The organism is Streptomyces sp. ADI95-17 (genome assembly GCF_003846175.1).
Taxonomy (GTDB): Bacteria; Actinomycetota; Actinomycetes; order Streptomycetales; family Streptomycetaceae; genus Streptomyces; species Streptomyces sanglieri.
On record NZ_ML123052.1, the window covers coordinates 36,501 to 91,898 of the forward strand.

General features: G+C 71.0%; 57 protein-coding genes (1 of these 57 cut by a window edge). 34 read left to right on the plus strand and 23 right to left on the minus strand.

Annotated features, from left to right (window positions below; translation table 11 throughout):
* Positions 1-198: 198 nt before the first annotated feature.
* Complete coding sequence (locus tag EES42_RS37400) at positions 199-1,086, minus strand: DUF3558 family protein (protein ID WP_124722669.1); 888 nt, start codon at positions 1,084-1,086, stop codon at positions 199-201.
* Between the two features lie 199 nt (positions 1,087-1,285).
* Positions 1,286-2,200, minus strand: a complete 915-nt coding sequence (locus EES42_RS37405; RefSeq protein WP_124722670.1) for a DUF3558 domain-containing protein — start codon at positions 2,198-2,200, stop codon at positions 1,286-1,288.
* A gap of 170 nt (positions 2,201-2,370) precedes the next feature.
* Between EES42_RS37405 and EES42_RS37410 the strand changes: the two genes are divergently transcribed.
* The gene (locus tag EES42_RS37410) at positions 2,371-3,564 is read left to right on the plus strand and encodes an RtcB family protein (RefSeq protein ID WP_124722671.1); all 1,194 of its coding nucleotides are present in this window, start codon (positions 2,371-2,373) and stop codon (positions 3,562-3,564) included.
* 176 nt (positions 3,565-3,740) lie between these two features.
* Here the strand turns inward: EES42_RS37410 and EES42_RS37415 are convergent, their stop codons facing one another.
* Together EES42_RS37415 and EES42_RS37420 are read right to left on the minus strand one after the other, a co-directional pair.
* Entirely contained in the window at positions 3,741-4,499 is a 759-nt protein-coding gene (locus tag EES42_RS37415) for an SDR family NAD(P)-dependent oxidoreductase (protein WP_124722672.1), read from the minus strand.
* A 56-nt stretch (positions 4,500-4,555) separates the two neighbouring features.
* A complete protein-coding gene (locus EES42_RS37420; protein WP_124722673.1) occupies positions 4,556-4,891 on the minus strand; it encodes a YnfA family protein in 336 nt (111 codons plus the stop codon).
* An 85-nt stretch (positions 4,892-4,976) separates the two neighbouring features.
* Between EES42_RS37420 and EES42_RS37425 the strand changes: the two genes are divergently transcribed.
* Entirely contained in the window at positions 4,977-5,600 is a 624-nt protein-coding gene (locus EES42_RS37425; protein ID WP_124722674.1) for a hypothetical protein, read from the plus strand.
* A 52-nt stretch (positions 5,601-5,652) separates the two neighbouring features.
* On the opposite strand, the gene EES42_RS37430 is transcribed toward EES42_RS37425, so the two are convergent.
* On the minus strand, positions 5,653-7,128 hold the full coding sequence (locus EES42_RS37430) for an FAD-dependent monooxygenase (protein ID WP_124722675.1): 1,476 nt from the start codon (positions 7,126-7,128) through the stop codon (positions 5,653-5,655).
* 125 nt (positions 7,129-7,253) lie between these two features.
* On the opposite strand from EES42_RS37430, the gene EES42_RS37435 reads away from it, so the two are divergent.
* Both EES42_RS37435 and EES42_RS37440 read left to right on the plus strand, forming a co-directional pair.
* A complete protein-coding gene (locus tag EES42_RS37435) occupies positions 7,254-7,826 on the plus strand; it encodes a TetR/AcrR family transcriptional regulator (protein WP_124722676.1) in 573 nt (190 codons plus the stop codon).
* Positions 7,827-7,966: 140 nt separating this feature from the next.
* The gene (locus EES42_RS37440; RefSeq protein WP_124722677.1) at positions 7,967-8,455 is read left to right on the plus strand and encodes a MarR family winged helix-turn-helix transcriptional regulator; all 489 of its coding nucleotides are present in this window, start codon (positions 7,967-7,969) and stop codon (positions 8,453-8,455) included.
* A gap of 27 nt (positions 8,456-8,482) precedes the next feature.
* Here EES42_RS37440 and EES42_RS37445 read toward each other — a convergent pair whose 3' ends face one another.
* The 4 genes from EES42_RS37445 to EES42_RS37460 form a co-directional block, all read right to left on the minus strand.
* Positions 8,483-9,226 (minus strand): Mut7-C RNAse domain-containing protein, encoded by a 744-nt coding sequence (locus tag EES42_RS37445; protein WP_124722678.1) that lies wholly within the window; start codon positions 9,224-9,226, stop codon positions 8,483-8,485.
* A gap of 84 nt (positions 9,227-9,310) precedes the next feature.
* Complete coding sequence (locus EES42_RS37450) at positions 9,311-10,165, minus strand: NAD(P)H-binding protein (RefSeq protein ID WP_124722679.1); 855 nt, start codon at positions 10,163-10,165, stop codon at positions 9,311-9,313.
* Between the two features lie 147 nt (positions 10,166-10,312).
* On the minus strand, positions 10,313-10,846 hold the full coding sequence (locus EES42_RS37455) for a GNAT family N-acetyltransferase (protein ID WP_124722680.1): 534 nt from the start codon (positions 10,844-10,846) through the stop codon (positions 10,313-10,315).
* Positions 10,847-10,897: 51 nt separating this feature from the next.
* Complete coding sequence (locus EES42_RS37460) at positions 10,898-11,698, minus strand: helix-turn-helix domain-containing protein (RefSeq protein WP_206433790.1); 801 nt, start codon at positions 11,696-11,698, stop codon at positions 10,898-10,900.
* Between the two features lie 90 nt (positions 11,699-11,788).
* Between EES42_RS37460 and EES42_RS37465 the strand changes: the two genes are divergently transcribed.
* Positions 11,789-12,361 (plus strand): TIGR03086 family metal-binding protein, encoded by a 573-nt coding sequence (locus EES42_RS37465; RefSeq protein ID WP_124722681.1) that lies wholly within the window; start codon positions 11,789-11,791, stop codon positions 12,359-12,361.
* Here EES42_RS37465 and EES42_RS37470 read toward each other — a convergent pair.
* The 4 genes from EES42_RS37470 to EES42_RS37485 all read right to left on the minus strand — a co-directional run bounded on the left by EES42_RS37470 (position 12,294) and on the right by EES42_RS37485 (position 16,013).
* A complete protein-coding gene (locus EES42_RS37470; protein ID WP_124722682.1) occupies positions 12,294-12,632 on the minus strand; it encodes a hypothetical protein in 339 nt (112 codons plus the stop codon). The genes EES42_RS37465 and EES42_RS37470 overlap by 68 nt on opposite strands.
* 153 nt (positions 12,633-12,785) lie before the next feature.
* Positions 12,786-13,934 carry a hypothetical protein gene (locus tag EES42_RS37475; protein WP_124722683.1) on the minus strand — a complete coding sequence of 383 codons (1,149 nt, stop codon included), beginning with the start codon at positions 13,932-13,934 and terminating at the stop codon, positions 12,786-12,788.
* A 90-nt stretch (positions 13,935-14,024) separates the two neighbouring features.
* Positions 14,025-14,993, minus strand: a complete 969-nt coding sequence (locus EES42_RS37480) for a universal stress protein (RefSeq protein ID WP_124722684.1) — start codon at positions 14,991-14,993, stop codon at positions 14,025-14,027.
* Between the two features lie 18 nt (positions 14,994-15,011).
* The gene (locus tag EES42_RS37485) at positions 15,012-16,013 is read right to left on the minus strand and encodes an Acg family FMN-binding oxidoreductase (RefSeq protein ID WP_124722685.1); all 1,002 of its coding nucleotides are present in this window, start codon (positions 16,011-16,013) and stop codon (positions 15,012-15,014) included.
* 165 nt (positions 16,014-16,178) lie between these two features.
* On the opposite strand from EES42_RS37485, the gene EES42_RS37490 reads away from it, so the two are divergent.
* Positions 16,179-17,105: a universal stress protein gene (locus EES42_RS37490; RefSeq protein ID WP_206433791.1), complete on the plus strand. Its 927-nt coding sequence runs from the start codon at positions 16,179-16,181 to the stop codon at positions 17,103-17,105.
* Between the two features lie 61 nt (positions 17,106-17,166).
* Here EES42_RS37490 and EES42_RS37495 read toward each other — a convergent pair whose 3' ends face one another.
* A complete protein-coding gene (locus tag EES42_RS37495; RefSeq protein ID WP_124722686.1) occupies positions 17,167-17,835 on the minus strand; it encodes a TetR/AcrR family transcriptional regulator in 669 nt (222 codons plus the stop codon).
* Positions 17,836-17,998: 163 nt separating this feature from the next.
* Between EES42_RS37495 and EES42_RS37500 the strand changes: the two genes are divergently transcribed.
* Positions 17,999-18,556 (plus strand): NAD(P)H-dependent oxidoreductase, encoded by a 558-nt coding sequence (locus tag EES42_RS37500; protein WP_124722687.1) that lies wholly within the window; start codon positions 17,999-18,001, stop codon positions 18,554-18,556.
* Between the two features lie 136 nt (positions 18,557-18,692).
* Positions 18,693-19,556 (plus strand): helix-turn-helix transcriptional regulator, encoded by an 864-nt coding sequence (locus EES42_RS37505; protein WP_124722688.1) that lies wholly within the window; start codon positions 18,693-18,695, stop codon positions 19,554-19,556.
* 55 nt (positions 19,557-19,611) lie between these two features.
* Here the strand turns inward: EES42_RS37505 and EES42_RS37510 are convergent, their stop codons facing one another.
* Entirely contained in the window at positions 19,612-20,202 is a 591-nt protein-coding gene (locus tag EES42_RS37510) for a hypothetical protein (RefSeq protein ID WP_124722689.1), read from the minus strand.
* Between the two features lie 138 nt (positions 20,203-20,340).
* Between EES42_RS37510 and hemL the strand changes: the two genes are divergently transcribed.
* The 8 genes from hemL (at position 20,341) to EES42_RS37555 (ending at position 28,806) form a co-directional block, all read left to right on the plus strand.
* Complete coding sequence (gene hemL, locus EES42_RS37520; RefSeq protein WP_124722690.1) at positions 20,341-21,648, plus strand: glutamate-1-semialdehyde 2,1-aminomutase; 1,308 nt, start codon at positions 20,341-20,343, stop codon at positions 21,646-21,648.
* The gene (locus EES42_RS37525) at positions 21,645-22,355 is read left to right on the plus strand and encodes a histidine phosphatase family protein (RefSeq protein WP_124722691.1); all 711 of its coding nucleotides are present in this window, start codon (positions 21,645-21,647) and stop codon (positions 22,353-22,355) included. Before hemL ends, EES42_RS37525 begins: the two co-directional genes overlap by 4 nt.
* 308 nt (positions 22,356-22,663) lie before the next feature.
* The gene (locus EES42_RS37530; RefSeq protein WP_124722692.1) at positions 22,664-23,914 is read left to right on the plus strand and encodes a polysaccharide deacetylase family protein; all 1,251 of its coding nucleotides are present in this window, start codon (positions 22,664-22,666) and stop codon (positions 23,912-23,914) included.
* Positions 23,915-23,981: 67 nt separating this feature from the next.
* On the plus strand, positions 23,982-24,593 hold the full coding sequence (locus EES42_RS37535; RefSeq protein WP_124722693.1) for a TlpA family protein disulfide reductase: 612 nt from the start codon (positions 23,982-23,984) through the stop codon (positions 24,591-24,593).
* 43 nt (positions 24,594-24,636) lie between these two features.
* Positions 24,637-25,359 carry a cytochrome c biogenesis CcdA family protein gene (locus EES42_RS37540; RefSeq protein ID WP_124723002.1) on the plus strand — a complete coding sequence of 241 codons (723 nt, stop codon included), beginning with the start codon at positions 24,637-24,639 and terminating at the stop codon, positions 25,357-25,359.
* Positions 25,360-25,364: 5 nt separating this feature from the next.
* On the plus strand, positions 25,365-27,143 hold the full coding sequence (locus tag EES42_RS37545) for a cytochrome c biogenesis protein ResB (protein WP_124722694.1): 1,779 nt from the start codon (positions 25,365-25,367) through the stop codon (positions 27,141-27,143).
* Entirely contained in the window at positions 27,140-28,228 is a 1,089-nt protein-coding gene (gene ccsB / locus EES42_RS37550; RefSeq protein ID WP_124722695.1) for a c-type cytochrome biogenesis protein CcsB, read from the plus strand. Before EES42_RS37545 ends, ccsB begins: the two co-directional genes overlap by 4 nt.
* A gap of 50 nt (positions 28,229-28,278) precedes the next feature.
* A complete protein-coding gene (locus tag EES42_RS37555; RefSeq protein WP_124722696.1) occupies positions 28,279-28,806 on the plus strand; it encodes an SRPBCC domain-containing protein in 528 nt (175 codons plus the stop codon).
* Between the two features lie 4 nt (positions 28,807-28,810).
* Here the strand turns inward: EES42_RS37555 and EES42_RS37560 are convergent, their stop codons facing one another.
* The 4 genes from EES42_RS37560 to EES42_RS37575 form a co-directional block, all read right to left on the minus strand.
* Complete coding sequence (locus tag EES42_RS37560; protein WP_124722697.1) at positions 28,811-30,373, minus strand: type 1 periplasmic-binding domain-containing protein; 1,563 nt, start codon at positions 30,371-30,373, stop codon at positions 28,811-28,813.
* The gene (locus tag EES42_RS37565) at positions 30,366-32,474 is read right to left on the minus strand and encodes a hypothetical protein (RefSeq protein ID WP_124722698.1); all 2,109 of its coding nucleotides are present in this window, start codon (positions 32,472-32,474) and stop codon (positions 30,366-30,368) included. Before EES42_RS37565 ends, EES42_RS37560 begins: the two co-directional genes overlap by 8 nt.
* 118 nt (positions 32,475-32,592) lie before the next feature.
* A complete protein-coding gene (locus tag EES42_RS37570) occupies positions 32,593-33,021 on the minus strand; it encodes a nucleoside deaminase (RefSeq protein ID WP_124723003.1) in 429 nt (142 codons plus the stop codon).
* A gap of 27 nt (positions 33,022-33,048) precedes the next feature.
* Positions 33,049-33,444 carry a PLD nuclease N-terminal domain-containing protein gene (locus EES42_RS37575; protein ID WP_124722699.1) on the minus strand — a complete coding sequence of 132 codons (396 nt, stop codon included), beginning with the start codon at positions 33,442-33,444 and terminating at the stop codon, positions 33,049-33,051.
* 167 nt (positions 33,445-33,611) lie between these two features.
* On the opposite strand from EES42_RS37575, the gene EES42_RS37580 reads away from it, so the two are divergent.
* The 3 genes from EES42_RS37580 to EES42_RS37590 all read left to right on the plus strand — a co-directional run bounded on the left by EES42_RS37580 (position 33,612) and on the right by EES42_RS37590 (position 36,824).
* Complete coding sequence (locus EES42_RS37580; protein ID WP_124722700.1) at positions 33,612-35,069, plus strand: menaquinone biosynthesis decarboxylase; 1,458 nt, start codon at positions 33,612-33,614, stop codon at positions 35,067-35,069.
* Positions 35,066-35,983: a menaquinone biosynthesis prenyltransferase MqnP gene (gene mqnP, locus EES42_RS37585; RefSeq protein ID WP_124722701.1), complete on the plus strand. Its 918-nt coding sequence runs from the start codon at positions 35,066-35,068 to the stop codon at positions 35,981-35,983. The genes EES42_RS37580 and mqnP overlap by 4 nt, the downstream gene beginning before the upstream one ends.
* A gap of 187 nt (positions 35,984-36,170) precedes the next feature.
* The gene (locus EES42_RS37590; RefSeq protein WP_124722702.1) at positions 36,171-36,824 is read left to right on the plus strand and encodes a DUF4232 domain-containing protein; all 654 of its coding nucleotides are present in this window, start codon (positions 36,171-36,173) and stop codon (positions 36,822-36,824) included.
* A 27-nt stretch (positions 36,825-36,851) separates the two neighbouring features.
* On the opposite strand, the gene EES42_RS37595 is transcribed toward EES42_RS37590, so the two are convergent.
* Complete coding sequence (locus EES42_RS37595; RefSeq protein WP_124722703.1) at positions 36,852-37,478, minus strand: rhomboid family intramembrane serine protease; 627 nt, start codon at positions 37,476-37,478, stop codon at positions 36,852-36,854.
* Positions 37,479-37,608: 130 nt separating this feature from the next.
* Here EES42_RS37595 and EES42_RS37600 point away from each other — a divergent pair, with 130 nt between their 5' ends.
* On the plus strand, positions 37,609-38,301 hold the full coding sequence (locus EES42_RS37600) for a UbiX family flavin prenyltransferase (protein WP_124722704.1): 693 nt from the start codon (positions 37,609-37,611) through the stop codon (positions 38,299-38,301).
* Between the two features lie 8 nt (positions 38,302-38,309).
* Here the strand turns inward: EES42_RS37600 and EES42_RS47440 are convergent, their stop codons facing one another.
* A complete protein-coding gene (locus EES42_RS47440) occupies positions 38,310-38,444 on the minus strand; it encodes a hypothetical protein (RefSeq protein WP_256260259.1) in 135 nt (44 codons plus the stop codon).
* Between the two features lie 132 nt (positions 38,445-38,576).
* Between EES42_RS47440 and EES42_RS37605 the strand changes: the two genes are divergently transcribed.
* The 6 genes from EES42_RS37605 to EES42_RS37630 all read left to right on the plus strand — a co-directional run bounded on the left by EES42_RS37605 (position 38,577) and on the right by EES42_RS37630 (position 43,888).
* The gene (locus EES42_RS37605) at positions 38,577-39,032 is read left to right on the plus strand and encodes an Lrp/AsnC family transcriptional regulator (RefSeq protein WP_093540069.1); all 456 of its coding nucleotides are present in this window, start codon (positions 38,577-38,579) and stop codon (positions 39,030-39,032) included.
* Positions 39,033-39,127: 95 nt separating this feature from the next.
* Complete coding sequence (gene mqnE / locus EES42_RS37610) at positions 39,128-40,291, plus strand: aminofutalosine synthase MqnE (protein ID WP_124722705.1); 1,164 nt, start codon at positions 39,128-39,130, stop codon at positions 40,289-40,291.
* A 104-nt stretch (positions 40,292-40,395) separates the two neighbouring features.
* Positions 40,396-40,923: a GNAT family N-acetyltransferase gene (locus EES42_RS37615; RefSeq protein WP_124722706.1), complete on the plus strand. Its 528-nt coding sequence runs from the start codon at positions 40,396-40,398 to the stop codon at positions 40,921-40,923.
* Between the two features lie 151 nt (positions 40,924-41,074).
* Complete coding sequence (locus EES42_RS37620) at positions 41,075-41,329, plus strand: DUF4229 domain-containing protein (protein ID WP_124722707.1); 255 nt, start codon at positions 41,075-41,077, stop codon at positions 41,327-41,329.
* Between the two features lie 430 nt (positions 41,330-41,759).
* Positions 41,760-43,106, plus strand: coding sequence for a dicarboxylate/amino acid:cation symporter (locus EES42_RS37625; RefSeq protein ID WP_124722708.1), 1,347 nt, complete (start codon positions 41,760-41,762; stop codon positions 43,104-43,106).
* A 140-nt stretch (positions 43,107-43,246) separates the two neighbouring features.
* On the plus strand, positions 43,247-43,888 hold the full coding sequence (locus EES42_RS37630) for a TetR/AcrR family transcriptional regulator (RefSeq protein WP_124723004.1): 642 nt from the start codon (positions 43,247-43,249) through the stop codon (positions 43,886-43,888).
* On the opposite strand, the gene EES42_RS37635 is transcribed toward EES42_RS37630, so the two are convergent.
* A complete protein-coding gene (locus EES42_RS37635) occupies positions 43,830-44,723 on the minus strand; it encodes a MaoC/PaaZ C-terminal domain-containing protein (RefSeq protein WP_124723005.1) in 894 nt (297 codons plus the stop codon). The genes EES42_RS37630 and EES42_RS37635 overlap by 59 nt on opposite strands.
* A 2-nt stretch (positions 44,724-44,725) precedes the next feature.
* A complete protein-coding gene (locus EES42_RS37640) occupies positions 44,726-46,045 on the minus strand; it encodes a 3-oxoacyl-ACP reductase (protein WP_124722709.1) in 1,320 nt (439 codons plus the stop codon).
* A 71-nt stretch (positions 46,046-46,116) separates the two neighbouring features.
* Between EES42_RS37640 and EES42_RS37645 the strand changes: the two genes are divergently transcribed.
* The 8 genes from EES42_RS37645 to EES42_RS37680 all read left to right on the plus strand — a co-directional run.
* Positions 46,117-47,385: an acetyl-CoA C-acetyltransferase gene (locus EES42_RS37645; RefSeq protein WP_206433792.1), complete on the plus strand. Its 1,269-nt coding sequence runs from the start codon at positions 46,117-46,119 to the stop codon at positions 47,383-47,385.
* 124 nt (positions 47,386-47,509) lie between these two features.
* A complete protein-coding gene (locus EES42_RS37650; protein WP_124722711.1) occupies positions 47,510-49,417 on the plus strand; it encodes an AMP-dependent synthetase/ligase in 1,908 nt (635 codons plus the stop codon).
* Positions 49,418-49,993: 576 nt separating this feature from the next.
* Entirely contained in the window at positions 49,994-50,857 is an 864-nt protein-coding gene (locus EES42_RS37655; protein WP_124722712.1) for an isocitrate lyase/PEP mutase family protein, read from the plus strand.
* A gap of 149 nt (positions 50,858-51,006) precedes the next feature.
* Positions 51,007-51,510, plus strand: a complete 504-nt coding sequence (locus EES42_RS46840) for a hypothetical protein (RefSeq protein WP_241196851.1) — start codon at positions 51,007-51,009, stop codon at positions 51,508-51,510.
* A gap of 144 nt (positions 51,511-51,654) precedes the next feature.
* Positions 51,655-52,599 (plus strand): LLM class F420-dependent oxidoreductase, encoded by a 945-nt coding sequence (locus EES42_RS37665; protein WP_124722713.1) that lies wholly within the window; start codon positions 51,655-51,657, stop codon positions 52,597-52,599.
* 10 nt (positions 52,600-52,609) lie between these two features.
* Positions 52,610-53,407 (plus strand): SDR family NAD(P)-dependent oxidoreductase, encoded by a 798-nt coding sequence (locus tag EES42_RS37670; protein ID WP_124722714.1) that lies wholly within the window; start codon positions 52,610-52,612, stop codon positions 53,405-53,407.
* A gap of 108 nt (positions 53,408-53,515) precedes the next feature.
* Positions 53,516-54,637 (plus strand): LLM class flavin-dependent oxidoreductase, encoded by a 1,122-nt coding sequence (locus EES42_RS37675; RefSeq protein ID WP_124722715.1) that lies wholly within the window; start codon positions 53,516-53,518, stop codon positions 54,635-54,637.
* A 164-nt stretch (positions 54,638-54,801) separates the two neighbouring features.
* On the plus strand, positions 54,802-55,398 hold the beginning of the coding sequence (locus EES42_RS37680; protein ID WP_124722716.1) for an N-acyl-D-amino-acid deacylase family protein. The gene runs 1,143 nt beyond the window's last position; the window shows 597 of its 1,740 coding nt (coding positions 1-597); its start codon is at positions 54,802-54,804; its stop codon lies beyond the right edge, outside the window.

Below are 55,398 nucleotides of genomic sequence, written 5' to 3' on the forward strand. Positions count from 1 at the left end.
GCGTTCCCTCCCCGTTTCCCGTATCCGACGTCATGTTCTGGCGTCGTGCTGTGACTTCTGGCGGGCACAGCCTGGCACATGGGGGCGTGGGGCATTGCGCGGGGAGGGGCGAAGCCCGGTGCTCGGGGGAGCACCGGGCTTCGTGAAGCCGCCTCGGGAGTGGGGCGCGTCCGGCTCGTCGGACGGGCCGGGGTGTCGCTAGCCGGCCGTCTTGACGGTCGACTTGTGGGCGGAGGTCTTCTTCTTGTCCGTCGACTTCTTGGTGTCGTCGGACTTGTCGTCGTCGGTCTTGCCGTCCGAGGACTTGGGGTCGCCCGCCTTGTCCGTGGCCTTCTCGTCCGGCGTGGCCGAGCCGGACTTGTCGCCCGAATCCGTGCCGGCGGCGACCGCGGCCACCGCTTCCTTGGCCGCCTTCTCGGCGCCCTTCATGATGTCGCCGGCGGAGGGGGTCTTCGCGCCCGCGTAGCCCGCACCGTTGTAGGTGAGGGTGATGACGACGTTCTCCGTACGGGTCACGACCGTCACGTACTTGAAGTCCTCGCCGGTCTTGCTGAGGTCGTAGGCGATCGTGCTCGCCTGGTCCCCGATGCCCGCGGCGGGCGCTTCGACGACCTTCTTGGCGCCCTCGGTCGCCTTCGCCTTGTCGACCTGCTTCGCGAAGTCCTGCTGCGCGCGCTTGGCGCCGCTGCCCAGGGCCTGGTCCGATTCGAAGCGGGTGAAGCCGACGTCGAGCCAGCGGTACTGGGAGCCCTTCACACCGTTGTCGTCGAGGCCGTTCCAGGAGCAGCCGGCGCGGGAGGTGATGTCGCTGGACTTGGCTGCCGTGCCGTTCTTGGACTTCGCCGAGGGAACCAGGGACGTGACCGTCTTCTTGGTGATCGACTTGCACGGGTCGGGCAGCGCGGCGAACTTCGCGGGCTCGACGGTCGGTTCCGCCTTCTTGCTCGCGCTCGGCGATGCGGACGACTCGGACGAGCCCGATTCCTTCTTGTCGCCGGAGTCCGACGAGCAGCCGGCGACGACGAGCATCACCGGGACGGCGGCGCAGGCGAGTATGCGGGAGAGTCGCGGGGCTGAACGGTGCATGGTTCCTTCACTCGGGTGGCGCGGCGGGCGGGCTGCCAGGTGGTCGGGCGGGTGGTCGGCCGGTGCTCCGGAGGGTGTCCCGGAAGCTGCTCCGGAGGGTTTTCCGGAGGGCCACGGTACGACGGACTGAGACCGGATGCCGCCTCGGCCGGGGGCCCGGTGGTCGGGGAAGACGTGGGTCAGGGGCGCCCGGGACGGGTCATTCGCTGAACTTCTCGACCAGCTTCCGGGCCAGTGCCTGGGCCTTCTCCTGCAGTTCCTTGCTGTCGGGGACCATGGTGGAGACGGTCGGCTGCTCGGCGTACTCGACGGTCACGATGACGTTCGATGTGCGGAATACCACCTTCACCGTGCGGTGCTGTGCGGTGGAACCTGCCCGGGTGAGCAGATCGTCCAGAAATGCGCTGTCGCCGAGGTCGTCGAGGACGCGCGGCTGAAGGCTCTCGTCCGGGGTGCCGGTGCCGTCGTCGGTGTTCTCGCCGCCGGTGCTCGGGTCGGTCGCCGCGTCGGTGCCGTCGTCCTCGGGAGTGGGGCCGGACAGGGCGTGCGAGGTGGGGTCGGAGGCGTCGTCGGAGGCGGCGGACGTCTGCTTCTTCCCGGCGTCCTTCCCGGCGTCCTTCTCGGCTCCCTCTTCCTTGTCCGCCGCGTTCTCCGTGCTCTTCGCGGCGTCGGGGGTCGCGGAGGGGGAGGACAGTCCGGCGGCGGTCTCCTTCTTCGTGTACACCTCGCGGGCACGGTCGTCGTCGCTCACCGCGGGGTCGTAGGACACGACGCGCTCGAAGTCGATGAACAGGGTGTGCGAGGAGGAGGGGTCCTCGGACTTCCAGCCGCAGCCGACCCGGCGGTCGGTGTCGTAGGTGACGGAGGCGGTGCCCCCGTACACCTTCTGCTGCTGTTCCTCGGTGAGTTCGGCGGCGCCCGGGAGCAGGTCCTTCAGTGTCGAGGTCTCGACGGCGCGGCAAGGCTCGGGAAGGGTGCGGTACTTGCCGGGGGCCGCGGCGGCGACGGTCTCCTCGCCAGGCTTGCTGTCGGCTGCGGAACCATCGGTTCCGGAGTCGGCGCTGCAGCCGACGACGAGCGCTGCCAGTAGCGCGGTGCCGGTTACGAAGGCCATTCGTCGCACGGTCCTGGGCTCCCTTCGTGCGAAAAACGGTTGCCGCCCGATGGCGACCGATGGACACAATGTGTATCGCACGCGCCGCTGTGAATGCCGGTCGACCGACTTATTTGCCGACCTTGGCACCGGTTTTGCGCTTTCAGACTTTTCGGGGGAATCGAGGAACTATGTCTTATGTAGAGGTGCCGGGGGCGAAGGTTCCCATCCGCATGTGGGCCGACCCGGCCTCGGTCGAGGACGTCGCGATGCGGCAGCTGCGCAATGTGGCCACGCTGCCCTGGATCAAGGGTCTCGCCGTCATGCCGGACGTCCATTTCGGCAAGGGCGCGACGGTCGGTTCGGTGATCGCGATGCACGGTGCGGTCTGTCCGGCGGCGGTCGGTGTGGACATCGGCTGCGGAATGTCCGCGGTGAAGACCTCGCTGACGGCCAATGACCTGCCGGGCGACCTGTCCCGGCTGCGGTCGAGCATCGAGCAGGCCATTCCGGTGGGCCGGGGCATGCACGACGACGCCGTGGAGCCGGACGGGCTGTACGGCTTCCGGGCGCCGGGCTGGGACGACTTCTGGGGGCGGTTCGACGGGGTGGCCGACGCGGTCAAGTTCCGTCAGGAACGTGCCACGAAGCAGATGGGGACGCTCGGTTCGGGCAACCACTTCATCGAGTTCTGTCTCGACGAGGCGGGTTCGGTCTGGCTGATGCTGCACTCCGGATCGCGGAACATCGGCAAGGAACTGGCCGACTTCCACATCGGGCAGGCGCAGAAGCTGCCGCACAACCAGGACCTGATCGACCGGGACCTGGCGGTGTTCATCGCCGACACCCCGGAGATGGCGGCGTACCGGAACGACCTGTTCTGGGCGCAGGAGTACGCGAAGCACAACCGGGCCATCATGATGGCGCTCTTCCAGAACGTGGTCCGCAAGGAGTTCAAGAAGGCCAAGGTGACCTTCGAGCCGGTCATCTCCTGCCACCACAACTACGTGGCGGAGGAGCGGTACGAGGGCATGGACCTGCTGGTCACGCGGAAGGGCGCGATCCGCGCGGGGTCCGGGGACTTCGGGATCATCCCGGGGTCGATGGGCACCAGTTCGTACATCGTCAAGGGCCTCGGGAACGAGAAGTCGTTCAACTCGGCCTCGCACGGCGCCGGTCGGAAGATGAGCCGGAACGCCGCGAAGCGGCGCTTCTCGACGCGCGACCTGGAGGACCAGACGCGGGGCGTGGAGTGCCGTAAGGACTCCGGCGTCGTGGACGAGATTCCGGCCGCGTACAAGCCGATCGAGAAGGTCATCGAGCAGCAGCGGGATCTGGTGGAGGTCGTCGCCAAGCTCAAGCAGATCGTGTGCGTGAAGGGCTGAACCGGTTCTTCATCGGTTCATCGTCGGCTCATCGCCGATTCTTCGCGCGCGGTGGACGGAGGGACCCGGGACGCGGGTGGTGTGTCCCGGGCCCCTTCCTGTCGGGCCTCGTCGGGCCTCGTCGGGCCTCGTCGGGCCTCGTCGGGCCTCGTCCGGCCCGTTCCGGCCCGTTCCGGTCAGGCGGTGCGGTGGACCTTGGAGTTGGAGGCCTGGGCGCGGGGGCGGACGACCAGGAGGTCGATGTTGACGTGGCTGGGCCGGGTGACGGCCCAGGAGATGGTGTCGGCCACGTCGTCGGCGGTGAGGGGGGCGTCGACACCCGCGTACACCTTGGCGGCCTTCTCGGCGTCGCCGCGGAAGCGGGTGGTGGCGAACTCCTCGGTCTTGACCATGCCCGGAGCCACCTCGATGACGCGGACCGGGGTGCCGACGATCTCCAGGCGGAGGGTCTCGGCAAGGACGTGCTCGCCGTGCTTGGCGGCCACGTAACCGCCGCCGCCCTCGTACGTGGAGAGGCCCGCGGTGGAGGAGAGGATGACCACCGTGCCGTCGCCGCTCGCGGTGAGGGCGGGGAGCAGGGCCTGGGTGACATTGAGCGTGCCGATGACGTTGGTCTCGTACATCTGGCGCCAGTCGGCGGGGTCGCCGCTGGCTACGGGGTCGGCCCCGAGTGCCCCTCCCGCGTTGTTCACGAGGACGGCGAGGGTACGGAACGCCGTGGCGAACTCGTTCACCGCATCGCGGTCGGTGACGTCCAGCTCGTAGGCCGTGGCCTGGTGGCCCGCCTCGTTGATCTCGGCGGCGAGCGCCTCGATGCGGTCCTTGCGGCGGGCGGTCACCACGACGCGGTAGCCGGCGGCGGCGAGCTGTCGGGCGGTCGCGGCACCGATGCCGCTGCTCGCTCCGGTGATGACGGCGATCGGGGTGGCGGCCATGGCGGACTCCTCGGACAGCTGGTCGGTACGGGGGTCAGGATAGGCAGGTGCCGGGTTCAGTGGCTGCGGGGGGCGTACATGATCACTGCCATGCCGGCCAGGCAGATCAGCGCGCCGATCACGTCCCAGCGGTCGGGGCGGTAGCCGTCGGCGACCATGCCCCAGGCGATCGAGCCGGCGACGAAGACCCCGCCGTACGCGGCGAGGATGCGGCCGAACTCGCCGTCCGGCTGAAGCGTGGCGACGAAGCCGTAGACGCCCAGCGCGATGACGCCCGCCCCGATCCAGATCCAGCCCCGGTGCTCGCGCACGCCCTGCCAGACCAGCCAGGCACCCCCGATCTCGAAGAGCGCGGCGACGACGAAGAGAGCGACGGATCGGGCGATCGACATGAGGTCAGCGTGTCATGTGAGGAGAAAGGCGCGCCGAACCGGTCGGTAAATACGGATGATTCGGGGCGATCTGTATCTTCGGGGCATGGTAGTGACACAGAGAGCTGCGCGAGCCGTCTCCGCGACGGCGCTGTTGGCCGGGAGTGTGGTGCTGGGGACGGGGGCCGCGGCTGCCGTGCCTTCCGCGGCCATGACGCCCTCCGCGCTTCCCGGGGCTTCCGCCCGTCCCGATGCCTCCGCTCTTTCCGATGCCTCCGCTCTCCGCGGGGCCTCCGCTCTTCCCGATGCCTCCGCTCTTCCCGAGCCTTTCGCGGGCATTGCGCCCGAGGCCGATGTGTCGCACCACGGGCATGTCCTGCTGTGGGGCGCGGGGCTCAAGGTCCGGATGCGGACCGAGAACCACGGCCCGTCGAGTCTGACCGGAGTGACCGTGCGCGTGCGGATCTCGGTGGCGCTCGCCGGACGGCAGGAACTTCCGCAGAGCTGTCTGCGGGCCGACCGGCGGACCGTGCTGTGCCGGACCGGCAGCCTGCGCGCCGACGGGGTGCAGGAGCGGCGGCTCGCCCTCGAACTGCGGCTCGCCGGGCGGCCGGACGAAGTCGTCGTGCGGGTCGACACCCTGTGGAACGGCGGAGCGACCGACCGGAACCCCAGAAACAACGACCACAAGGTGCTGGCCCCGGCCACCGGCGACGAGTACGTGTTCTGAACCCCGGCGGGCGGCGCGGAGGGCGACGGGGAGAGTCGTTCGGGCCCGGTGTTCATCGGTCGAGTGCGGCCCGCAGGGCCGCCGGGTCGGGGTGGTCGCTCGCCCAGGCGATGTAGCCGTCGGGGCGGACGAGCAGGGTGGTGGTGCGGTCGCCCTGCCAGTGGGCGTGCACCAGTGGGGCCGGTGATGCCGGTGATGCCGGTGATGCCGGAGCGGCGGTGCCGTCGGGGGTGACCAGGACGAACGTGCCGTCGCGCAGCAGTTGGTGCAGGCGACCCTCCCGGAGGCTCAGGTCGGGGGCGCGCTTCGCGGTCAGGGGATGCGCACCGCGCGGGGCCCGGTAGGCGATCGAGATGCCGGAGACCATGCCGATGGCCTTGTCCGAGGCCGGGCGGACGGTGGCCAGCGTCTTGGAGGTGACGGTCCTGACCGTCCGCTGGAGCGGGGTGCGGGCCATGGCGAGGCGGACGAGCGCGCCGCTGGTACGGAGCACGTTCGCGCCGACCGGGTGCCGTTCGGCGTGGTAGCTGTCGAGGAGCGCTTCGGGGTCGGCCGTGTGTCCCCGCAGTACGGCGGCGAGCTTCCAGGAGAGGTTGGCCGCGTCCTGGAGGCCGGTGTTCATGCCCTGGCCGCCCGCGGGGGAGTGGACATGGGCGGCGTCCCCGGCGAGGAAGACCCGGCCGGTCCGGTAGGACGGGACCTGGCGTTCGTCGCTGTGGAAGCGGGAGATCCAGCGGGCTTCGTGCATGCCGAAGTCGGTGCCGAGGGCGGTGCGGCAGATCTCGCGCAGCTCGTCGAGGTCGACGGGGTCGCTGTCGGCTGCCTGGTGTGCGCGGTGCCACCCCATCACGCGGTACCAGCCGTCGCCGAAGGGCGCGATGAAGGCGAAGGCGTCTCCCTCGCCGCTGACCGTCAGGATGTCGGAGGGCTCGTCGGTGAGCCGGACATCGGCGAGGACCATCGACCGGATCACCGATCTGCCGGGGAAGGGGAGCCCGAGCGCATGGCGCACGGGGCTGCGCATTCCGTCGGTGCCGACGAGATAGCGGGCTGTGAGGGTCGTCCGGCTGCCGTCCGCCTCGCGCAGTTCGGCGGTGACGGATTCCGCCGCGGCGTTCTGGTGGAGCGAGGTCAGCTCCGTCTCGTACCGGAGGCGGACGCCGGCGGTGCGGGCCCGGCGCTCCAGCAGGTGCTCCACCTCGTACTGCGGGGTGATCAGCACGAACGGGAAGCGGGTGCGCAGCCGGGAGAGGTCGAGCGAGAGCTTCCCGAAGAAGCGCAGGGAAGTGAGGGGGGTGCCCTTCCGGATCAGCTCGTCGGCCAGGCCGCGGCTGTCGAGCAGTTCGAGCGTGCGGGCATGCACGGCGAAGGCGCGCGTCATGTTGTTCGTCCGGTGCGGGCGGCGCTCGACGAGTGTGACGGAGATGCCCTGGGCGGCCAGGTCCCCTGCCAGCAGCAGGCCGGTGGGGCCGGCGCCCACGATGAGTACGTCGACGGTTTCGGGTGCGGTGCTCGGGGTGGTGGTCATGACTGCCTCCTGGGCCCGTACAGCAGCTGTCGCCGCTATGCCAACGAGTGTTGGTCAACGCTTGTTGGCAACGGTAGCTCCGACGGAACTGGCATGTCAACGCTTGTTGGCCTACATTTGTTGGCATGACAGAGCCCGCCACCGCACCCCGTCGCTCGGATGCCACCAAGGCCGCGATCCTCGATGCCGCACGCGAGCGGTTCGCCGCCGACGGGTACGAGCGCGCCACCATCCGGGCCATCGCCCGCGACGCGAACATCGACCCGTCGATGGTCATGCGCTACTACGGCAACAAGGAGGGTCTGTTCGTCGCCGCCTCCTCGATCGACCTGCGGATCCCCGAGCTGGGTGCGTTGCCGGGCAAGCACGTGGGTGCGGTGCTGGTCGGGCATTTCCTGGACCGCTGGGAGGGTGACGACGTGCTCACGGGCATGCTCAGGGTCAGCGTCACCAACGAGGCGGGCGCCGAGCGGATGAGGGCGATCTTCGCCGGGCAGATCGGCGCGGTCACGGCCGGGGTCTGCCCCGTCCCCGCCGAGGCGGCCCGCCGTGCGGTGCTCGTCGCCTCGCAGATACTCGGGATGGCGCTCGCGCGTTATGTGCTGCGGTTCGGGCCCGCCGTCGAGATGTCGCGCGACGAGGTGATCGCCTGGCTCGCGCCCACCGTCCAGCGCTATCTGACCGCCGAGACGCCGTAGCCGGGCCGGGGCGGCCTGCCCCGACCCGGCCGGGACCGCCCCTGGCAGGTCCTGGCCTGACCCGACCTGGCCGGGACCACTCCTGACCTGGCCCGACCTGGCCGGGCCGAGGCGGTTTGGCTGCTTCGTACACTCTCCGTATGTCGCAGAAGTCCCAGCCCGGCCGCGGTGCGCTGATGGCCGAGCTGACCGTCGAGTCACGCCGCTACATGGCCGCCTTCGCGCTCTTCAACCAGGCCGTCGCCGACCATCTGCGGCTCCACCCGACCGATCTCCAGTGCCTCAACCTGCTCAGCCTGGAGGCGGCGCCGGTCACCACGGGCCGCATCGCGGAGCTGACCGGGTTGACCACGGGGTCGGCGACCCGGCTGGTCGACCGGCTGGAGCGGGGCGGGTACGTGACGCGCGAGCGGGACACCGTCGACCGGCGACGGGTGCTCGTCACGACCGTGCCGGAACGGATGGTGGAGATCGGTGCGGTCTGGGAGCGGCTGAACGGGGCGTGGGCGGCGATGTTCGAGGCGTACGACGACGATGAAGTGGCCCTGCTCATCGCCCATATGCGGCGGACGGTCGAGCTGAGCGCGCTGCAGGTCGAGTCGCTGCGGGAGGCCGCCGGCGGTGCGTGACGGCCGACGGCCGGCCGGGCGGCGGGGCTACGCGCCGTCTGCCGATGTGGGCGCGAATTCCCGGATGGCCTTCGTGACGATCGCCTCCAGATGGGAGTGGTGGGCGCCCCGCCAGTAGACGCGGTCGCACTCCGTGCACTGCGCGAAGACGTCGTACGAGCTCCGGGTGCCGTGCTCCAGCTGATCGCTGACCATGTCCTTGTCGGCCGCCTTCAGTGGGCCGTTGCAGGCGGTGCACCTGGTCCACGGGGCGAGCTGCGGGGCGAACCGCTCCAGCACATCGCGGAGTTGGTTCTCCGGGCGGTCGCTGTAGACGTACGCCCCGGCCCAGATCTCGCGCCGGTGCAGCAGCCCGCGGTCCCGTGAGAGCAGTACGCGCCGCTCCTGTGCCGACCGGGCGGCCAGCGCGGGATCGCCGATGTCCTCGCTCTCGTACGCCGCGTCGACACCCAGCAGTCGCAGCCGTCGGGCCAGGGTGCCGAGGTGGACGTCGAGCAGGAACCGCAGGGGCGCGCCCGGGATCTGCTGGGGGCGTGCCACGGCGCGGACCTCGACCAGTTCGCCGTCCCCCGGGATGTGTGAGACCGGCACGGGCCGGCCGTCGACCAGGATCTCTCCGGCCTCGGTGAGCGGGATGCCGAGCGACTCCACGACATGGCCGAGGGTGGACGAGCCGTCCGTTGTCACGGCCGTGCGTCCCCGGCGGCGTTCGTGTGCGACGAAGAGCCGCAGCTCGGGGGCGACTTCGAGGTGGATCTCCGGTCCGTTCACCCTGCCAGGATGTCATCGGCCGGGGTGTGCCAGCCAGGGGGTTTCGCCGCTCAGGTGGTTTCGCCGCGCGGGGAGTCTCGCTGCTCAGGGGCGGAAAGCCGCGGCGTTCTCCTCGGCCCAGGCGGCGAAGGTGCGGGCCGGGTGACCGGTCAGCTTCTCGATGTCGCCCGTCACCTCGTCCGGGACGCCGTCCAGAGCGGCCATGTACGCGAGCAGCCCGTCGGCGACCGGACCGGGCATGAAGGCGGACATGGATTCCTTCCAGGCGGCTCCGGTCACGGTGTTGACGGCGACGGGGTGCCCGGACGCCGCCGCCAGCGCGCCGACCTGCTCGGCTGCGGTGAGCGATTCGGGGCCGGTCAGGTGGTACGCCGCGCCTTGCAGCCGGGGCTCGGTGAGCACGGCCAGGGCGGCCTCGGCGATGTCCGTCGGATCGATCAGGCTGGAGTGGCTGTCGGGGTAGGGGAGGTCGACGGAGCCGTTGGCCCGTACCGGCTGCGCCCACTGGTACGCGTTGCTCGCGAAGGCCCCCGGACGGAGCAGCGTCGTGGTGAGGGGCGAGGCGATCAGGGCCTGCTCCACCGCGTGGTGGGAGGCGGCGATCGGGTTGTCCTGGGCGTCCGGGGCCAGGACCGAACTGGAGGAGAGCAGCACGATGTGGCCCACCCCGGCGGTCTCGGCGGCGGCGAGGAAGGCGTCGATGCCGGACGGGTCGGCGTAGAGGAAGACGGCGTCGATGCCGTCGAGAGCGGCCCCGAAGGTGGCCGGATCGCCGAGATCGCAGGCCACGACGGGCACCCCGGCGGGCAGCGCTTCGGCCGTGGCGGCAAGGCTTTCGGGCGTGCGCGAGGCCGCGCGGACGGCGTGACCGTCGCGGTGCAGCAGTGAGACGAGCGTGGAGCCGATACGGCCCCGGCATCCGGTGACGAGAGTGTGCATGGCGCAGGAATCCCCTCTGCGGGCGTGCGGCGAACATGACTGCGGTACGCATATGACGGCGGTACGAAAAAGCTGCGACGCAAATAAGCTGCGTGACGCAGATAAATATCCAGCAACGGCACCGGGCCGTCAAACGTTTTCGCACGGCTACGAGGCGAAGTGTCCGAGGTCGAGCCGCCAGTCGTTCGTCAGCAGCGCATGGCCGGGCGGGTACTCGAAGTCGCACTCGCCGATCAGGGCGAAGCCCGCCTTGCGGCACACCGCGTTCGACGCGCCGTTCTCCACGGACGGGTAGGCGTGCAGGAAGCGGTGCTTGCGCTCGGCGCGGGCCTGCTCGGCGACTGCCCTCGTCGCGGCTGTCGCGATGCCCAGGCCCTGGTACCCGGGGAGGACGGCCCACCCCGTCTCGTACACCTCCTGGCCCTGCCAGGTCCGCTCCCAGAAGCCGATCGTGCCCACCGCCTCGGCCCCGTCCGTCAGCGCGATGCGGAACATCCTGCCCCGGCCCGTGCGGTCCGCGCTCAGCTCCATGTAACGCCCGTGGCGCGCTATGAGCTGCTCCTCCGTCTCGGGGCCGCCCAAGTGGTCAATCAGCTCAGGTGCGTTGGCGCGGCGGAGCAGCTCCAGGTCTGCGTCCGACCAGGCATCGATCCGTACGGAAGATGAAGCGGCGCGTTCCATACCGGAACTGTAGGACGCGGCACTGACAGCAGCAGGAGCGTCAACGGGCGGTCAGCGCGGGGCGAACGCCGTCGGGGGCACGCCGACCGTGGCGGTGAAGTCCCTGATCAGGTGGGCCTGGTCGCTGTAGCCGAGCTCCGCCGCGAGCGCCGCCCAGTCCACCTGCGGGTCCGACTCCGCCCGCTCCAGGGCCTCGTGGATGCGGTAGCGGAGGATGACCCACTTGGGGCCGACGCCGACGTACGAGGCGAAGAGCCGCTGGAGCGAGCGCGGCGACAGCCCTTCGGCGCGGGCGAGTCCGTCGACCCGGCGCACCGTGCGGTCCGTGCGCACCAGGTCGGCCAGCGCCATCGCGCGTTCGGCCTGCGGGTCCGCCGCCGGGCCGAGCGCCAGCAGGTACCGGTCGAGCGCCGCCACCCGTGCGTCCTCGTCGGCCGGGCCGAGGACGTCCGACGGCGGGGCGGGCGGGGTGAACACCTCGTCGGCGGGAAGCCGCCGCCCCGTCCACTCCGAGACCGGCCGGTCCGGTGCGAACGGCCGGAATCCTCCGGGCCGGAACTGCACCCCGCAGACCCGGCCCCGGCCCTCCAGCTTCTGCGTGAAGAGCTCCAGCCCGATGCCCGAGACCTCCACGAAATCGTCCGCGCCCTCGAACCGCTGGAAGACCAGGTTCACGGACGGGTGCGGCACCACATGGGAGGCGTACGGCTGCGACAGGTCCCAGTCGATGAGCCAGTAGTGCTCCACGTACGGCCGCAGCCCGGCGGCGGGCTCGCGGCGGCGGAAACGTACCTGGGCGAAGAGTTCGGGGGCGTCGACGATGCCCCGGGTGTCGCGTCGAGGACCGGCCATGGCGGCGATCCTACGATCCGTGGACGGCCGGGGCGCGGAGGTGTCGCGTTTCTTCAAGCGCCCGGCCGCCCGGGCGTGCATCGTCGGAGGATGACGAAGATCAGTGAGTTGCTGGCCATGGCCGTCGGACCGGCCGTGGCGGTGCTGGACGGGATCGACGACGACGGCCTCGACGCCCCCACTCCGTGCGCGGAGTACGACGTACGGGCCCTGATCAGCCATCTCTTCCAAGTGGTCGTCAACTTCCAGGCCCTGGCGGCCAGGCAGGAGGTCGACTTCGGTACGACGCCGGACATCGTCACCGGGGACTGGCGGGCCCGGTTCGGCGAGGAGGCGGCCGGGCTGGTGGCGGCCTGGGCCGTGCCCGGCGCGGACGAGGGGACCACGGGGGCCATGGGGCTTCCGGCCAGGACCGTCGGGAACATGGTGCTGGGCGATCTGACCGTCCACGCCTGGGACCTGGCGCGGGCCACCGGCCAGGAGTTCGCCCCGGACCGGTCCGTACTCGACGAGATCGGTCCCGCGCTGGCCGCGATGGCTCCGATGGCCCGGGAGGCGAAGGTCTTCGGCGAGCCCTACCCCGTGCCGGACGGGGCTAGCCCCTTCGACGAGGTGCTGGCGCTGACCGGCCGGGATCCCGGCTGGCGGCCGCCCGGCGCCTGACGCCGGCGGCCGGAGGGCGAGGGTCCGGGGCCTCGCCCTCCGGTGCCTCCGGCGTGTCGTAGAGGCCGTCCAGGCCGGCGAACGCGGTGTCGACGACGGCCTCGGCATCCACCAGCATCGCGCTCTCGGCCTGCCGGGCCGCCCGGTGGCCCGGCCTGCCGGTACACGGGGGCGCCGGGCGCCGTCGCCGCCACCAGCTCTCGCACGCCGCGTAGATGCCGCAGGCGAAGACCAGCACCAGGATGGACAGGGCCAGCAGGGCGTCGCCCACGGCAGACCTCCTCGCACGCACGGGACCAAGGCAGGTCTCCTCTGCATCGGCAGGTTCGCCGGGCCGGCTGAAGATCTGTCTTCGGCCAATGAGTGGGAGGAGTGGCCGGATGCGGGCGGGGACGGGTATGCGGATGTGGGGTGCGAGGGCGGTCTACCGGCTCCACACGTGCAGTGCGTCGCCCGCCTCCGAAACCGTGTACCAGGTGCCGTCGCCGAGCGCCGTGGGCACGCCCGATATCGGGAACGGGTACGCGACCTGCGCCGTCAACCGCATCCCCGCCCCGGCCGTGCTCACCAGCCAGTGGCGCTGCTCGCCGTACTCCCCGTCCCGCTCCGACGTACCGGCGATGACGGTCTCCTCGTCGAGGAAGCCGCACTCGTAGTCCCAGATCGTCTCGTCGGCGTCCCCGTCGTCGGGATCGGCTTCGGGATGGCGCGGGACGACGTGCTCGGTGTCGAGTTCGGAGAGTACGGAACCGTCGTCGATCCGGTGCACGCCGAGCGTCTCCTCGTAGTGAGTCACCGTCAGGAAGCGGTCTCCCGAAGGGCTCACCCCCGTCAGGATCCGTTCGTCGTCGCAGAACTGCTCGACGGAGAGCTTCGCGCCGTCCCACCGGCCCCACCGCAGCGGCACCCCGTCCTGGCCCTCGCCGACACACAGCCCCATCCGGGCGGGGTCGGGATGCGGGACATGGTCGGAGCCGGCCGCCACCGTCCCGGTCTCCGCCCGGCCGAGCACCCGTCCGTCGGCGGCGTCGATGACCAGCCACTCGTCCAGCGCCTCCGGATCGGGGCCGGATGCGGCGACGGGGCCGCGGATATGGGCCCAGACGAGCGTCCCGTCCGCGGAGAACACGGCCGAGCCGCTGTCCGCGTACAGATGCCGGCGGTCGGCCGCGTACTCCTCGTACGTGGTGTGCAGGGTGCGGCAGCTGCCCTCCCAGCAGCCGTGCGCCACCTCCCAGCGCACCGCCCCCGACGGATCCACCGCGCGCACCGCGTGCACCCCGGCGAAGACCGCGAGGCCGCCGCCCGGCGCCACCGTGCAGGTCCCGAAGCCGCGGGGCCAGGGGGCGGGGAAACGGACCGGCGCCGCGTCCGGATCGCCGGGGTCGACGGCGATCAGCTCGGTGTCGCCGCGCTGGACGAGCAGGCGCCGGAGTCCTGCTGACGGCCCGTCGTCGGAACCGGGCCGTGCGTCCGGCCAGTGCAGGAGGTGCGGGGCGTCCGCCGTTTTCCGTACGTGGTCCAGCGGTGCGGCGAGCGTGGTGACAAGGCGTGCGGCTGCGGCGTCGGCCATGGGACGGGCCCTCCCCCTCGTGCGTGAGTGCATCGGTATGCGGTACGGGGAGAACCGTAAGGCCGGTCGGTGGGTGCCGGGGCGGCGGCCTCAGCCCTGGTACGTGTCCGGGACGATGGCGACCGGGCAGGGTGAGTAGTGCAGCACCGCGTGGTTGACCGGGCCCAGTTGGAGTCCGTGCCATCCGCTGCCGCGCCGGGCGCCGACGACCAGGAGTTCCGCGTTGTCGGCGGCTTCGATCAGTACCTGGTGGGCCGGGCCCTGTGCGACGGAGCGGTGGACGACGACGGTTTCGGAGCCGTCCTGGCCGGGAGCTCCCTGTGGCTCCTGCGCACCTTGTGTCCCTCGTGGCTCCTGCGCCTGCTGTCGTTTCTTCCGGTTCTCCAGGGTTTCCAGGCCCTTCAGGACCTCGTCCAGGTGTTCCTCGGCCTGTCGGCGCTGGGTGGAAGCGGGGGCGCCCGGGAGGGGCGGATGGGTCAGGAGCGCGTGCGCGGGGCGGCGCCAGGCGCGTACGGCGGTGAGCTCGCCGTGTCGCGACGCGGCCTGGGCCAGGGCGAAGACGGCGGCGGCCGAGGGACCGGCGTCATCGCTGATCCCGACGACGATGCGGCCGGGTTTCGGCGGTGCGCCCGGCTGCCTCGCCGGGATCACCACGACCGGGCAGTGCGACCGGCCGGCCAGCGCCAGCCCCACGGACCCCAGGAGCATTCCGGCGATCCGGCCCCGGCCCCGCGAGCCCAGTACGACGAGTGACGCCTCGTGGCTCTCCTGGACGAGGGCGGCCACCGGGTCCTCGGGCTGCACGTCGGCCACCACGCTCACCTCGGGTCTGAGGTCGCGCACCCGGTCCCGGGCCGAGGCGACCAGATGCTCGGCGAGGAGCTGTTCGCCGGGCACCCCGGCGTCCACGGTGGGCCGCAGGCCCTCGTAGTGCTCCCACAGCGACGCGTGCACGACGCGCAGCGGGAGCCGGGAGCGTGACGCCTCGGCCGCGGCCCAGTCCAGGGCGCGCAGACTGCCCTCCGATCCGTCCACCCCGACGACCACCGGGAGCCCCATCGCGCCCACCGCCTTTCTCTACGGTTCGATCGTCAGCACCCGGTCCAGGCGGCGGCGCGGCGTTCGCGGACCGGTGGGCCCGTATCCCATGCGGATGATCATCTGGGGGTTCCCCGTGCCGTGGACGGGGTCGCGCAGGACCCAGCGCAGGTCAGGCCATTCGACGGGCTGGGTCGCGAACGAGGTGGACACCGAGTCCAGCGTGGCGGTGAGCAGGACGCGTTCCAGCGCCTGGCCCGCGCGGAGCCAGTCCGCCGGGCGGTCGTCCGTGGTGGACAGCAGGGCCAGTTGCGGCCGTCGCTCGAAAAGGACGCGGGCCCGGCCCGCCGGGGCGCCGGTGCCGGTGAAGTCGCGGTTGGTCGCCCGCTCGGAGGCGTCGCGCGGGCCGAAGGCGTAGTCGGGGATCCCGTCGACCGGCGCGTCGGTCTTCGTGAACCGGGTCCAGTGCTCCTGCTCGGCCTCCCGCGCCGGGTCGCCGCGGTCGTACCCCTCGGCGTCCCGGATCAGGTCGAGCACGGTCTCCAGATGCGGCGGGACCAGGAACGCGAGGTCCGCACCCTCGGTACGGGCCGCGCTCACGAGGCGGGCGCGGACCTCGTCGGGGATCGGCTGCTCGTCGAACGGGTAGCGGCTGGTGTGCCGGTCCGCGATCGCGGGGTGGAGGGCGCGGAGCGCCTCGTCGGCCCGGTCGCGCGGGGCGTCGGGGCCGGCGTCCAGGCGTACGGCGGCCAGGAACGCCGGATCGGACGGGGCGGGCAGCAGGGTGGTGGCCGCGGCCAAGCCGTGGTGGGCGGCGGACACCCGCAGGTTCAGCAGGGCCGCGCCGCAGCCCACGTGCAGGGCGCGGGTGGTGGGGTCGGCCGCCGGCATCGCGCGCTCGAAGTCGGCCCGGAGGGCGAGGGTGCGGTCGCCGCGTGTGTAGCGGAAGAGCCAGGGCTGGGCGTTGTGCATGGACGGTGCGGCGGTGGCGTCGGCCACGAGGTCGGCCACCACCGTGTCGGTGAGCGTCTGGGCGGACATCTGACCCCCGCGGTTCGGGAACTGTCGATGTCTCTCCAGCATGTATCAAGTGCCGCCGCGACGGTACGGGAGAAGGTCCGGGTTTCCGGGATCCCGTCGGGTGGGGGATCGTGGAAGGGAGGCAGGGGAGGGTGGCGGCGGAACTTCGCGCACCGGAGGTGGATCATGACCGTCCCCGTGACCGTAGGCCTGAACGGGACGCCCGCGAGCATGGCCGCGGCGGACTGGGGCGCCCGTGAGGCGGTACTGAGAGGTCTGCCGTTGCGGCTGGTGAGCGCGTGGGAGTGGCAGCCGTTCTCGTACGCGCCCCTGGCCGGCAGCGAAATGCCCGAGCAGTGGTCCATACGGGTGCCGGAGGAGACCGCCGCGGAGCTGCGGCGCCGCTACCCGGGCCTGGACGTCACCGCCGACCGGCTCACCGGTCCGCCGCCCGAGGTGCTGTGCGAGGCCGCGAAGGAGAGCGAACTGCTGGCCCTCGGGAGCACCGGGCTCGGCCCGCTCGCCGGATTCCTGCTGGGGTCCGTGGCGATGGCGACCGTCGCGCACACCGAGCGGCCGGTCGTCCTCGTACGTGCCTATGAGGGCGAGGGCGAGGGCGGGGAAGCGGGCGGTGCTGACGGTGACGGTGGGGCGTCGGAGGCGGATGACGGTGCCGTGGTGCTCGGCATCGACCTGAGCAGCCCCGGCGACGAGACGATCCGGTTCGGCTTCGCGGCCGCCGCCGTCCGGTCGGCGCCGTTGCGGGTGATCAATGGCTGGAATCCGCCGCCCTACTTCGGGCACGGCATCGGTGACGACGAGGGCCGGCGGGCCGAGGCGATCGACCGGGTCGCCGAATCGATGCGGGCCGCGCTGGCGCCGTGGCGCGAGCGGTACCCGGCCGTCGAGGTGGCCGAGGAGCCCGGGATCGGGCGGCCGGCCCGGCTGCTGTCGGAGGCCGGGGCAGGGGCCGGGCTCGTGGTCGTCGGCCGCCGGGCGACCCCGCGCAGGCCCGGACAGCCGCGCATCGGGCACGTCGCCCACGCGGTCCTGCACCACTGCCCGGCGCCGGTGGCCGTCGTACCGCAGGCGCCACCGCCGGCGGCGGCCTGAGCGGCCGTAGGGGACTACGCGCCCCCGACCGGCCATGGGGGACTACGCGTCCCGACCGGTCTCAGACGGTTGCCCCGAGGCGGTTGACCAGGTGGTGCCAGGCTTCCTCCAGGTGCTCCGGATCCATGCCGCGCTCGGTGGTGAGGTGGTGGACGAGGGCGGTGTCGACGGAGGCCAGCAGGGTGTGGGCGAGCAGCTCCGGATCGCCGGGCACCTTCGTCTGCCGCAGCAGCATCGCGAGGTGGTTGAGGCGCAGCCGGAGCGCCGGGACGGCGTAGTTGCGCAGCGGGTCGGTCCGGCTGGCCAGGATCAGCGCGTGGTGATCGCGTTCGTGGCGCAGCACGGCGGGCCCGAAGGCGTGCAGCCGTTCCGCCGCGGGGGCGTCCGGGCCCAGCGGCGGCGGGCCGGAGAGGAAGGCGGCCTGGAGCTGCTTCTCCCGGTGGTCCAGGAGCGCGAGCAGGAGTCCGGCCCGGTCGCCGAAGCGCCGGAAGACGGTTCCCTTGCCCACCCCCGCCGCGGCGGCCACCGACTCCATGGTCAGGTCCGCCGCCCCGCATCCGGTCAGCAGCCGGGAAGCGGCGTCGAGCAGGAGCGTGCGGTTGCGTGCCGCGTCGGCCCGCAGCTGTGGGGGCTCGTCGATCGGGGCGAGCGGGAGATTCGTCCGCGCAGCCCCTGGTTCGGGCAGCGGTGCGGGCAGCCTCGGCGTCGGAGGGATATCGGGGCCGGTCATGGTTTCAGCGTAGCGCCCGGAAAGGACAAGTGGACCGCGGTCCGTTTAGGTGGTACAACTTTAAACGGACCACGGTCCGCTTGACCCGATCTGCTCGGCGCCATCGGTGCGTTCGCTCGGTGCGCCCGTTGTACCTGCCTCTCCGCCTCCCCGGGAGTTCCTCATGTCTGTACGCATCCTCGCGCTCGTCGGCAGCCTCCGCGCCGGTTCGCACAACCGCCAGCTCGCCGAAGCCGCCGCCAAGCACGCCCCCTCGGGCGTCGACATCGAGCTGTTCGAGGGCCTGGCCGAGGTGCCCTTCTACAACGAGGACACCGACGTCGAGGGAGGCGTTCCGGCCGCCGCCGCCCGGCTGCGTGAGGTGGCGGGTCAGGCCGACGCGTTCCTGCTCTTCTCGCCCGAGTACAACGGCACCATGCCGGCCGTCCTGAAGAACGCCATCGACTGGCTGTCCCGCCCGTACGGCGCCGGCGCCATCTCCGGCAAGCCGGTCGCCGTGGTCGGCACCGCCTTCGGCCAGTACGGCGGCGTCTGGGCGCAGGACGACGCCCGCAAGTCCGTCGGCATCGCGGGCGCCGTGGTCCTGGAGGACGTCAAGCTGTCCATCCCCGGCTCCGTGACGCGCTTCGCCGACACCCACCCGGCCGACGACGCCGAGGTCGTCACCGCGCTCACCGAGGTGCTCGGCAAGGTGCACTCGGCCGCCTCTGCGGCTGCCTGATCCTCCGCGCCGTGCGCGCGGCCGCGAGGCGGGCGAGGACGCCGCGTCGCAGCCGCGCGCCGCTGTTTTCGCGCAGGTCACGGCAGGGATGGAACGGTCCCCCTGTACGGCGGGGAGCCGGTGCCACACTGGGCACATGGCCCGCGACGCACACCTCGATGAGCTGGGGGAGTTCCTCAAGGCCCGGCGCTCCGAGATCAGCCCGCGGAGCGCGGGACTGCCCGACACCGGCGGGCCCCGGCGGGTGCCGGGTCTGCGGCGGGAGGAAGTGGCGCGGCTCGTCGCGATCAGCACCGACTACTACACCCGCCTCGAACAGGGCCGCATCCAGGCGTCGGCCCCGGTCCTGTCCGCCCTGGCCCGGGTCCTGCGGCTGGACGACGACCAGCGCGACTACCTCTTCGGCCTGGCCGGCCGGACGCCCGCCCGGCCCCGGCGGCGTACCCGGCAGAAGATCCAGCCGCAATTGCAGCGGCTGCTCGACGACCTCGCCGTCACCCCGGCCGTTGTGCTGGGCCGCCGCATGGACATTCTCGCCTGGAACTCCCTCGCCGCCGCCCCGGTCACCGATTTCTCGAAGGTTCCGGAGGAACACCGCAATTGCATCCGGCTGGTCTTCACCGACCCGGCCATGCGGACGCTGTACGCCGACTGGGAGACCGTCGCCCGCACCGCCCAATTGCGCATGGAAGCAGCCAAGTACCCCGACGACCCCCGGCTGACCGCCCTCGTCGGCGAACTCTCCGTACAGGACCCGAAGTTCCGCCAGTGGTGGGCCGCGCACCACGTCACCGGTCGCAGCGTCGGCACCAAGGAGCTCCACCACCCCGTCGCCGGAACCCTCAGCCTGGACTGGGACACGCTCACCGCGAGCACCGACCCCGACCAGCAGCTGATCGTCTGGACCGCCGAGCCCGGCACCCCCTCCCACGAAGGGCTGCGCTTCCTCGCCTCCTGGTCCGCCGGCTCCCGGCAGCCTGCCCCCGGCACCACCGGCTGACCCGCCGCCGCTCCGTCGCCGGACGGCGGCCCCGCGGTACGGAACGGGCCCGGGATCAGGGCCACACCAGGCAGTACGCCTGATGTCCCGCGTCGTGCAGGCGGTGCGAGAAGTCCTGCCACTCGTGCAGGAGCTGGTAGACGTTGAACGCGTCGCGCGGGCCGCCGCGGTCCGGGACCGTGGACCAGATGAACGCCGCGGCGCCCACCGACTCCTCGCCGACGCCGCGCAGCGGGTCGACGACCGTCATCGGAAGCTTGACCACCGCGTAGTCGGGGTGCAGCACCACCAGTTCGAGCGGCGGGACCTTGTGCAGCGGTATGCCCTGTATTCCGGTGAGGACCATCGCCGCCACCGTCTCGGGCTTGATCTTGGTGAACATGCCGCCCATGCCCAGCTCGTCACCGCCGAGCTCCTCGGGGCGCATCGAAATGGGCACGCGTGCCGCGGTGGCCCCGTCGGGGGCACCGAAGTACTTGTAGGTCACCCCCACCCGGCCACCACTCCTGCTTCCGGCTCCGCCACCCTGCGCCCCACCGGCCCGTATGCCCTGCTCGCGCTCCGCCTCACGCCGGTGCCGACCCCGCCGGGCAGGCTCGGGCCCCAGGTCGTCGGTCCCTTCGCCCACTCCGCCACCGCGATGCATATCTCATCCACCCGACTACTACTTAGGAGACACAGCCCCCGCCGCGCAACCCGATCATCGTGTCAGTGACCTCCCCCACGGGCGTGCGGTGAAACACCAGTCCGCAAGACCGTCCGTGGCTCTGACACCATGGCTTGTGTGAGCTTTCCCTATGACGCCCCAGTTTCGCAGACGCTTTTCGACCGCGCGTCCCTCGTGACGCCCGGCGGCGTGAACTCTCCCGTACGTGCCTTCCGGGCCGTGGGCGGTACGCCCCGCTTCATGGTGTCCGGCACCGGTCCGTACCTCACCGACGCCGACGGCCGTGAGTACGTCGACCTCGTGTGTTCGTGGGGGCCGATGATCCTCGGCCACTCCCACCCGGAGGTCATCGCCGCAGTCCAGGAGGCCGTCGCCCGCGGCACCTCGTTCGGTACGCCCGGTGAGGGCGAGGTCGCGCTCGCCGAGGAGATCGTGGCCCGGATCGAGCCCGTGGAGCAGGTGCGGCTGGTGTCGTCCGGCACCGAGGCGACCATGTCCGCGATCCGCCTGGCCCGCGGATTCACCGGCCGGGCCAAGGTGGTGAAGTTCGCCGGCTGCTACCACGGCCACGTCGACGCGCTGCTCGCCGCCGCCGGTTCCGGGGTCGCGACCTTCGGCCTCCCGGACACCCCGGGGGTCACCGGTGCGCAGGCCGGCGACACGATCGTGCTGCCGTACAACGACCTGGCCGCCGTCCGCGAGGCGTTCGCCGCGCACCCCGGCGAGATCGCCTGTGTGATCACCGAGGCGTCGCCGGGCAACATGGGCGTCGTGCCGCCGCTGGACGGTTTCAACGCCGGGCTCAAGGAGCTCTGCGCGGCCAACGGCGCGCTCTACATCTCCGACGAGGTCATGACCGGATTCCGTACGTCGAAGGCCGGCTGGTTCGGCGTCGACGGGGTGCGGCCCGACCTGATGACCTTCGGCAAGGTCATGGGCGGCGGCTTCCCGGCCGCGGCGTTCGGCGGGCGCGCGGACGTGATGGCGCACCTCGCCCCGGCCGGCCCCGTCTACCAGGCGGGCACCCTGTCCGGGAACCCCGTCGCGACCGCCGCCGGTCTCGCCCAGCTGCGACTGCTCGACGACGCGGCGTACGCCAAGGTCGACGCGGTCTCCGCGGAGATCCGGGGCCTGGTCAGCGAGGCGCTGGCCAAGGAGGGCGTGGCGCACACCGTGCAGGCGGCGAGCAACATGTTCTCCGTCTTCTTCACCGACCGGCCGGTGCGGAACTACGAGGACGCGAAGCAGCAGGAAGCTTTCCGCTTCACCGCCTTCTTCCACTCGCTGCTGTCGCAGGGCGTCTACCTCCCGCCGTCGGCCTTCGAGTCCTGGTTCGTCTCCACCGCCCACGACGCGCAGGCCGTCGAGCGCATCGCCGCCGCCCTGCCCGCCGCCGCCCGCGCCGCCTCGGAGGCCACCGCATGAGCGAGAACGGAAACCGAAAGGACGACGGAAGCCGCAAGGACGTCACCGTCGTCCATCTGATGCGGCACGGCGAGGTGCACAACCCCGACGGCGTGCTCTACGGGCGCCGCCCCGGCTACCACCTCTCCGAGCTCGGCCGGCAGATGGCCGACCGGGTCGCCGAGCACCTGGCCGGCCGCGACATCACCCATGTCGTCGCCTCGCCGCTGGAGCGCGCCCAGGAGACGGCCACACCGATCGCCAAGACGCACGGCCTGGACCTGGCCACCGACGCCCGGCTCATCGAGGCGGCCAACGTCTTCGAGGGCAAGACCTTCGGCGTCGGCGACGGCGCGCTGCGCAAGCCGGACAACTGGAAGCACCTGACGAACCCGTTCCGCCCGTCGTGGGGCGAGCCGTACATCGAGCAGGTCGTACGGATGATGGGCGCGCTGGACACGGCGCGCGACGCGGCCCGCGGCCACGAGGCGGTGTGCGTCAGCCACCAGCTGCCGATCTGGATCGTGCGCAGCTTCGTCGAGCGGCGGCGGCTCTGGCACGACCCGCGCAAGCGGCAGTGCACCCTCGCCTCGCTGACCAGCTTCACGTACCAGGGCGACAAGATCGTGTCGGTCGGGTACTCGGAGCCGGCCCGGGACCTGGTGCCGGCGCACCTGCGGGCCGGGGCGAAGCCGGTGAAGGGGAAGTCGAAGGCGTTCGGCGCGTAGCCGGCCGGAGGCCGGTGGGGTGGGGCACGGTGCCATGAAGCGCCCCCCCGCGTGGCCCGGTCACTGATGTGTCCTCGATCGCCGGACTGGCCCGATCCGCGGCCCGTCCGGCGATCGGCTTTTCCCGGCGGCGGTCGAGCGCTGCTCCCGCCCCGCTCCACCTGCTAGGTCATGTGTTCGGTCATGGTCCGGGTCTGGTCTCGCAAAGAATCATGTGCTAATTCGCGGAACCCCCGTGTTGATTCCGCCATCTAAGCCTTCGCCAGTTTGTATGGACTTGAGGCAAAACGACCGCAGATGGGGTAATCATGCGCGACATCAGCCGAAGGGGTCTGCTCGGAGCCGGGCTGGGGGCCGCTGCCGCGATCGGGGTGGCGGGCTGCGGCGCCTTCGGCTCCTCCGACTCGGGCCGGTCGGGGACCACGGGGGAGAAGGGGGCCGACGAGGCCACCCGGGGGACCGGGCCCGCGAAGAAGGACGTCAGGAAGATCGGGGACGGTTCCACCGCGGACACCGGAAAGCAGCCGCACCAGCCCGCCAAGCCGGTGCCGCTCGAACCCGGGCAGACGCCGCCGCAGTTCGTGATCTTCTCCTGGGACGGTGCCGGCGAGGTCGGCAACGGACTCTTCCCGCGCTTTCTGGAACTCGCCAAGGATCATGACGCGGCGATGACCTTCTTCCTGTCCGGGCTCTATCTGCTGCCCGAGTCGAAGAAGTCGATGTACCGGCCGCCCAACAACCCCGTCGGCGCCTCCGACATCGGATATCTCACCGACGGTCACATCAAGGAGACACTGAAGAACGTCCGGCAGGCATGGCTCGACGGCCACGAGATCGGCACCCACTTCAACGGGCATTTCTGCAGCGGTTCCGGATCGGTCGCCAACTGGTCGTCCGCGCAGTGGCGCGACGAAATCGATCAGGCGGTCTCCTTCGTCACCGAATGGCGCACGAACACCGGCTGGACCGACCTAGATCCGCTGCCTTTCGACTACCGCAAGGAACTGATCGGCGGCCGCGCCCCCTGTCTGCTCGGCCAGGAGAATCTGCTGCCCACGGCGAGCAAGCTCGGCTGGCGCTACGACGCCAGCTCGCCCGGCGGCACCCAGGTCTGGCCCAAGAAGCGGGAGGGGGTCTGGGACCTGCCGCTCCAGGCGATGCCCTTCCCCGGGCACACCTTCGAGGTCCTCTCGATGGACTACAACATCCTCGCCAACCAGTCGCTGAATTCGACCAAGGGCATGCCCTCGCGCTATCCCGAATGGCGTGAGCAGGCCACCCAGTCGTACCTCGCCGGTTTCAACCGCGCGTACTCGTCGAATCGCGCGCCCTTCTACATCGGAAACCACTTCGAGGAGTGGAACGGCGGCATCTACATGGACGCCGTCGAGGAAGTGCTCAAGAAAATCGCGGGGAAGCCGGATGTGCGCCTCGTCTCCTTCCGGCAGTTCGTCGACTGGCTCGACGTCCAGACCCCGGCCGTGCTCGACAAGCTCCGCACACTGCAGGTCGGTCAGTCGCCCGAAGGCGGCTGGAACGCCTTCTTTAAACAAGCCTGACAACGGGCTTTACGGGCACCGAGGGGGGTGCCCGAGATCGCCGGAACCGCCATGCGAAACTTTTCACATGAGCTATGGCCGCGCACCCCGACGCCGCTTCACCCTGCTCGCCGCCCCCGCTGCGGCCGTCGCCCTCGCCCTCACGCTGACCGCGTGCGGCGGGGACGGCAACAAGGCCGGAGGCGGTGGCAACACGAACTTCGTCACGGGCAGTGGCGGCATCTCGACCGTGGACAAGGGCGACCGCAAGGCCGCCCCGACGCTGAACGGCGAGACCCTCGACGGCAAGCAGCTCGACGTCGCCGACTACAAGGGCAAGGTCGTCGTGCTGAACATGTGGGGCTCCTGGTGCGGGCCCTGCCGTCTTGAGGCCCAGTACTTCTCGCGGGTCGCGCGGGAGATGAAGGGCAAGGACATCCAGTTCGTCGGGATCAACACGCGGGACGCCCAGAAGGGCCCCGCGGTGAGCTTCGAGAAGGACTACGGAGTCCCGTACCCGAGCCTCTACGACCCGACCGGCAAGCTCATGCTGCGCTTCCCCAAGGGCACGCTGCGTCCGCAGGCCATCCCGTCGACCGTGGTGCTGGACCGGGACGGGAAGATCGCCGCCCGTTCGCTGGCGGCGCTCGACTCCGACCAGCTGCACAAGATGATCGACCCGCTGATGGCGGAGAAGTGATCAGGTGATCGCCCTCGCCGTCGCCGGCCAGAACGAGACCGTGATGACCGGGGCCCTGGTCGTCGCCCTGCCCCTCGCCGTACTCGCCGGACTCGTCTCGTTCTTCTCGCCGTGCGTCCTGCCGCTCGTCCCCGGTTACCTCAGTTACGTCACCGGGGTCAGCGGCACGGACCTGGCGCAGGCCAAGCGGGGGCGCATGGTCACCGGCGCCTCCCTCTTCGTGCTCGGCTTCACCGCCGTGTTCGTCTCCGGCGGCGCGCTCTTCGGCTTCTTCGGCCAGACCCTCCAGCAACACAGCGAGATCCTCACCAAGATCCTCGGCGGGCTGATGATCCTGATGGGGATCTTCTTCATGGGCCTGATGCCCTGGATGACTCAGCGTGAGTTCCGTATCCACAAGAGGCCGGTGACCGGGCTGGCGGGCGCGCCCGTGCTGGGCGCCCTCTTCGGGATCGGCTGGACCCCGTGCCTGGGCCCGACGCTCAGCTCGGTGAGCATCCTCGCGGTGGACCAGGGCACCGCCGGACGCGGGGCGATACTGACCGTCGCGTACTGCCTCGGCCTCGGCCTCCCCTTCGTGCTCGCCGCCGTCGCCTTCCGCAAGGCGCTCGGCGCGTTCGGCTGGGTCAAGCGGCACTACGCATGGGTCATGCGCATCGGCGGCGGCATGATGATCGCGACCGGTCTCCTCCTGCTGACCGGCGCGTGGGGCACGATGATGCAGCAATTGCAGGTCTGGTCCAACGGCTTCACGGTGGGGATCTGAGTTCCATGAGCAACACCAAGTCCAACCCCCCCGCTGCGGAGCGGGAGGCCCGGGACGAGCTGGACCGGGAGAACGCCCGCGAGCTGGGCGCGGCCGGCTCCCGGCTCTCCACCGCCCCGAGCGAGGAGAGCTCGGCGGGGCTCCCGGCGATGGGCGTCATCGGCTGGGTCCGGTGGTTCTGGCGGCAGCTCACCTCGATGCGGGTCGCGCTGATCCTGCTCTTCCTGCTGTCGCTCGGCGCCATCCCCGGCTCGCTGATCCCGCAGAACAGCGTGGACGAGATGAAGGTGGAGACCTTCAAGAAGGCCCACACCACCGTCTCGCCGATCTACGAGAAGCTCCAGTTCTTCGACGTCTACAGCTCGGTGTGGTTCTCCGCGATCTACATCCTGCTGTTCGTCTCGCTCATCGGCTGCATCGTGCCGCGCACCGGCCAGTTCGTCGGCCAGCTGCGCAGCCGGCCGCCGGGCGCCCCCAAGCGCCTGACCAGGCTGCCCGCGTACACCACCTGGCGCACCGGGGCCGAGCCCGAGCAGGTCCGCGAGGCCGCGCTCGCGATGATGAGGAAGCGGCGCTACCGCGCGCACACCGCGGGCGACGCGGTCGCCGCGGAGAAGGGCTATCTGCGCGAGGCCGGGAACCTGGTCTTCCACATCGCCCTGATCGTGATGCTGGTGGCGTTCGCCTTCGGACAGCTCTTCAAGTCCGAGGGCGGCAAGCTGGTCGTCGAGGGCGATGGCTTCTCCAACACGCTCACCCAGTACGACGACTTCAAGTCCGGTTCGCTCTTCGACGCCGACTCGCTCGCCCCGTTCAGCTTCAAGCTCGACAAGTTCACCGGCACGTACGAGCGCAGCGGCCCCCAGCGAGGTACGCCCAGGACCTACGAGGCCCATGTGACGTACGAGAAGGGCGCGTACGGCAAGCCGCAGAAGTCCGTCATCAGGGTCAACGAGCCCCTCGTCATCGACGGCACCAAGGTCTACCTCAACGCGCACGGCTACGCGCCGGTCGTCTCCGTCAAGGATGGCAGGGGCAAGGAGGTCTACCGGAGCCCGGTGCCGCTGCTGCCCATCGACAACAACGTCACCTCCACCGGTGCGATCAAGGTCTTCGACGGCTACCGCGACAAGAACGGCAAGAAGACCCAGCTGGGCTTCCAGGCGTTCTTCGTGCCGACCTTCGCGGGCAACGGCAAGGGCACGATGTTCTCGCAGTTCCCGGCCGCCGACATGCCCGTCCTGGCACTCAACGGCTACCAGGGCTACCTCGGCCCCGACTCCGGGCTGGCACAGAACGTGTACCAGCTGGACAAGTCCAAGATGACGGAGTTCAAGGACGCCGAGGGCAAGCAGCTCAAGCAGCGGCTGCTGGTCGGCGAGACGATGAAGCTGCCCGACGGCGCGGGCTCCATCACCTTCGAGGGCATCCAGGAGTGGGCCAGCTTCCAGATCAGCGAGCAGCCGGCCAGCGGCTGGGCACTCACCGGGGCCGTCGCCGCGATCGCCGGACTCGCGGGCTCGCTGTTCATCCAGCGGCGCCGGGTCTGGGTGCGGGCGGTGCGCGGCGCGGACGGCGTCACGGTCGTCGAAATGGCGGGTCTCGGCCGCAGCGAGTCCGCGAAGCTTCCCGAGGAGCTGGCCGATCTCGCGGTCGCGCTCATCGAATCGGCACCTCCCAGGGCCGACGCCGGACCCGGCGCCGAGCCCGATTCATCCCCCGAACCCGATTCCGACTCCGTCGAAGAATCCTCCGAAGAACCTGCCGAAGGGGCTGAGAAGTGAATCTCGCCGCCGCAACCAACGAGAACCTGGCGCACACCAGCAATGTGCTGATCTATTCGTCGATGGCCGTCTACACCCTGGCCTTCTTCGCCTACATCGCGGAATGGGTGTTCGGCAGCCGCAGCAAGGTCGGCCGCACCGCCGCCGCGCTGACCGGCGCCGAGGGCGCGGACGCCGCCGGCTCGGTGAAGGTGCAGGTCGCGCAGCAGGGCGGCGGCACCGCCGTGCTGGACCGCCCGAAGATCATCACGCGCGCGGCGGCCGGTACCCGCGATGTGCCGGACGGGCCCGGCGCGGCCGGCGGCACGTTCAAGGGCGACCTCTACGGGCGGATGGCGGTCTCCATGACCGTGCTCGCCTTCCTCGTCGAGGCCGGCGGGGTCCTCGCCCGCGCGATGTCCGTGCAGCGTGCCCCCTGGGGCAACATGTACGAGTTCTCCATCACCTTCTCCACGGTGGCGGTCGGCGCGTACCTGGTCCTGCTCGCGCTGAAGAAGAACGTCCGCTGGATGGGGCTGCTCCTGGTCACCACCGTCCTGCTGGACCTCGGCATCGCGACCACCTGGCTCTACACCGACAGCGACCAGCTGGTGCCCGCCCTGCACTCGTACTGGCTGTGGATCCACGTGTCCACCGCCATCATCTGCGGCGCCGTGTTCTTCCTCGGCGGCGTCGGCACGCTGATGTACCTGTTCCGCGACAGCTACGAGAACAAGCTCGCGAACGGGGGCGAGCCGGGTGCGTTCGCGCAGTCCGTGCTCTCCCGGCTGCCCTCGGCCGCCTCGCTCGACAAGTTCTCGTACCGGATCAACGCGGCCGTCTTCCCGCTGTGGACGTTCACGATCATCGCGGGCGCCATCTGGGCGGGCGACGCCTGGGGCCGCTACTGGGGCTGGGACCCGAAGGAGGTCTGGTCCTTCATCACCTGGGTCGCGTACGCCTGCTACCTGCACGCCCGCGCCACCGCCGGCTGGAAGGGCCGCAAGGCCGCCTACCTGGCGCTGATCGCCTTCGGCTGCTGGCTCTTCAACTACTACGGCGTGAACATCTTCGTCACCGGCAAGCACTCCTACGCCGGCGTCTGACCCGGTCCCGTACGGGTGCGGATCCCGCACCACAGGGCCACGCTGGAACCATGACCGATGCGACCGACGTCATCGAGCCCGGCATCAGCGAGACCCGCGGTGACCTGCACATCTTGAGGTTCACGCTACGGCTGCCCCACCCCGTGCCACGGGTGTGGGCAGCCGTTGCCAGTTCAGCGGGGCTGCGCGGCTGGCTCGCCGCCGCCGATCCCTTCGAGCCGCGGATGGGCGGGGCGATCACGCTGCGCTGGCTCAACACCGGCCAGGACGGGCAGGCCACGGCCGCCTCCGGCACCGTCACCGCCTGGGACGTCGAGCGGGTCGCCGAGTACACCCTGGAAGGGCTCCACGGCCGCATCCGCTTCCATCTGGAGCCACCGCGCGGCGACCATGTGCTGCTGAGGTTCACCAACGAGTTCCGGGGCGACGACGGACTGCGCCTGGACTGCCTGGCCGGCTGGCACGACCACTTCCGCTACCTGGTGGACGCGCTCGACGGATACCCCGCCGACTGGTCGAAGTGGACCCCGCTCCGGTGGGCCGGGCTGCGTGAGCAGTACGCGGCGGCCCAGCGCTGACCGGTCACGGCGCCGAGGCCGGCGGCAGGCACTTCGGGTCCGGCGGCAGGCCCTCCGGCCAGGCGATCGCCACGAACCGCTGACGGGCGTCCTCGGGCGCCAGCTCCACCACCGGAACCGCCTTGTTGTACGGGTTGCCGTGGTTGTCCAGGCAGATCCAGCCGCCGGCCCCCGACACCTTCAGCGAACTCTTCACCCGCGGCCACTGCTCGCCCACGTCCGCCAGCTGCGGCAGCCGGCTGTCCTGCCCGGTCGCCTGCCGGACGGCGTGCACCGCCAGCGCCATCGCGTCGTGCGCGACGATGACCTGGCCGTCGGTCAGGGCCTGGTGGTCCGTCGGGCCGATCGGGCCGGCCGGCGCCTTCGACACCGTGGCCAGCAGCTCCAGGAAGTCCCGGTAGTCCGCCGCGGAACCGCCCGTCGCCTTCTCGCCCCCCTTCTCGGCCCCCCAGGTGTCCGGGTGCGCCAGCGAGGCGTAGCGGACGGTCACCTTCCGGCGCAGCGCGCTCCGGTCGAGCTTCTTGTCGTTGCCGAGGTACGAGCCCTCGTCGCCGGTCAGGATCGTGAACGCGCGGCTCTGGCAGCCCCGGGCCCCGAGCGCGTTGATGAACTGCCGCAGCTGGACGTGGCGTCCGGCGAAGAACACCGTCTCCGCGTCCGTGTCGCAGATCAGGTGGGTGATCTGCTGGAAGGTGTTGGCCGTGGTGCCCTCGTCGTTGGGGTCGCCGCGCGAGGTGAACAGCTCCGGCTGGTACCGGGTGCCCTTCACCAGCTCGGTGAAGGCCGCCCGCAGGGTGTCCGTGTAGTGGTCACCGGTGCGGGTGTCCTGCACCAGCAGCGCCTTGGCGGCCTTGACCTGCCCGAAGTGGGCCAGGGCGCGGGCCTCGTCCCGGTTGGTCGGCGAGACCCGGGCCAGGCCGGGGAACGGATCGCCCTTCGGGCCGTTCGCGATGTCGTCGGCCGTGATCGTGGAGCCGACCACCGCGATGTGCGCGGCGGTCAGCTCCTTGACCGCGGACTTGACCTGGGTACTGCTGGTGGCGACGCCCGAGACGGCCCGCAGGTTGTCCGGGGCCCCGGTCATCGTCTTCAGCCGGTCCACCGTCGGCCGCCACAGCAGGTTGTTCTTCCCGGTGTTGGCGAGCACCAGCCGGATCTTCGGCACCTGGTCGTTGGAGAGGTGGTTGGCCCGGTACTGCGCGGCGAACGCGCCCTGCAGCTCCCGCTGCATCTTGGTCTGCATCGCCCCGTCCGTCGACGTCAGCGGCAGCAGCAGCGCGACCGTCGCGTACCGGCCGGACTTCAGGGAGGCGTTCTCCCGGGCGATGGCCGCGGCGACCTCGGTCAGCTTCGAGCGCCCGAAGTCGTAGCCGTCGCCGGAGACGCCGACGCACTCGTCGCTGCCCTGCGGCCGCTCGACGCCCTTCGCGCAGGAGCGGTCCTCGGGGGCGGTCAGCCGGCCGATGCCGTACCAGCCGGAGGTGATCACCAGGGCGCCGGCCAGCACCGAGGTGACGACCCTCTGCCGGGTCGTGTACCAGAGGCGGTAGCGCAGTGGATTACGCATCCGGACCACCGTCCCCGCGCGGCCGCCCGCCGCCGTCCGGGCCCGGCCCGCCCGGTGGCATGGACAGCGGACGCCAGGCCCTGATGTCCCGGGGCCAGTGCGTCGCCGCGTCCCAGAGCTCGCTGTTGCCGGTCGGATGCCTGCCGGACAGTTGCCGCAGTTCGTGCGCCATCTTGTCGATCACCTCTTCGTCCGGCAGGGCCAGTGGATCGGACAGCAGCCAGATGCCGTGCAGCAGCCGGCGCAGCAGCACATGGAGCTCCGCGGCCGACGGTTCGAGCCCCCGGGGCGCCGTGTTGTCCGCCCGGCCGAGCGCGACCGCGCGCCGCGGATCGGGGCCGGCGCCACCGCGGACGCGGGGGTACGGTGCCGAGGCGATGAAGCGCAGCGATTCGAGCCACGCCCGTACGTCCGGCTCCTCGAACCGCAGCCGCAGATGCCCCACGCACGCCTCCGCGTCGCCCAGCACCAGCTTCTGGTGCAGCAGATGCGGGACGCTCGGGAGACGGCCGCCGGGCCCGTACGCCCCGCGCAGCGAGACGTGCACCGCCTGCCACACCGCGTACGAGGGGTGGTCGCCGTCCTGGAACCGCAGCCGGTGCAGCAGCAGCGCGCGCAGCAGCGGATCGGCGACGAAGTGGCCGGGCCCGACCGGCCAGTCGTCCGCCCGCAGCACGTCCCTCATCCGCAGCGCCACATCGCCGTCCGGCGAGCCCCGGCCCAGCCGGCTCTCCGCCAGCAGCCGCGCCGAGTCCTCGCCGTGCGCGGCGGCCAGCACGCTCAGGAACTCCAGCCGCTGCCCGGGCCCCGGCAGCAACCGGGCCAGCAGCTCGTCGGCGACCTGGGCCGGCGCCCGGTCCTCGCGCACCTCCACCGTGCAGTCCAGCAGTGATCCCGGCACCAGCGAGGCGGGCTCCGGCGCCTCGCCCGCCGCCAGCGCCAGCAGCTCCACCGCCAGCGGACGCCCGCCCGTCAGCCGGTGCACCCCGCGGGCCAGCCCGGCCGGGATGCGGCCCGCCCGGTCGTGCCGGTCGAACGCGGAGCGCACCTGCTCCGGGCCCAGCGGCGTCAGCTCCACGGCCAGGATCCCGGCCGTCACCCCCGTGCCCCTGGACCAGTGCGAGCCGTGCGCCACCTCGGGCAGCCGCCGCCGCACCGCATGGCTCAGCCCCTCGTGGTCCCGGACCCGGGAGGAGGCGAACACCGCGATCCGGTCGAGCACCCCGGCGGCCCGCTGCCGCAGCAGCGGCTCCACCAGCTGCCGGCCCAGCGGGGTGTGCGCGTTGTCGACGAGCAGCACCGGCCGGCCGCGGCGGGCACCCCAGGCCAGGCCCCCGTACGCCGCGACCAGGTCCGCGGCCAGCGCGAGCACCAGATGGTCCTCGGCCCGGCGGCGCAGATCACCGCCGCGCTCGAAGTCGACCGCCAGCTGCCGCAGCCCGATCCGGCCGTTGCCGCCCGCGTGCGGATAGCTTCCGTACCAGTCGGCCGAACGCCGCTGGAAGCGGTTGAACGATTCCTCCAGGACCGTCTCGACCGTGGCCTCCGCGACCATCCCGGCCATCGGGGCCACCGAGTCGAAGGCGCTGGCGGCCAGCTTCGTCAGCACCTTGGTGACCCAGCCGGTCGCCGCGTCCCCACGGCCGTCCACGGTCGCCAGCATCGGGCCGAGCGACTGGAGATCGCGCCGCGCCCGGGTCTCGTCCTCGCGGGTCCAGGAAATGGAGGCGACCGCCACCAGCCCGAGGCTCAGCCGGGGAAACTGCACCGGACGGGCGGCCCGCACCCTCGCCGTCAGCTGGGTGGCGAGCCCCGGCAGCGCCCCGGTGACCGGGGTCCAGGCGGGCCCCGCGTCGTCGGGGGCCACGACGGCCTCGCAGTCGACCAGGGCGACCGGGGTGATCTCCCGGTAGAGGTGGCGCAGTTGCTTGAGGACGGCCGTCTTGCCCATGCCGCGGCCGCCGGTCAGCACGGCGACCGGCGGATCGTCGCGGTGCTCGTAGCCGACCCGGACGGAGCCGTACGGAGTGAGGCCGGTCAGGCGCGCGGCAAGTCCGTCGTCGTCGAAGATCGCCTCGCGTCCGTACAGCTCTCTCTCCACAGCACCCCCAGCGTCGAAGCTCCATCCGATCTGTCACACCGTCAACACGAGCGTATCGCCCGGGTGTTGGGGAGTGGAGGGGATTTTCGAACGTTCCGGGGGAGTGCGCGGCCGGGGATCAGCCGGCGCCGATGTCCTCGTTCCAGAGGTCGGGACGGTCGCGCACGAACTCCCGCATGAGCGCGACGCATTCGGCGTTGTCGAGCAGCACGATCTCCACTCCGTGCCGGGCCAGCCAGTCGTGCCCGCCGCTGAACGTGCGCGCCTCGCCGATCACCACCCGCGAGATCCCGAACTGCCGCACGAGCCCGCTGCAGTACCAGCACGGGGAGAGCGTCGTCACCATCGTCGTACCCCGGTACGAGCGCTGCCGCCCGGCGGCGCGGAACGCGGCGGTCTCGGCGTGCAGCGACGGATCGCCGTCCTGGACACGGCGATTGTGACCACGGCCGAGGAGGGTGCCGTCCGCTCCGTACAGGGCGGCGCCAACAGGAACACCGCCCTCGGCAAGACCCGTGCGGGCCTCGGCGAGGGCGGTGGCGAGCATCGTCGTGTCGTCCACGGTCGTGGGGAGCTACTCGCCGGAGGCGCTCGGGCTCTCGCCGTTCTCGCGGCGCTTCAGCTCCTCCTCGCGGCGGCGCAGGTCCGCCTCCCAGTCCTTGAGGAGCGACTCGTCCTTCTTGTTCTCGTCCCTCAGCGCGTTCAGGAACTCCGGATTGTCGTCCGGCGCCACCCACTGCGAGCGGTGGCTGCGGTGCCATTCGGACGGCGTACGGCCCCCGGCGGGCGCGTGGCGCATCTTGCCCGCGGCGAGCCAGACGATCGGGCCGACGATCCAGAACAGCAGGATGATGAAGACCCAGGCGATCTTCGGCAGGTGCTTGGCCTCGTCCTCGGGGGTGTTCAGGCAGTCGATGAACGCGTAGATCGTCAGCGCCAGAGGCAGGAGATAGATCAGGGCCCGGAACATGATGAAAAGGTCCCCCTGCGGAGAGTTGGCGGGGCTTGTCCCGCCCCGGTGACGGGCCCAGGGTATCCGGTATCCGCCGCATACCACGGCGAGCGGGGGTGACCGGCGACGGCCGGGGTGGGGGAGCCCCGGCGGCCGAGCCGGGCGGGGATGACAAACTGGACGGCATGGCTTACGACGATCTTCGTTCCCTCCTCCGGGCCCTGGAGCGCGAGGGCGAGCTCAAGCGCATCAAGGCCGAGGTCGACCCCTACCTGGAGGTCGGCGAGATCGTCGACCGGGTGAACAAGGCGGGCGGCCCCGCGCTGCTCTTCGAGAACGTCAAGGGGTCCTCGATGCCCCTGGCCATGAACGTCTTCGGCACCGACAAGCGGCTGCTCAAGGCGCTCGGCCTCAAGTCGTACGCCGACATCAGCGACAAGATCGGCGGGCTGCTCAAGCCGGAGCTGCCGCACGGCTTCGTCGGGGTGCGGGAGGCCTTCGGGAAGCTCGGCTCGATGGTGCACGTGCCGCCGAAGAAGGTGAAGCAGGAGAGCGCCCCGGTGCAGGAGGTCGTGCTCACCGGCGACGACGTGGACCTGGACCGGCTGCCCGCGCTCTTCACCTGGCCCGAGGACGGCGGCTCCTTCTTCAACCTGGGGCTCACCCACACCAAGCACCCGGAGACCGGCGTACGGAACCTGGGGCTGTACCGGCTCCAGCGCCACGACCGCCGCACCATCGGGATGCACTGGCAGATCCACAAGGACAGCCGCAACCACTACCAGGTCGCCGCCAAGCGGGGCGAGCGGCTGCCGGTCGCCATCGCGTTCGGCGCGCCGCCCGCGGTGACGTACGCCTCCACCGCGCCGCTGCCGGGGGACATCGACGAGTACCTCTTCGCCGGGTTCATCCAGGGCAAGCGGATCGAGATGGTCGACTGCAAGACCGTGCCGCTCCAGGTCCCGGCCCAGGCCGAGGTCGTCATCGAGGGCTGGCTGGAGCCCGGGGAGATGCTTCCCGAGGGGCCGTTCGGCGACCACACCGGCTTCTACACGCCGCAGGAACCGTTCCCCGCGCTGACCATCGACTGCGTGACCATGCGGAAGCGTCCGCTGCTCCAGTCGATCGTGGTGGGCCGGCCGCCGACCGAGGACGGGCCGCTGGGGCGGGCCACCGAGCGGTTCTTCCTGCCGCTCCTCAAGATCATCGTGCCGGACATCGTGGACTACCACCTGCCCGAGGCGGGCGGCTTCCACAATTGTGCGATCGTCTCGATCGACAAGAAGTACCCGAAGCACGCCCAGAAGGTGATGAGCGCCATCTGGGGCGCGCACATGATGTCGCTGACCAAGCTGATCGTGGTCGTGGACTCCGACTGCGACGTCCACGATCTGCACGAGGTGGCCTGGCGGGCGCTCGGCAACACGGACTACGCGCGGGACCTGACCGTCACCGAGGGGCCGGTCGACCATCTCGACCACGCCTCCTACCAGCAGTTCTGGGGCGGCAAGGCGGGCATCGACGCGACGAAGAAGTGGCCCGAGGAGGGCTACACCCGGGACGGGGGCTGGCCGGACATGGTCGAGTCCGACCCCGGGACGGCGGCGAAGGTCGACCGCCGGTGGAAGGAATACGGACTGTGAGCGCCGCCGAAGCAGCACTGGGCTCAGGGCCCGTACAACCGAACAGCAAGGTCAAGGCGTTCCTGCGGCTCGTGATGATCGAGCACTCGGTCTTCGCGCTGCCCTTCGCGTACATCGCCGCCCTGACCGCGATGTTCCGGGCGGACGGGTCCATCGACTGGGTCACGCTGCTGCTCGTCACCGTCGCGATGGTGGGGCTGCGGACTTTCGCGATGGCCTGCAACCGGATCATCGACCGGGAGATCGACGCCCGGAACCCGCGCACCGCGAGCCGGGAGCTGGTCACCGGGGCGGTCACGGTGAAGTCGGCGTGGACGGGGGCGCTCGTCGCCGTCGTCGCCTTCCTCGGCGCGGCCGCGCTGCTGAACCCGCTCTGCCTGGCGCTCGCGCCGGTCGCCGTCGTGCCGATGGTGGTCTATCCGTACGGCAAGCGGTTCACCCACTACCCGCACGCCATCCTCGGTCTCGCGCAGGCCATAGGGCCGATCGGTGCCTGGCTGGCGGTGACCGGCAGCTGGTCGTGGGAGGCGGTGATCCTCGGTCTCGCGGTCGGGATCTGGATCGGTGGCTTCGACCTGATCTTCGGCTGCCAGGACGTCCAGGCGGACCGGGCGCACGGGGTGCGTTCGGTGCCGGCCCGGTTCGGTATTCCGGCCGCGCTGTGGGGCGCCCGGGTCTGCCACGCGGTGACGACCGGGCTGCTGGTCTGGTTCGGGCTGGCCACCGGGGCCGGGCTCTTCTACTGGATCGGCATGGCGATCGTCGCCGTCGCGTTCGTGTACGAGCACCGGGTGGTGCGGCCGCACGATCTGTCCCGGCTGAACCGGGCGTTCTTCTCGGTCAACGGGTTCATCGGGATCGCGCTCTTCGCCTGCGCGCTGCTGGATCTGCTGGTGCGGGGCCTGACGGTCTGAGCCGGTCCCGGGCGTGTCCGGCGGCGCGCTCGGCGGCGTGTGTAACAGGGATGTCTTAGGGGTGTATTAGGAGGTGGCCGGGCGGAACGCGTCGTCCGGCCGGGTGGCTCTTGGTGATCAGAAACGCTCGCTCGTACATACCTGTACTGAGTGGCCGTCAGCTTTCACCGATCCTGAGGACGAATTGATGCGTGTACGCAAGCTCACCTTCGCTGCCCTGGCCGTCGCCGCAGGTCTTTCGCTCACGGCCTGTCAGAACGGCGAGGACGATCTGGGGCAGGGTGCCCCGCCGTCCGCGTCCGGTGCGGCTTCCGCGAGCGGTGGTTCGGGTTCGGGCGGTGCGGAGCAGGGCTCCGACGGGAAGGGCTCCGGTGGGCAGGGTGCGGCTGCCGGGAGCGGGTCCGATGTGAACGGCAGGGTCGGCAAGTGCCGTACCGACGAGCTGGAGATCACGGCGTCGGACAGCACCGTCGGTGGTGACACCGAGGGGACGGTGGCGGTGGAGCTGAAGAACGGCGGGGGCCGGGACTGTCTGCTCTCGGGGTACGCGGGTGTCGATCTGAAGACGAGCGCGGGGTCGTTGTCGGCGGTGCGTACGGGTGAGAAGTCGACGCCGATGACGTTGAAGGACGGGAAGTCGGTGTACTTCGGTATCAGCTACCCGGTCAACGATTCGGGTGGTTCCGGTGTCCGTGTCACGGGGCTGGTGGTGACTCCGCCGGACGAGACGAAGTCGGTCACCCTCGACTGGCCGGGCGCCGCGTCGCTGCCCGTCACGGACGGTTCCGGTTCCCAGGTGAAGGTCGGCCCGATGGGCAGCGCCGGCCAGGGCGAGGGCTGACCCGGACACACCGGCTCCGTCCGCGCTCTACGGTATGAGCGGCCGAGCCGGCGCCACCGTGCTCCGGCCGTGCGCGGGGCGGCGGAAGACGAACGCCGCCGCCACACCCGCCGCCAGCCCGAAGAGGTGCCCCTGCCAGCTGACCGAGGTGTTGGCGGGGGAGATCCCCACCAGGATCGATGAGCCCCATATCGCGCCGATCAGCAGTCCGGCGCCGACGTCGAGCATTCGGCGGTCCACGAAGCCCCGGACGAGCAGATAGCCGAAGAGGCCGAAGACCAGCCCCGACGCGCCCGCCGTGTTGGAGCCGCTCGGCGAGACCAGCCAGACGCCGAGCCCGTCGACCACGATGATCATCGCGGCCACGGCGGCGAATCTGCGGATTCCGCTGAGCGCGGCGAGGAAGCCGAAGACCAGCAGCGGCACGCTGTTGGAGGCGACGTGGCCGAAGCCGAAGTGGATGAAGGACGCGGGCACGACGTCCAGCAGCTCGGCGGCCCGGCGGGGCTCTATCCCGAAGCCGTCCAGCGAGTGACCGGTCGAGGCGTCGACGATTTCGAGCAGCCAGAGGAAGGCCACCCAGCCCAGCATCAGCTCGGCCGCGGTCCTCGCGCGCCCGCCCGCACCCCACGCCGGTGCGGATCGGTCCGGCATCAAGGCCATCGTGCCCCCCTGGTGTCCCCTGGTATCCCCTGACGTTCCCGGTCGCCCCTGCTCCCGACCCTGGAACGACCGGGGCACCTTACTCGGTTCCGGTTTCGTACTGCCGGATAGGCTCGGGTATGTGGATTCCGGGACTTCAGTAAGTCAGCACCAGCGACAGCCTTGGATTGTCGGGGTTTCAGGCGCTTCGGGCACCCCTTTCGCCGCCGCCGTACTGCGCGGTCTGCTGGCCGCCGGGGAGAGCGTCGATCTGGTGGTGAGCCGGGCCTCGCGGCTGACCCTGCTGGACGAGACCGGGATCGCGTTCCGCGACGCGCACTGGCAGGAGGACCTGCGCGGCTGGCTGGCGCGCGGGGCGGACGGGAAGCCGCACACCTTCGATGTGGACGTCGAGGACGTACGGCACTGGGCGGCCGGTGATCTCGCGGCGGGACCGTCCTCGGGTTCGTACCCGGCGAAGGGGATGCTGATCGTCCCGGCCTCGACGGCCTGTGTGGCCGGAGTGGCGCTCGGGCTCTCGAAGGATCTGCTCCAGCGGGCCGCGAGCGTGACGCTCAAGGAGCGGCGGAAGCTGGTCGTCGCGGTGCGGGAGACTCCGCTGAACGGTCAGACGCTGAAGCATCTGGTGAGCCTGGACGAGGCGGGCGCCGTGGTGCTGCCCGCCTCTCCGGCGTTCTACGCGGGGGCGACGCACATCCAGGATCTGGTGGACTTCGTCGCCGGGCGGGTACTGGACGCGGCGGGGGTGCCGCACGACCTGTACCGCCGGTGGGAGGGAGAGCTCGGTGGCGGCTCCCGCGACTCCCGTGGCTGAGCCTCTGGTCAGCGCTTCTTCATGGCGCGCGGCTTACGGGTCCGGTCGACCCGGTGCGCGGCGGCGGGCTGGTGGGCACGCGAGCGGTTGGCCAGGTCCTGCAGCTCGCGCATTCGGGCGTAGGCCATCTCGATCGTGTACACGGTGTTTTCACTCCTGAAGATTCGAAAGCATTTTTTGGATGTTCTGAAAGATTTGCAGGCGGTGAAGCCTGCATGCCTTAGATTCTACACATAGACTCGCGATACTGCTGAACAATGGAAGGTTTCAGTCACATGGACGCGGTGGACAGGCAGCTCATCCAGGCCCTCAGAGAGAACGGCAGGGCCTCGTACGCCGAGCTGGGACGGCTCGTCGGGCTCTCCGGGCCCAGCGTCACCGACCGCATCAACCGGCTGGAAACCGCCGGTGTCATCACCGGCTACCGCGCCACCGTCGACGCCGCCTCCCTCGGGCTCGGGGTCACGGCCCTGATCGGCATCTCGCTCTCCGACGCGGCCGACCACGAGGACGTGGCGCGTCGGCTGAAGGACCTCGCGGAGATCGAGGACGCCTGGTTCATCGCGGGCGACGACTCGTACATGCTCAAGGTGCGCGTCGGTGACGTGGACGGTCTGGAGAAGACCATCCGCCGGCTCAGCGGCACGCGGGGCGTCTCGCGCACCCGGACCACGATCGTGCTCTCCACCAAGTGGGAGAACCGGGTCGGGGAACTTCCCGAGGAGTCGTAGGCGTAACGTGGTGGAGCCCCCGGGGGACCGGGGGTTTCACCCGGTATCAACCGTCCGGGAAACGCACAGCACTTCGACAACTGGGAGGCAGCCGCATGGACGTCGGGCTCAAGCGCGAGCTGGAGGAGAAGGTCCGCGCAGGAGAGCGGCTGACCCGTGAGGACGGCATCGCCCTCTACGAGTCGGACGACCTGGCCTGGCTCGGCGGTCTCGCCCACGAGGTGCGGACGCAGCTGAACGGCGACGTCGTGCACTTCAACGTCAACCGGCACCTCAACATGACGAACGTGTGCACCGCGTCGTGTGCGTACTGCTCGTTCCAGCGCAAGCCGGGCGAGAAGGACGCGTACACCATGCGCATCGAGGAGGCCGTCCGCCTCGCGAAGGCGATGGAGGGCGAGAACCTCACCGAGCTGCACATCGTCAACGGGCTGCACCCCACCCTGCCGTGGCGTTACTACCCGCGCTCGCTGAGCGCGCTGAAGGAAGCCCTGCCGCAGGTCTCCCTCAAGGCGTTCACCGCCACCGAGATCCACCACTTCGAGACCATCTCCGGGCTCTCCGCCTCCGAGATCCTCGACGAGCTGATCGAGGCCGGCCTGGAGTCGCTGACCGGCGGCGGCGCGGAGATCTTCGACTGGGAGGTCCGTCAGCACATCGTGGACCACGCCACCCACTGGGAGGACTGGTCGCGGATCCACCGCCTGGCGCACGAGAAGGGGCTCAAGACCCCGGCGACCATGCTGTACGGGCACATCGAGGAGCCCCGGCACCGCGTCGACCACGTGCTGCGGCTGCGTGAGCTCCAGGACGAGACCGGCGGCTTCCAGGTCTTCATCCCGCTGCGCTACCAGCACGACTTCGTGGACATGAAGGACGGCAAGGTCCGCAACAAGCTCCAGGCGCGCACGACGATGGCGACCGGCGCCGAGGCGCTGAAGACCTTCGCGGTCTCCCGGCTGCTCTTCGACAACGTCCCGCACGTCAAGGTCTTCTGGGTGATGCACGGGGTGCAGACCGCCCAGCTGGCGCTGCAGCACGGTGCGGACGACATGGACGGATCGGTCGTCGAGTACAAGATCACGCACGACGCGGACAACTACGGCACGCCGAACAAGCTCGGCCGCGAGGACCTGCTGGACCTGATCCGCGACGCGGGCTTCCGTCCCGTCGAGCGCAACACCCGGTACGAGATCATCCGCGAGTACCCGGGCCCGGACGCCGGGCGGCGCGAGTCGCCGCAGCCGATGCGCGTCTGACTCGCGAACCTCCGGAAGTACGGGAGCCCCGGCCGCCGGCCGGGGCTTTCTCGCGTTCTGGACATGGTTTGAGGCGGCGGTTCGGTAATGGTTAGTCTGCGCTTATGGCGCTTACATTCGAGTTGGATCCCGAGGTCGACGGCACGCTGCGGGACGGCATCACCGAGCTGTGGACCGATGTCTCCGAAGCGGGCGGCGCGGTCGGCTTCGTACCGCCCGTCACGGCCGACGACATCCGGCCCGAACTGGCCAAGCATCTGGGTGCCATGGCCGAGGGTCACACCCGCCTGCTGATCGGCCGCGACGAGGACGGCGCCGTCGCCGCCACGGTCTTCCTCGCCCTCAACACCCACCGGCTGATGCGCCACTGGCTCTGGCTCTACACGGTGATGGTCCACCCCCGTCACCAGGGCAAGGGCTACGGGCGCGATCTGATGGACGCCGCGGAGCGGGCGGCCCGCGGGATTGACGGGATCGAGGCCGTCCGGCTCACCTGCCGCGGCGGCACCGGCGTCGACCGGTTCTACGCCTCCTGCGGATACAAGGAGGTCGGACGGGTGCCGGACGCGATCCGGGTGGCCGACGGGGACGACCGCGACGACATCATCATGCTGCTGCCGCTCGGGTGCTGAGAGGCTGCGCACCCCTTTGGTGGAGCCCTGCGAACTGATCGATTCCGGGGCATGCTTCACTGGTCGGGCAGGATCGAAGGACCGTCATACGTTGAGAGAGAGGCCAACTGTGTCCGCTGCCAAGCCGAGCGCGACAATTCGGTACACCGCGATGCGCCTCAGTATCTTCGTCGGCTGCTTCGCCGTCGCCGCCGTAGCCGTGCACTTCGGCCTGCTGCCCTCCGGGACGAACGGCTCGAATCTCGTCTGGGTGATTCTGCTCGCCCTGGTCCTGTCCGCGCCGCTCAGCTACGTGCTGCTGCGCAAGCAGCGCGACGAGATGTCCGAGCAGATCGTGTCCACGGTCGACCGCGCCAAGGGGCGCCTTGAGGCGAACCGGACCCGCGAGGACCACGTCACCCCGTGATGAAGGTGGCGACGGCGTGAGGGCCGCGTAAGGACTACGTAAGCTTCCTCACACCCGTACTTTTTCACTCGAAACCCCAGCGCCGGAGCGCCTGCTCCTGTACTGGGGTTTTGTCGTTCCCGCAGAGGTCCGGGGCGCGCTGGCGGCGGTGGCGGCGGGCGGTCGGGGTCAAAGAAGAGCTTTGAGGTTCTCAAAGTTCAAGTGTTAACGTGTTCGACATGAAGACAGCAGTGCGCCATCGATTCGCCGCGAGCGTCCCGCTCGTGGAGCGCCTGCATGTCGATCTCTGCCGCTGTATGTCCGCGGTCTGTTGCCGCAACGTCTGAACCGGCACCATGCAGCGGCGCCGCCCCTGACGCGGGCGCCGCACCCCCCGTCCCCCGCACAGCCGTCCCCGTGCGCCCCGATGCGTCACATCTGGAGTGTGTCCGTGTCCGCGAACCCCGCGTCCACCGCTGCCGGCAGTCCGTCCGGCTCCGGTTTCCGTATACCCAAGGTCCCGTTCTGGGCCCAGATAGTCGCCGGCCTCGTCCTCGGTGTCGTACTCGGCTGGCTCACGCGTACGTACGACATCGGCTGGCTCTACACCACGCTCGACAAGGTCGGCCACATCTTCGTCCAGCTGCTGAAGCTGGCCGTCGCGCCCCTCGTCTTCTTCGCGATCCTGGTGTCGATCACCAACCTGCGCAAGGTCAACAACGCCGCCCGGCTGGCCACCCGCACCCTGCTCTGGTTCATGATCACCTCGCTGATCTCGGTCGCCATCGGCCTCGCGATCGGCCTGATCACCAACCCGGGCTCGGGCACCGGCCTCACGCCGAAGGACGGCAAGCTGCCGGAGCACGCGGGCTCCTGGCTCGACTTCCTGACCGGCATCATCCCGGACAACGTGATCACCCCGTTCACCGAGCTGAACGTGCTCCAGATCGTCTTCATGGCCGCCGTCGCCGGCATCGCCGCGCTCCAGCTCGGCGAGAAGGCCCAGCCGATCCTCACCCTCAGCGAGTCCGTCCTGGAGCTCCTCCAGAAGGCCCTGTGGTGGGTCATCCGCCTCGCCCCCATCGGCACCGTCGGCCTCATCGGCTACGCGATCGCCGACTACGGCTGGGACCTGATCGGCAAGTACGCGACGTTCACCGCCGACGTCTACATCGGCTGCGCCCTGGTGCTGTTCGGCGTGTACCCGCTGCTGCTCGCCACCGTCGCCAAGCTCAGCCCGGTGCAGTTCTTCAAGGGCGCCTGGCCGGCGATCCAGCTGGCCTTCGTCTCCCGCTCCTCGGTCGGCACCATGCCGGTCACCCAGAAGGTCACCGAGCGCCTCGGCGTCCCGAAGGAGTACGCCTCCTTCTCCGTCCCGTTCGGCGCCACCACCAAGATGGACGGCTGCGCCGCGATCTACCCGGCGCTGGCGGCGATCTTCATCGCGCAGATCTTCGACGTCCAGCTGGGTGTCGGTGACTACGTCCTGATCGCGTTCGTCTCGGTGATCGGTTCGGCGGCCACCGCCGGTCTCACCGGCGCGACGGTCATGCTGACCCTCACCCTGTCGACGCTGGGCCTCCCGCTGGAGGGCGTCGGCCTGCTCATGGCCATCGACCCGATCCTGGACATGATGCGCACGGCCACCAACGTGGCGGGCCAGGCGCTGGTCCCGGTGATCGTCGCGGCCCGCGAGAAGATCCTCGACCACGACGCGTACAACTCGGCCACGTCCTCCCCGGTCGACGGCGACGAGGTGCGCGCGAGCGAGCCGCAGAAGGTGGCGGTCGCCGCGTAACCGCGCACGAGCACGGCACACAGGAGCGCCCCCGGTCCGCCTCGCGGCAGGACCGGGGGCGTTCTCGCGCCGTACCCTTACCGGGGAGTGGCACACGGGGGTGGGAGGAAGTCGACGTGGGTGCTGTGAAGAGCAAACGGATGCCGCGGGCCGTGCGCGAGCAGCAGATGATGGACGCCGCCGTGCAGACCTTCGGGCAGCGCGGTTACCGGGCCGCCTCGATGGACGAGATCGCCGAGCTGGCGGGGGTGTCCAAGCCGCTGGTCTACCTGTATCTCAACTCCAAGGAAGAGCTCTTCACCGCCTGCATCAGGCGGGAGGCGAAAGCGCTGGTCGAGGCGGTGCGGGCGGGGGCGGAGCCGGGGCTGCCGGCCGACCGGCAACTGTGGTCCGGGCTGCGGGCGTTCTTCACGCACACGGCGGAGCACCCGGACGGCTGGGCGGTGCTGCACCGCCAGGCGCGTACGCACGGGGAGCCGTTCGCCGGCGAGGTGACGGCGATGCGGGACGAGATCGTTGCTTTCGTGACGGAGCTGATCGGCGCCGCGGCGCGCGAGGCGCACCACGACCCGGCGCTCCCCGACCGCGATGTGTCGGGGCTCGCGCAGGCGCTGGTGGGGGCCGCGGAGTCGCTCGCCGGATGGGCGAACGAGACCCCGGGCGTCTCGGCGAAGGAGGCCGCGGCCACCCTGATGAACTTCTCCTGGGCGGGGCTGGAGAACCTTATGAACGGCCGTCCCTGGCAGCCGCCGGGCCCGGCGCGTGGCGGATCCGGCCGGTGAGGTGGAGGCGGCCGGCCGAGCGCAGCTGGAAGCCGGTGGCGTCCGCCGCGTAGGTGACGGTGGCGGGCAGCAGGACGGGGGCCCTGAAGTCGGCCCGTACGCCGTGGACTCCGTGGGGCTCCGGCGTCTCGGCCAGGCAGCGGGCCACGGTCCACATGCCGTGGGCGATGGCCCGGGGGAAGCCGAAGAGCCGGGCGGTGAGCGGATACAGGTGGATGGGGTTCCGGTCGCCCGAGGCGGCGCCGTAGCGCCGCCCCAGATCGCCGGGCAGCCGCCACTCGGCGAGGGCGGGCAGTTCCGGTACCGGGGTGGTGTGCGTCGGGGCAGGGCCGGTGTCCGCCGGGGCGGGGCCGGTGCGCGTCGTCGGAACGGGGCCGGTGTGCGTTTCGTGCCGGGACAGATAGCCGCTGCGGGACTCCCAGACCGGCTCACCCGCCAGCCGCGCCTCGGTGACCATCGTGACCTCGGTGCCGCGCCGGTGCGGTGCCAGGCTCTCGGCGTACACCGTGAGTTCGGGCCGGTCCGCGGGGTGCAGCGTCCGGTGCCGGGTGATCTCGATCCAGGTGTGGACGAGGCCGACGACCGGCAGCGGGAACCTCCGGGCGGTCATCAGCCGCATGGCGAGCGGAAACCCCAGCACATGCGGATAGGTGAGCGGCAGGGTGTCCGGCTCGGTGAAGCCGCAGATCCGGCGGTACGAGGCGAGCGGCCCGGCCGCGATCGGCGCGGCCGGCAGCACGGCCCGGTCGGCGGGCAGGGTGGCGCCGGGGCGGCCGGCCCGCTTGAACGGGGAGGTGACGGCGCCCCGCACGAGTGCCGCGTTCAGGCTCGGCACGGTCACGCCCCCAGCAGGCTCTGGCCGCAGACCCGTACGACCTGGCCGTTGACGGCGGTCGAGGCGGGCTGGGCGAACCAGGCGGTCGTCTCGGCGACGTCGACCGGGAGGCCGCCCTGGGCGAGGGAGTTCATCCGGCGGCCCGCCTCCCGGATGAGGAGGGGGACGGCCGCGGTCATCTTCGTCTCGATGAAGCCGGGGGCCACCGCGTTGACCGTGACGTCGTGGTCGGCGGCGGCGCGCGGGGCCAGTGCGCGGACCAGCCCGATGATGCCCGCCTTGCTGGCCGCGTAGTTCGTCTGGCCGTTGTTGCCCGCGATGCCGGCGATGGACGCGGTGGCGACGATCCGGCCGCCGCGGTTGACGGTGCCCGCCTTCAGCAGGGCGTCGGTGGTGCGCAGCACGCTGTCGAGGTTCACGTCGACGACCGAGGCCCAGCGTTCGGCCGGCATGTTGGCGAGGCGGCGGTCGCGGGTGATGCCCGCGTTGTGGACGAGGACGTCGAGGCCGCCGGGGGCCGCGGCGGCGATCCGCTCCGCGGCGTCGTCGGCGGTGATGTCCAGCGGCAGCGCGGTGGCGCCGAGCGCGTCGGCGGTCCGGGTCAGCTCGTCCCCGGTCCGCGGGACGTCCAGGCAGATCACCCGGGCGCCGTCGCGGGCCAGCACCGAGGCGACCGAGGCGCCGATGCCGCGCGCCGCGCCGGTGACCAGGGCGGTGCGCCCGGCGAGCGGGGCCGTCCAGTCGGCGACCGGGCCGGGGGCGGCGGCGGTCAGCTCGATCACCTGGCCGCTGATGTACGCGGAGCGGGGCGAGAGCAGGAAACGCAGGGTGGATTCGGCCGCGCCGACGGCTTCCAGGGAGACGCGGAGCAGTTGTACGGTGGCGCCCCTGCCGATCTCCTTGCCCAGCGAGCGTACGAACCCCTCCAGCGCCTGCTGGGCGGCGGCCTGATGGTGGTCGTCGGCCGACGGCCGCACCCCCAGCACCACGACGCGCCCGCCCGGGGCGAGGGAACGGACCACCGGGTGCAGCGCCGCGTGGACCCCGGACAGCTTGCCGGGGGTGTCGACGGCCGTCGCGTCCAGCACGATCCCGGCGGGGCGTTCGGTGCTCGCGGTGACTTCGAGGCCGGTGGCGGCGAGGAGCGCGCCGAGTTCTCCGGTGGCCGCGGAGTCCCCGGCGGTGAGGTGCAGCAGCGGGCCGTCCAGCGTCGGGGTCCTCGGTGACCAGCGGCGCAGCGGGGCGGGCTGCGGGAGTCCGAGCCTCCGGGTGAGAAATCGGCCGGGTGCTGTGCCGGTGAAGTGCAGATAGCGGTCGGCCATTGTCCAGACTCCCTGCTCGGTCGTAGATTTACTCTGGAGTAAGGTTACTCAAGAGTCAGGAGCTGGTCGAGATGATCCCCCTCGAACTCCCGCAGCCCCGCAGGGTCGCGGTCATCGGCGGCAGCCGCGTTCCGTTCGCGCGCTCCGACGGCCCGTACGCGCACTCCTCCAACCAGCAGCTGCTCACGGCCGCGCTGGACGGCCTGGTCGAGCGGTTCGGGCTCCGGGGGGAGCTGGTCGGCGAGTTCGTCGCGGGCGCCGTGCTCAAGCACAGCCGCGACTTCAACCTGGCCCGGGAGACCGTGCTCGGCTCGGCGCTCGACCCGCGCACCCCCGCGTACGACATCCAGCAGGCGTGCGGCACCGGCCTCCAGGCGGTCGTCGCCGCCGCGAACAAGATCATGCTCGGGGCGGTCGACTCGGCGATCGCGGGCGGCACCGACACCACCAGCGACGCGCCCCTCGGCGTCAACGACGAGCTGCGCGGGCTGCTGCTCGACGCCCGGCGGGCGAAGTCGGCGGGGGCCAGGATCAAGGCGCTCGCGGGTGTACGCCCCCGGCACCTCGTCCCGGACATGCCGCGCAACGCGGAACCCCGCACCGGCCTCTCGATGGGCGAGCACGCGGCGGTCACCGCCCGCCGGTGGGGCATCACCCGCGAGGACCAGGACCTCCTCGCCGCCACCAGCCACCAGCGGCTCGCGGCCGCGTACGAGCGCGGCTTCCTGGACGACCTCGTGGTCCCGTTCCAGGGTCTGACCCGTGACCAGAACCTCCGCCCCGGCTCCACGGCGGCGAAACTCGCCACGCTGAAGCCGGTGTTCGGCACCGACCACCCCGACGCGACGATGACCGCGGGCAACTCCACCCCGCTCACCGACGGCGCCGCGACCGTACTGCTGGCGAGCGAGGAGTGGGCCCGCGCGCACGGCCTGGAGCCGCTCGCCCACCTCTCCCTGTACGAGACGGCCGCCGTGGACCACGTGACCGGCGACGACGGGCTCCTGATGGCCCCGGCGTACGCCGTACCGCGCATGCTGGAGCGCGCCGGGCTCACCATCGAGGACTTCGACCTGTTCGAGATCCACCAGGCTTTCGCCTCCCAGGTGCTGGCCACCCTCGCGGCCTGGGAGAAGCAGGGCCTGGCCCCGGTCGACCGGGACCGGCTCAACGTCGCCGGATCCTCGCTCGCCACCGGCCATCCGTTCGCCGCGACCGGCGCCCGGATCGTCGCCACCCTCGCCAAGCTCCTGGCGGAGCGCGACGGACCGTCCCGGGGCCTGATCTCGATCTGCGCGGCGGGCGGCCAGGGCGTCACGGCCATCCTCGAACGCCCCTGACACCCTCCCGTTCCCCCGGACGTCCTCCCGCGCCCTGGCGTCCGCCACGCCTCTGACGCCTCATACGCACCGGCCGCCGGACGGACCCGGCGAGATCACCCGACCCCACGTTGAGGAGCCGCACGTGTCCACGCCACCCACCGCCCCCGCCGCCGTCCCCGTTCTTGTCGAGCCGACGAAAGTCAGGGCAGCCGACGGCTCGGTGCGACAGGTCTCCGTACCGCCGGCCGCGCCGCCCGTCCGCCGCGGCTCGCTCGCCGAGATCCCGTTCGACAACGCCCGCGAGGCCCCCGCCGACGCCGTGCTCAGCCGCAAGCAGCCGGACGGCGGCTGGCGGGACGTGAGCGCGGCGGACTTCGCCGACGAGGTGCTCGCCGTCGCCAAGGGGCTCATCGCGGAGGGCCTCGGCGCCGGCGACCGGATCGCGATCATGGCCCGTACCACCTACGAGTGGACCCTGCTCGACTTCGCGGCCTGGGCCGCCGGGCTCGTCACCGTCCCCATCTACCCCACCTCCTCCGCCTTCCAGACCCGCTGGATACTCCAGGACTCCGGCGCCGTCGCGTGCGCCGTCGAGACCGCGGACCAGGGCCGGCTGATCAGCCAGGAACGCAAGCAGCTCGGCGATCTCGCCCATCTGTGGCAGTTCGACACGGGGGCGCTCGGCCGGCTGAAGACCCTCGGCCGGGACGTTTCCGACGACACCGTCGCCGCCCGCCGCGCCACGCTGGAGCCGGAGACCCCCGCCACCCTCATCTACACCTCCGGCACCACCGGCCGCCCAAAGGGCTGTGTGCTCAGCCACGGCAACTTCTTCGCCGAGGTCGACAACGCGATCGAGCTGCTCCACCCGGTCTTCAAGTCGGTCAGCGAGGATCCCGCCTCAACCCTGCTCTTCCTCCCGCTCTCCCATGTCTTCGGACGGATGGTCGCGATCGGCTGCCTGCGTGCCCGGGTCCGCCTCGGTCATGCCCCGTCCATACAGACCGAGGACCTGCTCGCCGACCTGGCGGGGTTCAAGCCGACGTTCCTGCTGGCCATCCCGTACGTGCTGGAGAAGGTCTACAACACCGGCCGCGCCACCGCCGAGAAGATGGGCCGCGCCTCGTCCTTCGACCGCGCCGCGCGGATCGCCCAGCGGTACGGGGAGGCCGTCGAGGCCGCCGAGCACGGCACCGGCCCCGGCCCGGGGCTGGGCCTGCGGGCCGCCCGCGCGCTGTATGACCCGCTGGTCTACCGCCGGATCCGGGCCGCGCTCGGCGGCCATGTCCGGTACGCGATCTGCGGCGGCTCCCCGCTCGGCCACCGGCTCGCGGCGTTCTACGCGGGCGCGGGCATCGAGATCTTCGAGGGCTACGGCCTGACCGAGACCACCGCCGCCGCCACCGTCACCCCGCCGCTCAAGCCGCGCCTGGGCACCGTCGGCTGGCCGCTGCCCGGCACCGCCGTGCGGATCGCGGACGACGGCGAGGTGCTGCTCGGCGGCGGTCAGGTGTGCCAGGGCTACTGGGACGCCGAACAGGGCCGGCCGGTGCCCGTGCAGGAGGGCGGCTGGTTCGCCACCGGGGACCTGGGCGCGCTCGACGAGGACGGCTACCTCACGATCACCGGCCGCAAGAAGGACATCATCATCACCTCCGGCGGCAAGAACGTCACCCCGGCACCCCTGGAGGACTGGCTGCGCGCCCACCCCCTGGTCAGCCAGTGCATGGTGGTCGGCGACAACCGCTCCTTCATCACCGCCCTGATCACCCTGGAGCCCGACGGGCTCGCCCACTGGCGGCAGATGAAGAAGAAGCAGAACGTGCCGATGCGGGAACTCGTCGACGACGAGGAGCTGCGCACCGCGCTGCAACGCGCCGTCGACGAGGCCAACCGGCTGGTCTCCCGCGCGGAGTCGATCCGTAAATTCGCCGTCCTGCCCGTGGACTTCACCGAGGAGAGCGGCCATCTGACGCCCTCGCTGAAGCTGAAGCGGGCCGCGATCGCCCAGGACTTCGAGGCGGAGATCGAGGCGCTGTACCGGAAGTGAGCGATGCCGGAACCGCTCGCGGTGCTTATGGAGCACCTGGAAAACTATGTGGAGCGCCTGCTCGAACAGTTCGACCGGTAGGCCTGTCGTCGGCGTTCCCCGGAAGGGTGGAACGTTACTGCTGAAGCGGTGCGGCGAAACGCCGGACGGCGCTCTTCCGTGCTGTCGCGCCGGCGATCCCGTAGAACGTCAACACGGCGTGTACGCAGGGCATTCGGCGCTTTCCCGAGTTGTTGTTTCGGATGATCCGAATGGAAGCAACCGCCGGATTCCGTGCGCCTCCAACAAGCCCCCGGCGCACACCCGAGAAGCCTCGTACACAAGGTAAAAAGCGGCGCGTCCCTGGGTAAAGACACGGTCATGGCTGTATAGATATACGCGTCTTCGCAAGAGGACAGCTTTTTGTGTCCTGTGCGGGCGGCTGGAATGCCGCTGCCTCATTTTGGTGGGCGAGTCCGCGCGCGGTGTTCCCGCACCCGCGCCATCAGAGACTCGGGGGCCGGTATCGACTGAGCCCGCAGCAACCGGGACGACATCGCTCGACACCCGTTCATCCATTGGTCAAGGAGAGACGCTGTGAGTTACGGAACTGCGCTGAGGGACGAAGTCCGGTCCCCGGGAACTACTCCGCTCATCGGTATTTACGACATGTACTCGGCTTCCGTAGTGGCCCGGCACTACGACGGGTTCTTCGTGTCCGGCTTCGGCTTCGCCGCCTCGCACTACGGGCTCCCCGACATCGGCTTCATCGCCTGGCCGGACATGGTGGCCTTCGTGGAGCGGCTGCGGCTGGCCTTCCCCACCCACCACCTGCTGGTGGACATCGACGACGGCTATGTCGACCCCGAGGTGGCCTGCCACGTGGTGCAGCGGCTGGAGCGGATCGGCGCCTCCGGCGTGATCCTGGAGGACCAGAAGCGCCCGCGCAGGTGCGGCCACGCGGACGGCAAGCAGGTGCTGCCGCTGGAGGAGTACCTGGAGAAGCTCAACCTCGTACTGGAGAGCAGGCGGGACCTGGTGGTCGTGGCCCGCACGGACGCCACGGAGGAGTCGGACATCCTGCGCCGCGCGGAGGCGCTGGCCGCGACGGACGCCGATGTCGTCCTGGTCGACGGGGTGCGCAGCGTCGAGTGGATCAAGCGGATCCGGGAAGTGGTCGGCGACAAGCCGCTGCTCTTCAACCAGATCGCGGGCGGCAAGTCGCCCAGGCTCTCGCTCTCCGAACTCACCGACCTGGACTGCCAGGTGGCCATCTACAGCACGCCCTGTCTCTTCGCCGCGCACGCGGCCATCGACAGCGCGCTGACGGACCTCAAGCGGTCCGACGGCCGGCTCCCCGAGTTCGTGCCCTCCGAGGGGATCGGGGTGCAGCGCTCGACGGAACTGCTGGAGAGGAACATCAGCAGGCACCACCCCGCCCGTGAGTCCGTGACCGTCTGATCCGGACGTCGCGCCGGGTGCGGTCGGCCCGGCCGGTCACCGGACCGTCCGAATGCCGGGCCCCGATGGTGCGTCACCGCGCACCACGGGGCCTCGGCGCCCTGTGCACCACAGGCAAGAAGCAAGCAGCAAGAAGGAAGAGCGGGAACATGGGATTCACCTCGTCGAAGGCGCGCGCGGTCCTGGTGGTCGCCCTCGGGGCGCTCTGCCAGGGCCAGTTGGCCGCCGGAGCGGCCTGGGCCGACGCCCCCGACGGCGGCATGGAGACGCACCACGGTCCGTCCCTGGTCACCATCGACAACTCCAACGCCGACTCCTGGCTGGAGGTGGACCGCACCCTCAACGTGCTGGGCCCCTTCAGCAAGGGCACGGCGGGCAGCGACCACGACGGCGGCGGGGGCGCCATCGACCAGAACGTGTCGGCCTCGCAGGGCGTGGGCGTCCAGGCCGCGCCCGACGAGAGCGAGGGCGAGGACGAGGAGGAAGAGGGCGGGGCGGCGCCGAGGAGTGCGCCGGCCCCCGAGAGCGCGGCGACCGGCGGGGACGACGACGAGGGCGACGCCGACAACGAGGCCGGTGGAACGGCAGGCGACACGGTCGGCGCCCCGTCGGGCACTGCTCCGCAGGCCGCACCCGCTCCGTCCCGGCCCTGACGCCCGTTCCGGCGGCCGCTCCCCGGCCCTCGGAGGCCTCATCGCTGCCCCCGCCCCTTGCCTGATGAAGCGTCAGGCATCACGATGGCCCCCGCGCCCGTCAAGTGACGGTGTGTCAGATTCCCTCGGGGAGGAGGCCGCACGGTGCCGATATCGACCACCGGGCCGCTGTTGTACGGGATGCAGCTGCCGATCCAGTCGCAGAGCACCATCTACGCCGAGGGGTGGGAGGCGGCGGCCGGTCCGGCCGACCTCGCCGAGATCGCCCGGACCGCCGACCGCACCGGCTTCGCCTATCTGGCGAGCTGCGACCACGTCGCGGTCCCGCGGCGGCTCGCCGGGGTCATGGGCACCGTCTGGTACGACCCGGTCGCCACCCTCGCCCACCTCGCCGGGATCACCGAGCGGGTCCTGCTGATGAGTCATGTCGCCGTCGTCGGCCTGCGGCACCCCCTGATCACCGCCAAGCAGTACGCCACCCTCGACCACCTCAGCGGCGGCCGGCTGATCCTCGGCGTCGGCGCCGGGCACGTGGCGGAGGAGTTCGAGGCGCTCGGGGCGGACTTCGACGGTCGGGGCGGGGTGCTCGACGAGACCATCGACGCGCTGAAGGCGGCTCTCGGCCCGCAGGAGTACCCGGAGTTCACGGGGGAGCGGTTCTCCTTCGGCGGCCTCGGGCAGCTGCCGCGCCCGGCCCAGGAGCGGGTGCCGGTCTGGGTGGGCGGCTCCTCGCCGGCGGCGGTGCGCCGGGCGGCCGTACGGGGCGACGGCTGGCTGCCGCAGGGCGATCCGCGGGAGAAGCTGCCCGCGCAGATCGCCCGGCTGAAGGAGCTGCGGGAGGCGGCCGGGGTGGAGGAGCCCATCGTCATCGGTGCGATCACCGAGCCGCTGTACGTCGGCGAGCCGGACTGGTCCGTCGGGCGGCGCACCCTGACCGGAAAGCCGGAGGCCCTCGCCGAGTCGCTGCGCGCGTACGGGGCCATGGGCGTCCACCAGATCCAGGTGCGGTTCCGCAGCCGGAGCCGCAGCGAACTGACCGACCAGATGGCGGCGTTCGCCGCCGAGGTCGCACCCCATCTCGACAGGTAGGAGTCAGGCCATGGGCAAGCTGGACGGGCGGACCGTACTCATCAGCGGTGCGGCGCGCGGGCAGGGCGAGCAGGAGGCGCGGCTGTTCGCCGCGGAGGGTGCGCGGGTGGTGATCGCCGATGTGCTCGACGAGCAGGGCGAGGCGCTGGCCGAGGAGCTGCGGGGCGAGCTGGGGAAGGACGCCGCCCGCTTCGTCCACCTGGACGTGAGCCGGGAGGAGGACTGGCAGGGCGCGGTCGCCGCCGCGAAGGACGCCTTCGGCCGGATCGACGGGCTGGTCAACAACGCGGGGATCCTCCGGTTCAACGAGCTGGTGAGCACGCCGCTGGAGGAGTTCCAGCAGGTGGTGCAGGTCAATCAGGTGGGCGCGTTCCTCGGGATCAAGAACGTCGCGCCCGAGATCGGGGCCGCGGGCGGCGGGACCATCGTCAACACCGCCTCGTACACCGGACTCACGGGCATGGCGTTCGTGGGCGCCTACGCCGCCACCAAGCACGCGGTGCTCGGCCTGACCCGGGTGGCCGCGATGGAGCTGGCCGGGAAGGGGATACGGGTCAACGCCGTCTGCCCCGGGGCCGTGGACACCGCGATGACCAATCCGGCGGCGCTGGACCCGGCCGCGGACCCGGAGGAGTCCAAGGCGGCGGTGGCCGAGCTGTACCGGAAGCTGGTGCCGTTGGGGCGGATCGGGCGGCCGGAGGAGGTGGCGGCGCTGGCGCTCTTCCTGACCTCGGAGGACTCCTCGTACATCACCGGACAGCCGTTCGTCATCGACGGGGGATGGCTGGCGGGCGTCAGCCTGTTCTGACCGTAGCTGACGATGCGTCAGCTATTGACGGGTAACGGTGCCGGTGGAACAGTCGGACGCATCAAGATCTGACGGAGTGTCAGAAACGATTGAGGACGGTGAACCCCCTTGGAATTCGGGCTCTTTGTACAGGGGTATGTGCCCGCCGCACGGGCCAAGGTCGACCCCGAGGCAGAGCACAAGGCGCTGATCGAGGAGACCGAGTACGTCATCCAGGCGGACAAGTCCGGCTTCAAGTACGCCTGGGCCTCCGAGCACCACTTCCTGGAGGAGTACTCGCACATCTCGGCCAACGACGTGTACCTGGGATACCTGGCGCACGCCACCGACCGCATCCACCTCGGGTCGGGCATCTTCAACCCGCTGGCCCCGGTCAACCACCCGGTGAAGGTGGCCGAGAAGGTCGCCATGCTCGACCACCTGTCGGAGGGGCGCTTCGAGTTCGGCTCGGGGCGCGGGGCCGGCAGCCACGAGATCCTCGGGTTCATGCCGGGCATCACCGACATGAACCACACCAAGGAACTCTGGGAGGAGACCATCGCCGAGTTCCCCAAGATGTGGCTCCAGGACGAGTACGTCGGCTTCCAGGGCAAGCACTGGTCGCTGCCGCCGCGCAAGATCCTGCCCAAGCCGTACGGGAAGTCGCACCCGGCGATGTGGTACGCGGCCGGCTCGCCGTCCTCGTACGCGATGGCGGGCAGGAAGGGGCTCGGCGTGCTGGGCTTCAGCGTGCAGAAGGTCTCCGACATGGAGTGGGTCGTCGAGTCCTACAAGACGGCCGTCAAGGACGCCGAACCCGTCGGGGACTTCGTCAACGACAACGTCATGGTCACCTCCACGGCCATCTGCGCCGAGACGCACGCCAAGGCCGTCGAGATCGCGGTGGGCGGCGGGCTGAACTACCTCCAGTCGCTGCTCTTCCGCTACCACGACACCTTCCCCCGGCCGGACGGCATCCCGGAGTGGCCCGAGCTGCTCCCGGAGTACACCGAGGAGATCATCGAGCTGCTGATCGCCGAGGAGCTGATGATCTGCGGCGACCCGGACGAGGTGCTGGCGCAGTGCAAGCGGTGGGAGCAGGCGGGGGCGGACCAGCTGAGCTTCGGGCTGCCGATCGGGGTGAGCCGTCAGGACACGCTGAACTCGATCAAGCTGATCGGTGAGCACGTGATCCCGAAGATCGACACGGACCCGGTGCACCGGACCTCGCGGTTCCGCGACGCGGCGTAGTGGCTTCGGGGGCGCTGCCCCCGGACCCCCGCTCCTCGATCGCCGGAGGAGTTCGACCGGACCAGCGGCGTCTTCCCGGACCGCCGCTCCGTGGAGCCGGGGTGCGTACCGCGGCCGTGCGCACCCCGGCTGCACATCCACCCACCACAGAAGGGACCCCCGTCATGCTCGACCACCTCATCCGCGGAGCGACCGTCGTGGACGGCACCGGCGGGCCCTCGTACCCCGCCGACCTCGGTATCCGCGACGGCCGCATCGCCGTCGTCGCCGAGCCGGGCACGCTCACCGAGGAGGCCGTCACCACCGAGGACGCCACCGGTCTGGTCCTCGCGCCCGGGTTCGTCGACCCGCACACCCACTACGACGCCCAGCTCTTCTGGGATCCGTACGCCACCCCGTCCATGAACCACGGGGTCACCACCGTCGCCGGGGGCAACTGCGGGTTCACGCTCGCCCCGCTGCACCCCGGGCGCCCGGAGGACGCCGACTACACCCGCCGGATGATGTCGCGGGTGGAGGGCATGGCCCTCAAGGCGCTGGAGGAGGGCGTGGACTGGACGTGGTCCAGCTTCCGCGAGTACCTCGACGCCCTCGAAGGGCGGATCGCAGTCAACGCCGGGTTCATGGTCGGGCACTGCGCCCTGCGCAGGCACGTCATGGGCGCCGACGCGATCGGCGGACAGCCCACCCCCGAACAGCTCGACGCCATGCTCGCGCTGTTCCACGACGCGATGGACGCCGGGGCCTGGGGGCTGTCCACC

Bases quoted from the DNA above. Each gene is read 5' to 3' on its own strand.
- EES42_RS37400 (WP_124722669.1), bottom strand. From the start codon at position 1,086: ATGCACCGTTCAGCCCCGCGACTCTCCCGCATACTCGCCTGCGCCGCC.
- EES42_RS37405 (WP_124722670.1), bottom strand. From the start codon at position 2,200: ATGGCCTTCGTAACCGGCACCGCGCTACTGGCAGCGCTCGTCGTCGGC.
- EES42_RS37410 (WP_124722671.1), top strand. From the start codon at position 2,371: ATGTCTTATGTAGAGGTGCCGGGGGCGAAGGTTCCCATCCGCATGTGG.
- EES42_RS37415 (WP_124722672.1), bottom strand. From the start codon at position 4,499: ATGGCCGCCACCCCGATCGCCGTCATCACCGGAGCGAGCAGCGGCATC.
- EES42_RS37420 (WP_124722673.1), bottom strand. From the start codon at position 4,891: ATGTCGATCGCCCGATCCGTCGCTCTCTTCGTCGTCGCCGCGCTCTTC.
- EES42_RS37425 (WP_124722674.1), top strand. From the start codon at position 4,977: ATGGTAGTGACACAGAGAGCTGCGCGAGCCGTCTCCGCGACGGCGCTG.
- EES42_RS37430 (WP_124722675.1), bottom strand. From the start codon at position 7,128: ATGACCACCACCCCGAGCACCGCACCCGAAACCGTCGACGTACTCATC.
- EES42_RS37435 (WP_124722676.1), top strand. From the start codon at position 7,254: ATGACAGAGCCCGCCACCGCACCCCGTCGCTCGGATGCCACCAAGGCC.
- EES42_RS37440 (WP_124722677.1), top strand. From the start codon at position 7,967: ATGTCGCAGAAGTCCCAGCCCGGCCGCGGTGCGCTGATGGCCGAGCTG.
- EES42_RS37450 (WP_124722679.1), bottom strand. From the start codon at position 10,165: ATGCACACTCTCGTCACCGGATGCCGGGGCCGTATCGGCTCCACGCTC.
- EES42_RS37455 (WP_124722680.1), bottom strand. From the start codon at position 10,846: ATGGAACGCGCCGCTTCATCTTCCGTACGGATCGATGCCTGGTCGGAC.
- EES42_RS37460 (WP_206433790.1), bottom strand. From the start codon at position 11,698: ATGGCCGGTCCTCGACGCGACACCCGGGGCATCGTCGACGCCCCCGAA.
- EES42_RS37465 (WP_124722681.1), top strand. From the start codon at position 11,789: ATGACGAAGATCAGTGAGTTGCTGGCCATGGCCGTCGGACCGGCCGTG.
- EES42_RS37475 (WP_124722683.1), bottom strand. From the start codon at position 13,934: ATGGCCGACGCCGCAGCCGCACGCCTTGTCACCACGCTCGCCGCACCG.
- EES42_RS37480 (WP_124722684.1), bottom strand. From the start codon at position 14,993: ATGGGGCTCCCGGTGGTCGTCGGGGTGGACGGATCGGAGGGCAGTCTG.
- EES42_RS37485 (WP_124722685.1), bottom strand. From the start codon at position 16,013: ATGTCCGCCCAGACGCTCACCGACACGGTGGTGGCCGACCTCGTGGCC.
- EES42_RS37490 (WP_206433791.1), top strand. From the start codon at position 16,179: ATGACCGTCCCCGTGACCGTAGGCCTGAACGGGACGCCCGCGAGCATG.
- EES42_RS37495 (WP_124722686.1), bottom strand. From the start codon at position 17,835: ATGACCGGCCCCGATATCCCTCCGACGCCGAGGCTGCCCGCACCGCTG.
- EES42_RS37500 (WP_124722687.1), top strand. From the start codon at position 17,999: ATGTCTGTACGCATCCTCGCGCTCGTCGGCAGCCTCCGCGCCGGTTCG.
- EES42_RS37505 (WP_124722688.1), top strand. From the start codon at position 18,693: ATGGCCCGCGACGCACACCTCGATGAGCTGGGGGAGTTCCTCAAGGCC.
- EES42_RS37510 (WP_124722689.1), bottom strand. From the start codon at position 20,202: ATGCATCGCGGTGGCGGAGTGGGCGAAGGGACCGACGACCTGGGGCCC.
- EES42_RS37525 (WP_124722691.1), top strand. From the start codon at position 21,645: ATGAGCGAGAACGGAAACCGAAAGGACGACGGAAGCCGCAAGGACGTC.
- EES42_RS37530 (WP_124722692.1), top strand. From the start codon at position 22,664: ATGCGCGACATCAGCCGAAGGGGTCTGCTCGGAGCCGGGCTGGGGGCC.
- EES42_RS37535 (WP_124722693.1), top strand. From the start codon at position 23,982: ATGAGCTATGGCCGCGCACCCCGACGCCGCTTCACCCTGCTCGCCGCC.
- EES42_RS37540 (WP_124723002.1), top strand. From the start codon at position 24,637: ATGACCGGGGCCCTGGTCGTCGCCCTGCCCCTCGCCGTACTCGCCGGA.
- EES42_RS37545 (WP_124722694.1), top strand. From the start codon at position 25,365: ATGAGCAACACCAAGTCCAACCCCCCCGCTGCGGAGCGGGAGGCCCGG.
- EES42_RS37555 (WP_124722696.1), top strand. From the start codon at position 28,279: ATGACCGATGCGACCGACGTCATCGAGCCCGGCATCAGCGAGACCCGC.
- EES42_RS37560 (WP_124722697.1), bottom strand. From the start codon at position 30,373: ATGCGTAATCCACTGCGCTACCGCCTCTGGTACACGACCCGGCAGAGG.
- EES42_RS37570 (WP_124723003.1), bottom strand. From the start codon at position 33,021: ATGCTCGCCACCGCCCTCGCCGAGGCCCGCACGGGTCTTGCCGAGGGC.
- EES42_RS37575 (WP_124722699.1), bottom strand. From the start codon at position 33,444: ATGTTCCGGGCCCTGATCTATCTCCTGCCTCTGGCGCTGACGATCTAC.
- EES42_RS37580 (WP_124722700.1), top strand. From the start codon at position 33,612: ATGGCTTACGACGATCTTCGTTCCCTCCTCCGGGCCCTGGAGCGCGAG.
- EES42_RS37590 (WP_124722702.1), top strand. From the start codon at position 36,171: ATGCGTGTACGCAAGCTCACCTTCGCTGCCCTGGCCGTCGCCGCAGGT.
- EES42_RS37595 (WP_124722703.1), bottom strand. From the start codon at position 37,478: ATGCCGGACCGATCCGCACCGGCGTGGGGTGCGGGCGGGCGCGCGAGG.
- EES42_RS37605 (WP_093540069.1), top strand. From the start codon at position 38,577: ATGGACGCGGTGGACAGGCAGCTCATCCAGGCCCTCAGAGAGAACGGC.
- mqnE (WP_124722705.1), top strand. From the start codon at position 39,128: ATGGACGTCGGGCTCAAGCGCGAGCTGGAGGAGAAGGTCCGCGCAGGA.
- EES42_RS37615 (WP_124722706.1), top strand. From the start codon at position 40,396: ATGGCGCTTACATTCGAGTTGGATCCCGAGGTCGACGGCACGCTGCGG.
- EES42_RS37620 (WP_124722707.1), top strand. From the start codon at position 41,075: ATGCGCCTCAGTATCTTCGTCGGCTGCTTCGCCGTCGCCGCCGTAGCC.
- EES42_RS37630 (WP_124723004.1), top strand. From the start codon at position 43,247: ATGCCGCGGGCCGTGCGCGAGCAGCAGATGATGGACGCCGCCGTGCAG.
- EES42_RS37640 (WP_124722709.1), bottom strand. From the start codon at position 46,045: ATGGCCGACCGCTATCTGCACTTCACCGGCACAGCACCCGGCCGATTT.
- EES42_RS37645 (WP_206433792.1), top strand. From the start codon at position 46,117: ATGATCCCCCTCGAACTCCCGCAGCCCCGCAGGGTCGCGGTCATCGGC.
- EES42_RS46840 (WP_241196851.1), top strand. From the start codon at position 51,007: ATGGGATTCACCTCGTCGAAGGCGCGCGCGGTCCTGGTGGTCGCCCTC.
- EES42_RS37670 (WP_124722714.1), top strand. From the start codon at position 52,610: ATGGGCAAGCTGGACGGGCGGACCGTACTCATCAGCGGTGCGGCGCGC.